At 58.4% G+C, this 57,671-nt stretch carries 45 protein-coding genes and 3 pseudogenes; 19 read left to right on the top strand and 29 right to left on the bottom strand.

What is annotated here, in order from left to right; all coding sequences use genetic code 11:
• Positions 1-77 precede the first annotated feature (77 nt).
• From QKW60_RS12505 to QKW60_RS12495, 3 genes are all read left to right on the top strand, one after another.
• Positions 78-1,940 carry a hypothetical protein gene (locus QKW60_RS12505; protein ID WP_282369156.1) on the top strand — a complete coding sequence of 621 codons (1,863 nt, stop codon included), beginning with the start codon at positions 78-80 and terminating at the stop codon, positions 1,938-1,940.
• 96 nt (positions 1,941-2,036) lie between these two features.
• A complete protein-coding gene (locus QKW60_RS12500; RefSeq protein WP_282369155.1) occupies positions 2,037-3,446 on the top strand; it encodes an arylsulfotransferase family protein in 1,410 nt (469 codons plus the stop codon).
• Between the two features lie 73 nt (positions 3,447-3,519).
• Entirely contained in the window at positions 3,520-4,887 is a 1,368-nt protein-coding gene (locus QKW60_RS12495; RefSeq protein WP_282369153.1) for an arylsulfotransferase family protein, read from the top strand.
• On the opposite strand, the gene QKW60_RS12490 is transcribed toward QKW60_RS12495, so the two are convergent.
• Genes QKW60_RS12490 through QKW60_RS12480 form a run of 3 tightly spaced genes read right to left on the bottom strand, consistent with a single transcriptional unit; the run spans position 4,859 to position 7,691 of the window.
• Positions 4,859-6,229 (bottom strand): NAD(P)/FAD-dependent oxidoreductase, encoded by a 1,371-nt coding sequence (locus QKW60_RS12490; RefSeq protein WP_282369151.1) that lies wholly within the window; start codon positions 6,227-6,229, stop codon positions 4,859-4,861. The genes QKW60_RS12495 and QKW60_RS12490 overlap by 29 nt on opposite strands.
• Before the next feature lie 20 nt (positions 6,230-6,249).
• Positions 6,250-6,657 carry a GtrA family protein gene (locus QKW60_RS12485; RefSeq protein WP_282369150.1) on the bottom strand — a complete coding sequence of 136 codons (408 nt, stop codon included), beginning with the start codon at positions 6,655-6,657 and terminating at the stop codon, positions 6,250-6,252.
• Positions 6,657-7,691, bottom strand: coding sequence for a glycosyltransferase family 2 protein (locus tag QKW60_RS12480; protein ID WP_282369149.1), 1,035 nt, complete (start codon positions 7,689-7,691; stop codon positions 6,657-6,659). The genes QKW60_RS12485 and QKW60_RS12480 overlap by 1 nt, the downstream gene beginning before the upstream one ends.
• 316 nt (positions 7,692-8,007) lie before the next feature.
• Here QKW60_RS12480 and QKW60_RS12475 point away from each other — a divergent pair, with 316 nt between their 5' ends.
• The 3 genes from QKW60_RS12475 to QKW60_RS12465 all read left to right on the top strand — a co-directional run bounded on the left by QKW60_RS12475 (position 8,008) and on the right by QKW60_RS12465 (position 12,164).
• Positions 8,008-8,931: a UbiA family prenyltransferase gene (locus QKW60_RS12475; RefSeq protein WP_282369148.1), complete on the top strand. Its 924-nt coding sequence runs from the start codon at positions 8,008-8,010 to the stop codon at positions 8,929-8,931.
• A 49-nt stretch (positions 8,932-8,980) separates the two neighbouring features.
• The gene (locus QKW60_RS12470) at positions 8,981-10,867 is read left to right on the top strand and encodes a hypothetical protein (protein WP_282369147.1); all 1,887 of its coding nucleotides are present in this window, start codon (positions 8,981-8,983) and stop codon (positions 10,865-10,867) included.
• 64 nt (positions 10,868-10,931) lie between these two features.
• On the top strand, positions 10,932-12,164 hold the full coding sequence (locus tag QKW60_RS12465) for a PepSY-associated TM helix domain-containing protein (RefSeq protein ID WP_282369145.1): 1,233 nt from the start codon (positions 10,932-10,934) through the stop codon (positions 12,162-12,164).
• A gap of 9 nt (positions 12,165-12,173) precedes the next feature.
• Here the strand turns inward: QKW60_RS12465 and QKW60_RS12460 are convergent, their stop codons facing one another.
• Genes QKW60_RS12460 through rfbF form a run of 4 tightly spaced genes read right to left on the bottom strand, consistent with a single transcriptional unit; the run spans position 12,174 to position 15,518 of the window.
• On the bottom strand, positions 12,174-12,599 hold the full coding sequence (locus QKW60_RS12460) for a GtrA family protein (protein WP_282369144.1): 426 nt from the start codon (positions 12,597-12,599) through the stop codon (positions 12,174-12,176).
• Positions 12,596-13,471, bottom strand: a complete 876-nt coding sequence (locus tag QKW60_RS12455; protein WP_282369143.1) for an NAD-dependent epimerase/dehydratase family protein — start codon at positions 13,469-13,471, stop codon at positions 12,596-12,598. The genes QKW60_RS12460 and QKW60_RS12455 overlap by 4 nt, the downstream gene beginning before the upstream one ends.
• A complete protein-coding gene (locus QKW60_RS12450) occupies positions 13,468-14,763 on the bottom strand; it encodes a class I SAM-dependent methyltransferase (protein ID WP_282369142.1) in 1,296 nt (431 codons plus the stop codon). Before QKW60_RS12450 ends, QKW60_RS12455 begins: the two co-directional genes overlap by 4 nt.
• Positions 14,748-15,518 (bottom strand): glucose-1-phosphate cytidylyltransferase, encoded by a 771-nt coding sequence (gene rfbF / locus QKW60_RS12445; protein WP_282369141.1) that lies wholly within the window; start codon positions 15,516-15,518, stop codon positions 14,748-14,750. Before rfbF ends, QKW60_RS12450 begins: the two co-directional genes overlap by 16 nt.
• 191 nt (positions 15,519-15,709) lie before the next feature.
• Between rfbF and QKW60_RS12440 the strand changes: the two genes are divergently transcribed.
• A complete protein-coding gene (locus QKW60_RS12440; RefSeq protein ID WP_282369140.1) occupies positions 15,710-16,741 on the top strand; it encodes an NAD-dependent epimerase/dehydratase family protein in 1,032 nt (343 codons plus the stop codon).
• Positions 16,742-17,008: 267 nt separating this feature from the next.
• On the opposite strand, the gene QKW60_RS12435 is transcribed toward QKW60_RS12440, so the two are convergent.
• The 5 genes from QKW60_RS12435 to QKW60_RS12415 all read right to left on the bottom strand — a co-directional run bounded on the left by QKW60_RS12435 (position 17,009) and on the right by QKW60_RS12415 (position 22,485).
• Positions 17,009-17,761, bottom strand: a complete 753-nt coding sequence (locus tag QKW60_RS12435; protein ID WP_282369139.1) for a cytochrome c biogenesis CcdA family protein — start codon at positions 17,759-17,761, stop codon at positions 17,009-17,011.
• Between the two features lie 431 nt (positions 17,762-18,192).
• Positions 18,193-18,573 (bottom strand): DUF3307 domain-containing protein, encoded by a 381-nt coding sequence (locus tag QKW60_RS12430; RefSeq protein WP_282369138.1) that lies wholly within the window; start codon positions 18,571-18,573, stop codon positions 18,193-18,195.
• Between the two features lie 138 nt (positions 18,574-18,711).
• On the bottom strand, positions 18,712-19,338 hold the full coding sequence (locus QKW60_RS12425; protein ID WP_282369137.1) for a Crp/Fnr family transcriptional regulator: 627 nt from the start codon (positions 19,336-19,338) through the stop codon (positions 18,712-18,714).
• 61 nt (positions 19,339-19,399) lie between these two features.
• Positions 19,400-21,589 (bottom strand): CHASE2 domain-containing protein, encoded by a 2,190-nt coding sequence (locus QKW60_RS12420; RefSeq protein WP_282369136.1) that lies wholly within the window; start codon positions 21,587-21,589, stop codon positions 19,400-19,402.
• A 59-nt stretch (positions 21,590-21,648) separates the two neighbouring features.
• Positions 21,649-22,485 (bottom strand): FecR family protein, encoded by an 837-nt coding sequence (locus tag QKW60_RS12415; protein ID WP_282369135.1) that lies wholly within the window; start codon positions 22,483-22,485, stop codon positions 21,649-21,651.
• A gap of 299 nt (positions 22,486-22,784) precedes the next feature.
• Here QKW60_RS12415 and QKW60_RS12410 point away from each other — a divergent pair, with 299 nt between their 5' ends.
• Positions 22,785-24,971 carry a SulP family inorganic anion transporter gene (locus QKW60_RS12410; RefSeq protein ID WP_282369134.1) on the top strand — a complete coding sequence of 729 codons (2,187 nt, stop codon included), beginning with the start codon at positions 22,785-22,787 and terminating at the stop codon, positions 24,969-24,971.
• 216 nt (positions 24,972-25,187) lie between these two features.
• Entirely contained in the window at positions 25,188-25,904 is a 717-nt protein-coding gene (locus tag QKW60_RS12405) for a cyclic nucleotide-binding domain-containing protein (protein WP_282369132.1), read from the top strand.
• Between the two features lie 208 nt (positions 25,905-26,112).
• On the opposite strand, the gene QKW60_RS12400 is transcribed toward QKW60_RS12405, so the two are convergent.
• A complete protein-coding gene (locus QKW60_RS12400) occupies positions 26,113-26,844 on the bottom strand; it encodes a cyclic nucleotide-binding domain-containing protein (protein ID WP_282369130.1) in 732 nt (243 codons plus the stop codon).
• A gap of 267 nt (positions 26,845-27,111) precedes the next feature.
• Here QKW60_RS12400 and QKW60_RS12395 point away from each other — a divergent pair, with 267 nt between their 5' ends.
• The 6 genes from QKW60_RS12395 (at position 27,112) to QKW60_RS12370 (ending at position 35,959) form a co-directional block, all read left to right on the top strand.
• On the top strand, positions 27,112-27,825 hold the full coding sequence (locus tag QKW60_RS12395) for a CBU_0592 family membrane protein (RefSeq protein ID WP_282369128.1): 714 nt from the start codon (positions 27,112-27,114) through the stop codon (positions 27,823-27,825).
• A 247-nt stretch (positions 27,826-28,072) separates the two neighbouring features.
• Entirely contained in the window at positions 28,073-31,387 is a 3,315-nt protein-coding gene (locus QKW60_RS12390) for an adenylate/guanylate cyclase domain-containing protein (protein WP_336619163.1), read from the top strand.
• A gap of 79 nt (positions 31,388-31,466) precedes the next feature.
• Positions 31,467-32,414, top strand: coding sequence for a hypothetical protein (locus tag QKW60_RS12385; RefSeq protein ID WP_282369125.1), 948 nt, complete (start codon positions 31,467-31,469; stop codon positions 32,412-32,414).
• Positions 32,401-32,898: a hypothetical protein gene (locus QKW60_RS12380; protein WP_282369123.1), complete on the top strand. Its 498-nt coding sequence runs from the start codon at positions 32,401-32,403 to the stop codon at positions 32,896-32,898. The genes QKW60_RS12385 and QKW60_RS12380 overlap by 14 nt, the downstream gene beginning before the upstream one ends.
• Positions 32,899-32,900: 2 nt before the next feature.
• Positions 32,901-34,880, top strand: coding sequence for a GMC oxidoreductase (locus QKW60_RS12375; protein ID WP_282369122.1), 1,980 nt, complete (start codon positions 32,901-32,903; stop codon positions 34,878-34,880).
• Entirely contained in the window at positions 34,877-35,959 is a 1,083-nt protein-coding gene (locus tag QKW60_RS12370; protein ID WP_282369120.1) for a ferritin-like domain-containing protein, read from the top strand. The genes QKW60_RS12375 and QKW60_RS12370 overlap by 4 nt, the downstream gene beginning before the upstream one ends.
• Positions 35,960-36,477: 518 nt before the next feature.
• On the opposite strand, the pseudogene QKW60_RS12365 reads toward QKW60_RS12370, so the two are convergent.
• Together QKW60_RS12365 and QKW60_RS12360 are read right to left on the bottom strand one after the other, a co-directional pair.
• Positions 36,478-36,723: pseudogene (locus tag QKW60_RS12365) on the bottom strand (DDE-type integrase/transposase/recombinase); the annotation flags it as partial.
• A gap of 135 nt (positions 36,724-36,858) precedes the next feature.
• Positions 36,859-39,249: a DUF3131 domain-containing protein gene (locus QKW60_RS12360; RefSeq protein ID WP_282369118.1), complete on the bottom strand. Its 2,391-nt coding sequence runs from the start codon at positions 39,247-39,249 to the stop codon at positions 36,859-36,861.
• A 167-nt stretch (positions 39,250-39,416) separates the two neighbouring features.
• Between QKW60_RS12360 and QKW60_RS12355 the strand changes: the two genes are divergently transcribed.
• Positions 39,417-42,776 (top strand): trifunctional glycoside hydrolase family 18/polysaccharide deacetylase/glycosyltransferase family 2 protein, encoded by a 3,360-nt coding sequence (locus tag QKW60_RS12355; protein WP_282369116.1) that lies wholly within the window; start codon positions 39,417-39,419, stop codon positions 42,774-42,776.
• A gap of 21 nt (positions 42,777-42,797) precedes the next feature.
• Here the strand turns inward: QKW60_RS12355 and QKW60_RS12350 are convergent, their stop codons facing one another.
• From QKW60_RS12350 to QKW60_RS12310, 9 genes and pseudogenes are all read right to left on the bottom strand, one after another.
• Positions 42,798-43,406, bottom strand: a complete 609-nt coding sequence (locus QKW60_RS12350; RefSeq protein WP_282369114.1) for a hypothetical protein — start codon at positions 43,404-43,406, stop codon at positions 42,798-42,800.
• A gap of 106 nt (positions 43,407-43,512) precedes the next feature.
• Positions 43,513-44,580, bottom strand: coding sequence for an ABC transporter ATP-binding protein (locus QKW60_RS12345; protein ID WP_282369112.1), 1,068 nt, complete (start codon positions 44,578-44,580; stop codon positions 43,513-43,515).
• On the bottom strand, positions 44,577-45,521 hold the full coding sequence (locus QKW60_RS12340; protein WP_282369110.1) for a carbohydrate kinase family protein: 945 nt from the start codon (positions 45,519-45,521) through the stop codon (positions 44,577-44,579). Before QKW60_RS12340 ends, QKW60_RS12345 begins: the two co-directional genes overlap by 4 nt.
• Positions 45,518-46,528: an SIS domain-containing protein gene (locus QKW60_RS12335; protein WP_282369108.1), complete on the bottom strand. Its 1,011-nt coding sequence runs from the start codon at positions 46,526-46,528 to the stop codon at positions 45,518-45,520. The genes QKW60_RS12340 and QKW60_RS12335 overlap by 4 nt, the downstream gene beginning before the upstream one ends.
• A gap of 8 nt (positions 46,529-46,536) precedes the next feature.
• A complete protein-coding gene (locus tag QKW60_RS12330) occupies positions 46,537-47,382 on the bottom strand; it encodes a carbohydrate ABC transporter permease (RefSeq protein WP_282369106.1) in 846 nt (281 codons plus the stop codon).
• Positions 47,382-48,227: a carbohydrate ABC transporter permease gene (locus tag QKW60_RS12325; RefSeq protein WP_282369469.1), complete on the bottom strand. Its 846-nt coding sequence runs from the start codon at positions 48,225-48,227 to the stop codon at positions 47,382-47,384. Before QKW60_RS12325 ends, QKW60_RS12330 begins: the two co-directional genes overlap by 1 nt.
• Before the next feature lie 118 nt (positions 48,228-48,345).
• Complete coding sequence (locus QKW60_RS12320; protein ID WP_282369104.1) at positions 48,346-49,578, bottom strand: extracellular solute-binding protein; 1,233 nt, start codon at positions 49,576-49,578, stop codon at positions 48,346-48,348.
• A 191-nt stretch (positions 49,579-49,769) separates the two neighbouring features.
• Positions 49,770-50,111 (bottom strand): annotated as a pseudogene (locus QKW60_RS12315) (DDE-type integrase/transposase/recombinase); the annotation flags it as partial.
• Positions 50,112-50,164: 53 nt separating this feature from the next.
• Positions 50,165-50,869, bottom strand: a pseudogene (locus tag QKW60_RS12310) (IS6 family transposase).
• Here QKW60_RS12310 and QKW60_RS12305 point away from each other — a divergent pair.
• The gene (locus QKW60_RS12305; protein WP_282369103.1) at positions 50,868-51,299 is read left to right on the top strand and encodes a type ISP restriction/modification enzyme; all 432 of its coding nucleotides are present in this window, start codon (positions 50,868-50,870) and stop codon (positions 51,297-51,299) included. The pseudogene QKW60_RS12310 and the gene QKW60_RS12305 sit on opposite strands and share 2 nt — an antisense overlap.
• Positions 51,296-51,676 (top strand): hypothetical protein, encoded by a 381-nt coding sequence (locus tag QKW60_RS12300; RefSeq protein WP_282369102.1) that lies wholly within the window; start codon positions 51,296-51,298, stop codon positions 51,674-51,676. Before QKW60_RS12305 ends, QKW60_RS12300 begins: the two co-directional genes overlap by 4 nt.
• Before the next feature lie 148 nt (positions 51,677-51,824).
• Here QKW60_RS12300 and QKW60_RS12295 read toward each other — a convergent pair whose 3' ends face one another.
• From QKW60_RS12295 to QKW60_RS12280, 4 genes are all read right to left on the bottom strand, one after another.
• On the bottom strand, positions 51,825-52,529 hold the full coding sequence (locus QKW60_RS12295) for an IS6 family transposase (RefSeq protein WP_282369101.1): 705 nt from the start codon (positions 52,527-52,529) through the stop codon (positions 51,825-51,827).
• A gap of 78 nt (positions 52,530-52,607) precedes the next feature.
• On the bottom strand, positions 52,608-52,943 hold the full coding sequence (locus QKW60_RS12290; protein WP_282369100.1) for a potassium channel family protein: 336 nt from the start codon (positions 52,941-52,943) through the stop codon (positions 52,608-52,610).
• Positions 52,944-52,977: 34 nt separating this feature from the next.
• Positions 52,978-53,475 carry a hypothetical protein gene (locus QKW60_RS12285; RefSeq protein ID WP_282369099.1) on the bottom strand — a complete coding sequence of 166 codons (498 nt, stop codon included), beginning with the start codon at positions 53,473-53,475 and terminating at the stop codon, positions 52,978-52,980.
• 55 nt (positions 53,476-53,530) lie between these two features.
• Entirely contained in the window at positions 53,531-54,676 is a 1,146-nt protein-coding gene (locus QKW60_RS12280) for a BamA/TamA family outer membrane protein (RefSeq protein ID WP_282369098.1), read from the bottom strand.
• 619 nt (positions 54,677-55,295) lie between these two features.
• On the opposite strand from QKW60_RS12280, the gene QKW60_RS12275 reads away from it, so the two are divergent.
• The gene (locus QKW60_RS12275; RefSeq protein ID WP_282369097.1) at positions 55,296-56,378 is read left to right on the top strand and encodes a DUF389 domain-containing protein; all 1,083 of its coding nucleotides are present in this window, start codon (positions 55,296-55,298) and stop codon (positions 56,376-56,378) included.
• A gap of 673 nt (positions 56,379-57,051) precedes the next feature.
• On the opposite strand, the gene QKW60_RS12270 is transcribed toward QKW60_RS12275, so the two are convergent.
• Positions 57,052-57,671, bottom strand: a 620-nt coding sequence (locus tag QKW60_RS12270) for a transposase (protein WP_282369095.1), incomplete at its 5' end; no start/stop codon positions are given.

The following is a 57,671-nucleotide window of genomic DNA, read 5'->3' as shown; positions in this document are numbered from 1 at the left end:
ATGCATTGAGAGCCGTGTTATGCTCTAACTGGCGCGTGTAGCCAGTACGAACGCGGTTGTCAGGAAAGTGGATTTCTATGAAAGGTATTTTGCCCTTTGGGGGAGCGGATAAGTCCGCAGATTCAACAGATCCGCCGCTGGTCGGAAAAGCATGGTTCGCCTGGTCGCTGATCGTCCTGGCTCTGCTGGTTCTGATCTACAGGTCCATGAAGTACGGCGGATATTTTCCCGACGACGCCTATATCACCTACCGTTTCGCCGAACATCTGAGCCGTGGGCTGGGGATCGTCTGGAATGAGGGCGGGCCGCCGACCGAGGGATCGACATCGTTCCTGCAAACTCTTCTGGTCGCCACCGGATTCCGGTTCGGGCTGCCTGTTGCTACCATTGCCTACATGATCAGCACTGTCTCGGTCGTTGTTCTTCTTGTCACGCTGTGGCGCACCGCGCTGCGTCTGACGGGGCGGTTTGCCCTGGGCATGGCGTTGCCCCTGGTCCTGTTTCTGAGCGGGGTCCACTTTTCGCTGCATGTGAATGCCGGAATGGACACGATCGTCGCGATCGCGCTGCTGGCGGTAAGTTTCCTGACCGCGTTGAACCTGCTGGCCCGGCCGGGCTGGTCCCGAGCGCTTTTATTGGTCCTGATCGGTTTCCTCTGCCTTTGGTGCCGCCCCGATACCGCTCCCTATCTCATCGGGCAGGGCGTCGTTTTGGTTCTGTCCGCCTTTGGCGACTGGCGTTCGGGCCGAAATCCACATTTCCTGCGTCAGATTCTTATAGCCTATGCGCTGCTGGTCATCGCAGGCGCCGCCTATCTGGTCTGGAAATACAGCTACTACGGCTACATTCTGCCGAATTCATTCTACATCAAGGGGACCGATCTTTCGGATCTGGCGGGTCTTGTGCCGGTGGTCCGTTTCCTGAAGGAAACGGCGATCCAGGGCTCGGTCCTCGCCGTTCTGCTGGTCTTCGTTGACTGGCGGGTGTTGCGTCCCGATGCGGAAACCCGGTCGGTGGCTCGTGTCGGACTGCTCGTCCTGCCAGTTGCCTGTTTTCTCCTTTACAATCTCACGACGACGCATCTGGTGAATTACTCCAGCCGGTTCGAATATCCGGTTGCGGCGTTTTTCTGGATCGGTTCCGGTTGGCTTCTGACCCGCGGGCGGGCATTCGAGCGGCTCGCGGCAGTGTTGCAACGTCTTGGCGGCCTTCGCGCTGCATACGGGGGCTTGGCAGCACTCGTGCTGGTGGCCATTGCCGTGCCGCTTCAGATCGGTCGGCAACATCACACGAAATGGTTCTCATATGTTCAGGTGATGCATTACGAACCGCTCTCGGCCGCCCTGATCAGGACCGGTGCAGGACCTGATATCACGCTGGTTTATGACGCGGCAGGTTTCATCCCCTTCGACAGCAAGGTGTCGTTCATAGACCCGGTCGGACTTTGCGACAACACATTGTCTGGACGCACGCCGATGACACCGCTGGAGCGCGAAAAATACATATGGGGATCGAATCCAGACGTGTATCTTGGCCCCTACCCGCCCGCCAGTCCCGGGGCCGTCACCGCGGCAGACGACCCGCTGATGGACACCGTCTATGCGCGGAAGATCCTGCTGAACCCTGAGACGTTCGAGGATTACGGTCCTTACATGCGCGAAATGACGGATGCCGAACAGCAGGCATCGGTGCATTACCGAATGAGGGAATTGCGCAACAACTGGATCGCGATCGGGGAATTCCCCTATCCATTTGGCGTCGATGCTGAATATACCCATTTTATCTACGTCAGGGCCGGATCGGCTTATGCCGATAAACTGGTCGAGGAACTCGGCAAGGTCACGACGCGCAAACTTGAGGAGATCGACTTCAATGACGTGCTGAAGGGGCAAAGACCGCTTTCACGTCAGGAGGCGGAGCGCCTGTCGGCGATGCGTTGAGAAGTCCGGCAGGTAAGAAATGAACGGAGCAGAGCCCGCGATGACACTTCGGGTATCGAAAAGGGTGGCCTTGTTGCACCAAGGGCGCGTTAAATCATGAACCGCCACACTACAGAGAAGACAGACGACGAGCAGCCGTCATTCCTCGAGCGCGTCATTTTCCGAAAGGTCGAATTGTGGCTCGTCGGGATTGTCGTCATTTTCATGCTGGCACTGACGGTCGTCTTTGGCGCCGTCGTCCGTAATGAACTGCAGGGCCACAACAAGTTCGGCATTGCGGGTGATGTTGCGTTGAGAGTGGCTGAGATCCCATCAACCATACGGGAATTAAAACGACAGAAGTTGCGGCTTCACGCGGATCAGATGGGGAAACGGTTCGCCGGGCACAGCGGTTGGGAAATTCCCGATCCGTCCCGCGTCGCGGGGCTGGACGGCTATCTTCTGTTGTCGCGCGTGGATGGCGATAAATCACGCCAGATTGTCGAACTGGTCGATCTGCGGGATTTCAGGGTCCTTCACCGCTGGGAACCTGATGCCGAAAGCCTCTTCGCCGGCTTGAAAACGTGTCCGAACTGCTTACTCGACTTCGCGAACTGGACTTTCCGGACCATCCACCCCTTTGCCTTCGAGAATGGTGATATTCTGGTCAAGGATCACGGCTCTCCACTCGCCCGGATTGATGCCTGCGGAAAGCCGGTCTGGGTCAATTCCAACATGTTCCACCATGCGACGGAGTTGGACGAGAACGGTGACATCTGGAGCCCGGGATACATCTGGGGGCCCGGACTGGAGCGCCCCGCCGACCGTCGGGAGGACTATCATAACGACACGATCATGCATGCCACGGCCGACGGCAGGACGGTCGCGCAGTATGATCTGACCGACATTCTGATGAAGAATGGCTATGGCTATCTCTTGATGGGAATGAACGAGATCTACCACAAGGATCCGCTGCACCCCAACGATGTCCAGCCGGTCATGAGCGATGGCACCTATTGGAAGAAAGGCGACGTCTTCGTCAGCCTGCGCAACAAGTCGACCGTGTTCCTGTTCCGCCCCTCAACCGAAAAGATCCTGTGGCTGAAGACCGGTCCATGGGCCGTGCAGCACGATGTCGATATCCTTGGCGATGGCAAAATAGCAATCTTCGACAACGGATTTCATCCCGACGTCATGACAGCGCCGGATGACGTCGCGAACCAGGTGATGATCTACGACTTTGCGACCGATCAGATCACCTCGCCCTATCTTGACATCCTGTCGCGGCTAGAGGTCCGCACCGCGACCGAGGGCCTCGCCGAGTTCATTCCTGGTGGATATGTGATGCTTGAAGAGACCAACTTTGGGCGACTGGTATTCATCGGACCCGATGGCGAACTCGCCGCCCAATATGTCAACAGCGGTTCGGATGGAACCAACTATCTGCTGGACTGGAGCCGCTATATTCCCCGAGGCCCGGGCGACATGGTCGCGGCCGCCGTCGCGTCGGCGGCTTGCGGCGGATAAATGTTAAATGGCCTGAGTATCCGGTCGTGATGTTAGTTGGAGAGACCATTGTGAAGAGCTACAGGGAGACGGCATGCCGCAGGACTTAGAGCGGAAGGTCTTCAGACTTTCAGCGACCGTGCTGATCCTCGGGCTGGTTTTCGGGGCCGGGTTGTATTCCGGTGTCAAACGGAACTTCGTCTACAAGGGGGTGAAGAGCTTCAAGGATACGACCGAGCTTATCCGGACGGAATGGCAGAATGTCGTTCCACACGGCGAGCCGGTTCATTTTCTTCAGGACGCACGCTATTCCGGCAGCGGGGTCACGATCAACCGACGCCCCGATGACGACAGCCTCGTTCTGCTTTCCGGCTTTTTCGACGGCGAAAATGGGTTACGGCTTCTGCGTCGCGATGGCACGCCAGCGGTAAAATGGAGTGTGCCATTTTCTCGCTATTTCTCCGATCTGTCCTACATGCTCGAACCGCCGCAGACAGACCACAACATCGACACGCACGGTGCGCTGATCGAGCCCGACGGGTCGGTTGTTTTCAACTTCGAATATGGTGGAACGGTGAAACTTTCGCGGTGTGGCGACCCAATCTGGACGCGGCCGATGGAGACGCACCATTCAATCATCAAGTCGGAACGAAGTGGTTACATTGTGCCAACTCGTGGTGACGTGCTCCCGGAAGAATTTGGCAAATACTGGCCGCTTTCCCGCCAGACTTCGCGAGTGAAATACTTCATGTACGACCTTATCACCAAACTCACAGATGACGGTGAGGTCGTTTACTCAAAGCCGTTGCCGGAGATATTTCTGGAGAACAACCTATTGGGTGTCGTCACCGCGACGGGTAGTTCCATGACGGACAAAGGGCCCGTGGAAGGTGAGATAACTCATGTAAACAAGATCGCCGAACTACCCGCAGCCATCGCCGGAAAGTTTCCTAATTTTGAGTCCGGCGACCTGATGGTGTCGGTACGTATGCACAACCTGATCTTTGTGGTCGATCCAGACACGTGGAAGGTCAAGTGGTACCAGACCGGCCCGTGGCTACGTCAGCACGATCCTCAATTCGGACCAGATGGCAAGATCTGGGTATTCAACAATAATACCTTTCGTCTTAATCTTACGGTCGATTTTCGGCCGCTCCCTGACGCGCCGCTGGTCAGCAATATCCTGAAGATCGACCCTAAGACACGTGAGACCGAGATAGCGTTCGGACAGCGCCCGGGCGAGGAGTTTCTTAGTGTAATCCGCGGTAAGATCGATCTCGTCGAAGGCGGCGGCGCACTGGTTACAGAATTCGAAGGCGGCCGCGCGTTCGAATTCGACTCAAACCGCGACATCGTCTGGGAATACATCAACAGGTATGACGCGGAACGCGTACAGGAGATAACCGGGGCCTGGCGATACCCGGCGTCCTATTTCACAGTTGAAAACTGGGACTGCCCATAGCGTCAGGTTTTCCATCGTTCTGCCCCACCAGCCGACGGTCAATCGCGGCAGCTGCCTTCTTTCCCTCGCGGACAGCATAGTTCGTGCCCCTGTCCTCGGGATAAACCTGCGCCATCGAGGCAAGGAAGACATTGGCCAAGGGCGTTTCGAAATCCGGGATCAGGCGGGAATAGTGGCGCACCACGATCGGTTGAGCGTGATCGGCCTTCCACAGGTGGTGGCGCTTGACCCAGTCGGTTTTGAAGTCAGGGAACATGCGCTGGATATGCGGCGTGGCGAAGTCGAGCATCTCATCCGCGCTCATCCCGAACAGCCGGTCATCGGTCGGCAGGTATTTCGAAAGATAGACGATATGACGCCCGCCATAAGAGGCGGTCGGTTCGAAATTCGTGTGTTCGATGACGCCGACGAAGGGAAAGTCGGGATCGTTGATATTGATCCAGTAAAGCTCTGACAGCGAGCGATCGAGTTCCAATACAAGGCACACATTGCCGAGATATTCGATCGTCTTCAGGCTGTCGGCATAGGAAGGCGCGACATGGTTTGCCATGAGGTCGGCCGCCAGAGGAAGCGGTGTGGTCACGAGCACGCTGCGCGCCGTGATCGGGCCGGTTTCCGTGTCGATGTGGACCGCGTCGTCACCTGGCGCGATGCCTGTCACCCCTGCCCCAGTCGAAACCGTGCCGCCCTGGCGTTCGACATAGGCCCCGACCTCGCGCGCGAGCCGGGCGAAACCGCCCTTGAAATAGGCCAGTTCCTCGGCCCCGCCCGAGCCCCGGCTGCCGCCCCTCAGCGTCAGCTTGTTCCAGAACCAGACGGCCGAGATCTGTTCTGCATAGCGGCCGAACTTGCCGATCAGCAAAGGTTCCCAGATCACGCGGTAGGCCTTTTTGCCGAAAAGCCGGATCAGCCATTCCTTGGCCGTTAGCGCCTCCAGCCGTTGCCAATCCTTGACCCGTCGCACCGCGAGTGTTGCAAAGCCGGTGCGGATGCGGTCGAAAAGCGGGATCGCGTCGAATTTCAGAAGGTCGAAGGGCGTAGAAAGGCGAAAGCTCTTGCCAGCGTAGTACATCCCTGTCGACGACGCCCGGAAGACGATCTGGTCGGCGACGCCCACCTGTGCGGCGAGGTCCGAGATGTGGCGGTCGGAGGTGAACCAGTGGTGGTAGAACCGCTCCAGCTCATACCCGCCGACATCGAAACCTGCGGCAAGCCCGCCGAGTTCCGCCTCTTTCTCCAGCACGATCACGGACCGCCCGGCCTGAGCCAGATCGGCCGCGGCCGCGAGTCCGGTGAAACCGCCGCCGATCACGGCGCAATCGTAGATCCTGGTTTCGCTCATGGGGCGCGGGCTCCTTGCAGTTACTCGCTACGACGAAAGGTGACGCGGGCGTTCAGCGTGTACTGGACCGCGATCACCACAATGATCGAGGCCGCCTTGGCCAGGAACGGGTTGACCTGCATCAGGTCGATCAGCACGAGGAGAACGCCCGTGGAGGAAAGATAGCCGAGTCCGGCCACACCGAAAAAGATCGCCAGCCGCCGCAAGGCCGCGTCCATCACCCCGAACGTGATCGCGCGATTCAGAACAAAACTCAGCAGCGTTCCCGCCGCATAGCCCGCGATATTGGCTGCATGATGCCAAGTGCCGGATGCGACGAGCGCCGAGTATAGCCCGAAGTCGAGGGCCACCCCGCTGCCGCCACAGATCACATAGAGCGCGAATTGCCGAAGCTCGGGCGGCACGAATGAGACCAGTTTGTGCAGCATCACGACTGATGCGCCTTTTCATGCAGGGTCTGTTCCCTGAGGCGGAACCGGTCTGGACCCAGAACCTCCATTACGAGAAAGAGCGGCCGCTGTTTGGCCTCGCCGTAGATGCGCCCGACATATTCACCGATGATCCCGAGAAAGACGAGTTGCAACCCGCCGAGCATCAGCGAAGAGATGAAGAGAAGCGTCCAGCCCGGCACCCAGATATCGGTCATCAGCCGCGAAACAAACGCATAGACGATGCCGATGAGCGAGAAGAAGAACAGTGTCATGCCGACCATCGTCACCATGCGAAGGGGAACAACCGAGAAGGATACGACCCCGTCCAGGGCCAGAAGGATCATCTTCCGCAACGGGTATTTCGACACGCCCGCAAAACGCTTTTCCCGCTCATAGGGAAGGGCTGTCTGATTGAAACCCACCCAGGAGGTCATGGCCCGGATCATCCGGTGGCGTTCGCGCATCAGCCGCAGTGCATCGGCCGCACGCCGGTCGATCAGTCGGAAATCGCCCGCATCCAGCGGCAGGGGCACTTCGGACAGGAGGTTGATGAAGCGGTAGAACGCCTTCGCCGTCCAGAGCTTGAACGCAGTTTCACCTTCGCGGGTCGTTCTCACTCCGTAAACAATGTCAAAACCTTCGCGCCATTTGTTCACCATATCGGGAATGAGTTCTGGCGGGTCCTGAAGGTCGGCGTCGATCAGTACGACGGCATCCCCTTCGGCATAGTCGAGTCCGGCCGTCACGGCGACCTGGTGACCGAAGTTCCGCGACAGCCGCACGACACCGATATTGTCGGTGCCGCTCTGAATGTCGCGCAGCTTGAGTGCCGTCAGGTCGGAACTGCCGTCATCGACATAGATGATCTCATAGTTGAGACCCGCGCCGCCCAACACATTCGTCAGCCGCTCATGGGTGTAGAGGATGACTTCTTCTTCATTGTAACACGGCACGATCACCGAAATCAGCGGATTGGCCGGACGTTTGCCCCAGGGGGCGCCTTGCAAGTTTTCCTGGGTCGAGATGCCCATATCAATAGGTCCTGAACGGCTGCGCCAATAAATCCCCGCCACAATAGGCTGAACTTCAAGGGCTTTCTACCGCATCCTTGACCTTGGGCAATCAAAGCCGCCGGATGGTATCCCAGGGTCAACACCAACTAACAGCACGCAGGATTGTTTCGACATCGGTATCGCCCTGCCCCCGAAATCATTTGAAAAAGGCCGCCTACACGCTGCGGCCCATCTTCCGGTTGCCAAATTCGTCGCGCGCCATGAAACTGGAGCGGGTTGGCACGGTATATGGCCGGTTTGACTGTTAAGGTTGCGGGCGATTTGGAGCAGGGTATTGGTCAGTGAAGAGGAAACCGCGGCAGGCGCGCGTTCCGGCCTTCTGCCCTATCTGTATGAAATACGTCCCCATCAATGGGCCAAGAACGTCCTGATCTTCGTGCCGATGCTGGCGGCACACCGGCTCGACATGGTGACGTTTTCCGAAAGCCTCGCCGCGTTTTGCGCCTTCTGCCTGATCGCGTCGAGCGTCTATGTTCTGAACGATCTGCTGGATCTGGAATCCGATCGCGCCCATCCCCGGAAGCGGTTCCGGCCCATCGCTTCGGGCGCTGTGCCGCTTTCGCATGCGCGATGGATGGCCACGACGCTTCTGGTTGCTGGATTTGGCCTGGCAATCTGGACCAGCCTGATGCTGGCGCTGGTCGCAGCGGGCTATTACGCGGCGACACTGGCCTATTCACTGGTGATCAAACGCCAGCCGATACTCGATATATGGTTGCTGGCAGGGCTTTATACGACACGGATTCTGGCCGGTGCCGCAGCGACAGAGATCGGCCTGTCGGTTTGGCTTCTGGCTTTTTCGGGCTTCTTCTTCTCGTCGCTGGCCGCCGTCAAGCGTCAGGCCGAACTCGTCGATGGTCTGAGCAGAGGCAAGAGCGGGGCGGCAGGCCGGGGATACCGGGTGGACGACCTGCCACTGATCTCACAGATCGGAATTTCGGCCGGTTACGTCGCCGTTCTGGTCATGGCGCTTTACATCGAGTCGCATGCCGTGGCTGAACTTTATCCGTTCCGTGTGGCGCTTCTGGCGATCTGCCCGATCCTCTTCTTCTGGATCACCCGCATGGTCATGGTGGCCCATCGCGGCAATATGCATGACGATCCGATCGTCTTTGCCTTTCGCGACCGGGCAAGCCAGATCTGCCTTGTCGCGATCGGCATCAGCGTGTGGGTCGCGACGTCGGCCCCTTTCCGGTAGGGATGAGCATGCGTCGGCATAGAAACCTGAACGTGTGGGAACCTCCGGCATGATGTGGACGGGGCGCCGACTGACGATCGCCGTAGCGGTGGGTCTTGCCGGATATGTTGTGTCTCTTGGCCTGCTGCCGAGGCTAATCCAAGCCAACCCGACGACCGAAGTTGTCAGTGCCGCGCTGGCGCTTGGCTACAACGCGCCCCTTGCCTATTCGGTGGCACTGATATGGTCGCTGACTGTGATCACGGCCGCCGCGTTCTGGGGCAGGACGGCATCCGCCGTCCCGGAAGAGTCACCGGGTTGCGGACGGCTGGTCGCCTGGGAATTGCTGGCGGTTTTCGCACTGTTCTTTCTGGCCTATTTCCCGCTGTTTCTGGCCCGCTACGCCCCGCTGACGGAAGATCACGGGTTTATCACCGCTCTCTTCCGCATGGCCTGCGGGCAGGTGCCGTTCCGGGATTTCGAGTTCCTCTATGGCCCGGCGATGATCTATTCGCTCTGGTGGTGGGGGCAGGCCTTCGGTGTTTCGGTGACCTCTTACTTCAGCTTCCTTGCGGTGCAGGAAGCGGTTCAGTTCACGCTTTTGATGGCGGTGCTGCAACTGGCCATCGCCGACCGGCGGCGGCGTTATCTGGTTTTCCTGCTGCTGCTGCCCTTTCTGTTCGACACGCTTCTGGGTGTGAACTGGAGCGCGCTCAGGCGGCTTGTGGCGGTCTTTGCGCTGCTCATGGCGGCGTTGCGGCCCTTTGATCTGCGCATGAACCTCGCCGTTGCGGTTCTCATCGGGCTTTACGCCACCTATTCGCATGAATATGCCGCCGCCGCGCTGTTCGGTATCGGACTGATATACGCGGCCCTGCTATTCGGCCCTGACCGGCGCCGGGCCCTGGTCAGCGGCCCGATCATTGCGCTTGGGGCGCTCGCGGTCTGGGCGGCGGGCATCTTTGCCATGCTGGGTTCGGATTGGCCGTACTATGTGGAGACCATGAAGCGCGTCGTCAGCGTTATGTCGCAGGGTCATGTGAGTTTTTCCTATTACTGGACACTGAACTCGCTTGCCCTGTTCTCGCTCCTCGTGCTTGCCTGTCTTGCTGTCGGTTGCGGGCTGACCCGGCTCAGGCATGGCCCGTCGATGGGCGATCTGTTTCTTATCGGCGCTTTGGGTTTTGCGCTGGTCGCGCTGAAAAGCGGCCTTACGCGCGCCGATCACTGGCACCTTGGTGCAGCCTTTACACCATTGTTCTTCGCGTTTCTGCTGCCACTTGGCAGACGGACGGTTTCGGTCAGCCTGCAGGCACGAAAGGCGGCGGTGATCCTGATTGCAATTGCCGGGTTAAGTTATCTGCCGGGGATCTACAGTTCCGGCAAACGCTATGCGCGTGCCTACATACGCGGAGCCGAGGATATGCTGAGAGGTGTCCAACTGGCCGAGTTCAGGCCCGGTGATTTTCGGGGGCTCAGCGCCGAGGCAGAGCACTCACGACCGGATGCAAAACTGACCGCCATCGGCCGCTATCTGGCGGACCCCGCCCGGATGGACCGGCCCGTTCTCTATTATGGCACTGCCTGGATCGTCGCGCCGCGCATCGGTGCCTGTTCGGATTACTTCCCGCTCGACGCGCTGATGTATTCCGAACTGCCGGACCCGGGGGCGGAGTTTCTGAAGCGTCACACAGATGCATTCGTCGTCATGTCGAAGTCTGACTACCGCCGTGTGTTCGATGGAGAGGACGAACCCGAGGTGGCCGAACTTGCCCCGATTCCACGGCTGGGAAGCTGGCTGACTTCGGTACATTTCACTCAGGCCGATCTAGAGGCACGTTTACTGAACGAGGCGCGTGACCGGACCACAGGCGCCTATCTGCGCGAGAACTACGAGTTGGACGAACTGACGGAACCTTTCGGGCCCGAGGTCCTGCTGCGGCCGAAGGAACGCTGATGGCTGCTGACCGTATTGCGGGCGGTACTCAAACAAATAGAATACAACCATTTTTCAGGGGAAGATGACTGTGTCAGACAAACCGCGAAGCCGCATCAACTGGCACCGGCTGCATTCATTCTTCGGCCTGACGGTATCACTGTTTCTGGCTTTCATGTTCCTGTCCGGCACTCTGCTGGTTTTCTCGGCCGAGATTGACCAGGCTTTCAATCCCAACCGGCATGTCGAAACGGCCCCGGGCGGCAAGCTGAGTTGGGGACGGATCTACGACGCGGCGGCAGAAAGCAGCCCGGGATGGTCCATCGTGAGAATGATCCGGTCACACAATGCCGGGATTGCCGACACTGTGGTCATGATGAATCCCGAAGGAAAAGACGGTCGGGCAATCCTGGTGGACCCGTATCGGGGCAGCGCGATTGGCCCTGGCGGACAGTTCAGTTTCCACGACTTGATGCTGCAATTGCATGAGCGGCTGTTCGTACCCGGGGACAAGGGACGGCTGTTGGTCACGGTATTTTCACTGCCATTGGCTGCGGCAGTAATTGCCGGAATTTTTAGCTATCGCCGGTTCTGGACCGGCTTCTTCCGCTGGCCGCGGCGATCCGGCAGCAGTCGGGCCTTTTACAGCGATGTGCACCGTCTCATCGGCGTCTGGTCACTGGTATTCTTTGTGCCGCTGGTGCTGACCTCGCTTTGGTACTTTGTCGAACTGGTGGGGCTGGGCGTTCGGACCGAGGCAAACTTCCGGACCGAAAAACGCCAGGTGCTGCTGCCAGACGGGTTTGACGGCGCGCAGGTCGACGCGTCAGTCAAACTGGCTACCAAAGCTTTGCCGCGACTGCAGGCTTCCGAGGTCCGACTTCCGCGGATGAAGTTCGACCCGATCGTAGTGATGGGTCAGGCCACCGCCATTCTTGTGACCGAACGGCAGAACTCGGTGCATATCGATCCTGAAACGCTCAAAGTCGTTGGAATTCAGCGCGCCGAAGACTTGTCCTTGCATCAGCGCATCGCGGCTGCCGCCGACCCGATCCACTTCGGTCTCTGGGGCGGCTTGACGACCAAGGTCCTGTATACCGGTTTTGGCATTGCTCTGACGGTGTTGGCCATCATCGGCATAGTCATCAACGCAAAGCGATTGAGCGCGATGGAAGCAAAACGCCCGACCGGGCCCGCGCGTTCGGCATTTGGCCGGACCTGGCGGGCGATGGGGCCCTACGGGCTGGGTGCCTGGATGTCAGTTGGTCTGATCGCCTGGGGGCTTGGCAACGTGCTTTACACCCTCTTTTTCCGGTAGAGGGCTGCCTTAATTACCCCTGCCCCGACGTCCCGTAACCAGCGGAACTTCGTCGGTCAGAACGTAGGAAATCAGGAAGAAGGTCACGATCGCCATCGGCGGCAACAACAGGGCCTGTGACCAAAGTTCCGACAATCCTGCCGCGATGAGAAGGCTCAGCACCCATTTGTTCAGCCAGAAAACCGCGACGTAAGCGAGGATATAGGCCGGCAAGCGACCGAGACCCTTGGTCTTGAAGACGATGCGGGCATGGGTGATGAAGTTCCACAGGACTCCGATCACATAGGCAAGCGCCAGCGACAACTGCCAGGGCAGTCCGCCAAGCCGCAGCAACAGGGCGTAGATCACCCAGCCGAATGCGGTGTTCACAACACCTACGATGAGAAATTTCACGAAACGCCAAAGACCGGGGCGATCCCGCAGGGCGAGGATCATGGGTTTATCCCCTCGGCCTTCAGCACGGCACGAACGCCGCTTTCAAGATCGAAACGGGGCGCAAAACCCACCTCTTCGCGCAGCCGCGTCACATCCGCCTCAATCAGTGGGGGATCGTCGGGCCTGCGGTCAATCGCACCGAGCCGGATCAGGTCTTCGCGCCCCGCGGCGCGGGCAAACGCACCGATGAGGTCGCGCACCGCAATGGCCTCGCCCGAGCCGACATTCACCGGGCCTTCGACCGGGCTTTCCATGAGCTCGGCCAATGCCCGGCCCAGATCGTCGGTATGCAGGTAGTCACGGCGCTGAAGTCCGTCGGTGCAGGCGATTGGCTGACCCGCCGCCAGCCCCCGGACAAGATCGCCAATCAGCCGCCCTTCGGGTTCGCCCGGGCCGTAGCAGAAGAAGGGTCGCGCCCAGGCGAGCGACAGGCCGAGAGTCTGTGCGCCAGCGATCGAGGCAAGCGCCGTGGCCGCCTTGGCGGCGCCGTAGATCGAGGCAGGGCGGAGGGGTGTCGCCTCATCCATCCGTCCCGGCCCCTGCCAGTCGTATTCGGCGCAACTGCCGACCATCACAACGCGACGACCACCGGCAGCAGCAAAAGCACTGAGAAGCCGAAGGCTTGCGCCTACCCAATCGAGATTGGCAGGAGCGTTCATCCGGCCGGGCCCGTCATGCCAGGCGAGGTGCACCATGTGATCAGCATGGGCGGCGGATGCCACAGCCTCGGGATCGGCCAGCAGATGACCGCGCAGGCCCGGGCCGCGCCGCGACACGGGGATGACATCGAACCCGAGTGCGGCAAGCGCAGTGGAGGTCTGGCGTCCGATCAGACCGGACGCACCGGTCAGAAGAACGCGTTTTCGTTTCATGCCGTGACCTTGATCGAGGGCACTGCCGTGACAAAGCGCGTATTGCTGAGGCCCATCTGCTTGAGTTGGGCAATGATCTCGGATTTCAGGTTCCAGGGCAGGATCAGCACGAAATCGGGGGGCAGCTCGGTGAGCTTCGGCACGTCGAAGACCGGAATGGAACTGCCGGGCAAAAGCGTGTCCTGCTTGGCCGGGTTGCGATCGACGCAATAGGAGACAAGGTCGGGACCGATGCCGCAATAGTTCAGGAGCGTATTGCCCTTGGCGGCCGCCCCATAGGCCGCGACCAGCTTGCCATCGGCGCGGGCCCGGTCGAGGAAATTGCGCAGCCCGTCGCGCACGGCTTCGCAGCGTTCGGAGAAGCCCTGATACCCCTCGGCGCTGTTCAGATGTGCCGTTGCCTCGTCGGTGCGGACCTTAGCGACCCCCTGCCCCTCGGCATGGCTCGCCTCATTTCGGCAGGCGAAGACCCGGAGCGAGCCACCATGGGTCGGCAGTTCCTCGACATCGAAGACGCGCAGACCGTGTTTGGTAAATATTCCCTCGACCGCGAGTAACGAGAGGTAGGAATAATGTTCGTGATAGATCGTGTCGAACTGCACCTCTTCGATGAGCCGCAGAAGGTGTGGGAATTCGACCGTGTAGACGGCGTCTCCGGTCAGAAGCGCGGCCACACCCGCGACGAAGTCGTCGATATCGGGAACATGGGCCAGTACATTGGCCGAACAGATCAGGTCGGGCCGCCTGCCCTCGTCAAAAAGCCGCTTGGCGAGGTCTGCGCCAAAAAATTCCACCAGTGTCGGCACGCCGATCTTTTCGGCGGCTGCCGCGACCGACCCCGAGGGCTCGATCCCCAGAACCGGGATGCCAGCGGCTACGAAATTCTTCAGAAGGTAGCCGTCGTTCGACGCAATTTCGATCACCAGACTGTCGGACCCGAGGCCGAGACGGTTGGTCATCATCTCGGCATAGGCGCGGGCATGGGCAAGCCAGCTTGACGAGAAAGACGAAAAATAGGCGTAGTCCTTGGTGAAGATCTTTTCCGGTGGCACGTCCTCATCGACCTGAACCAGCCAGCAGGCTTCGCAGACGCGCACATGCAGTGGATAGCGCGGTTCGGGCGCATCGGCGCGATCAATCGGTACATAGGAATTTGCTACCGCCGAAAGGCCGAGATCGACCAGCGTCAGCGGCATTTCAGCGCCGCAATTACGGCATTTCGGGAAACTCGTCACACGTCCAACTCCAGATTTCACCAGAACTTCTTTTTTACCGCCTACCAGATCTTCCATGGCGCCTCACCACTCGCCCAGAGCGCGTCAAGCTCCTGCCGCTCGCGGATCGTATCCATCGGTTGCCAAAAGCCGCGATGCTCGAAGGCCATCAGTTCGCCCTCGCGCGCAAGTCCCATGAGGGGTGCGCGTTCCCAGATCGTCGCGTCATCAACCAGATACTTCGCGACCTTCGGCGACAGGACGAAATAGCCGCCATTAATGACCCCGCCGTCATCGGCAGGTTTTTCGGAAAACTCGTGCACCTTGCCCGCGTCGATATCGAGTCGGCCAAAACGGGCCGCGGGCGGCACCGCCGTGACGGTGGCCATGCGCCCATGCGCCTTGTGAAAGGCGACGAGTTGCGTCACGTCGATATTGCCCACGCCGTCGCCGTAGGTCATGCAAAAGGCCTCTTCATCCATCAGATAGGGCATCACACGGCGAAGACGTCCGCCAGTCATACTTTCCTGACCCGTGTCGATCAGCGTGACCCGCCAGGGTTCCGTCTGGTTGTTGATGACCTCGGTGGTTCCCCGGCGCAGATCGAAGGTCACATCGGCACCATGGAGGTAATAATTCGCGAAGTATTCTTTGATGATGTAGCCCTTGTAGCCGCAACAGATCACGAAGTCGTTGATGCCGTGGGCGGCATAGATCTTCATGATGTGCCACAGGATCGGGCGGCCGCCGATCTCAACCATGGGTTTGGGGATACGGATGGTTTCTTCGGCCAAACGTGTGCCGAGTCCCCCAGCGAGAATGACGCATTTCATGATCCGAACTCCCTCGTAAAACACCTGTCACGCACCAAAAACGGCAAGGCTGTGCTATTGTTGCCCGCTGCGCACCCAGTCCGGCAAACCCTGCCGGTGAAACCCCTTTCCCGTCTCACGCGGGGTAGCACACTGACCCGGTCCGCGCTACAGCTATGCCGGTGGAGGCCACAGGACGCATGGATGCAATCATGAAGATCATGCTTATCGGGCACCGGGGTTATATCGGTCCGGTTGCGGCCCGGCATTTGGCGCAGGCACTGCCTGGGGTTGAGCTTCACGGGGTTGATGCCAACTGGTTCAAGGGCTCTGAAACCGACGAGTTTCCCGACGACGCATTTTCCAGCCAGCGCAAGGCCGACATCCGCGATCTTGGTCCGGACGATTTCGCCGGTATGGATGCGGTCGTGGCACTTGCCGCCGTTTCCAATGACCCGATCGGTAAGGAATTCGAAGGTGCCACGGCCGCGATCAATTCCGAAGCCGTTCTCGGTGCGGCAAAGGCCGCCCGCGCGGCAGGCGTTCGCCGTTTTGTCTTTGCCTCGTCCTGCTCGATGTACGGCGCCGGGTCTGACAGCTTCCGCAAGGAAACTGATACGCTGAACCCGCTGACCGCCTATGCGCGGTCGAAGGTCGCGACCGAAGAAGGCCTGCGGCCACTTGCAACTGATGCCTTCATGGTCACATCCTTGCGGTTTTCCACCGCCTGTGGGGCAAGCCCGATGCTGCGCCTCGACCTTGTGCTGAACGACTTCGTCGCGACCGCTTTGCGCACAGGCCGGATCGAAGTCCTGTCCGACGGCACACCCTGGCGTCCGCTGATCCATGTCGAAGACATGTCCCGCGCCATCGAATGGGCGGTGACACGCGATGGGGACACGCTTATCGAGGTCAATGTCGGTTCGCAGGATTGGACCTGGCAGATCGGTCAACTGGCAAAGGATGTTGCCGCCGCACTGGGCGGTGTCGCGGTCGAGATCAATACCAATGCCGCGCCCGACAACCGGTCCTACCGGGTCGATTTTTCGCGCTACGCGGCGATCGCCCCGGATCACCAGCCGAAGAAGGATTTTGTCGAGGCGGTTTCTGAACTTGCCGCCCAAGTGAAGCGCATCGACTTTGCCGACAAGAGTGTTCGAGAGTCGCGCTTCATCCGTCTGAATGTGCTGCGCGGTCATGTGGTCGAAGGACGGCTGGACGGGCATCTGAGGTGGCGCGGCTGAGCCCGCGCCAATTGGGTGGAGCGCCCTGCGCTCCTTCCGGTTTCTGCCGAACTTTGTCACCCTCAAATACCCTTTCCGTGACATCGCCTGTCCCGGCCTAAACCATCCTTGCTAACGGCCGAATCGTGCCGTCCGCCCGACTATTTCTAGCACAGCGCAACACCCTTCACGTCGATCGGACGCAGCCGGTAGCCCACATGCGCCCAACTGTGGGCGTTCGGGCTTAAATCATCCGTTTTAAGGGCTTTTGGTGCGAAAACGGGCCGGTCAGCCCACCAGTGCCAGAGCCGGGAAGGTTTCCAGAAGCCAATAGGAGAACTGGCTGAATCCACCGGTGAGCATCAGAAGGCCGATGGTCCACAGCAGCAGCCCCATCACCCGCTCGATCCGCTCCATATGGCGTTTCAGCAGCCCCATGAATCCGGTCAGACGTGGCAGGAAGGCGGCGACGATCAGGAAGGGCAGGCCCAACCCGGCGGCATAGACCGCCAACAAAGCCGTGCCCCGGGTCAACGACGCCTCGTCGATCACCAGCGACAGGATCATGCCCAACTGCGGGCCGATACAGGGGGTCCAGCCGAAGGCGAAGGCAAGGCCGAGAATATAGGCGCCAAAAGCCGATCCGCCTTTGTCACCCGCGTCAATCCGCGCCTCGCGGTTCAGAAAGGGCAGCGTGATTACGCCCAGAAAATGCGCCCCGAACACCATCACCACGATCCCGGCACCAGTGTTGAACCAGTCCATCCATGGCGTGATCATCCTGCCAAAAGCCGAGGCCGCCGCCCCAAGCAACAGGAAGACCGTCGACAGGCCAAGGACAAAGAACAAGGCCGCGAAAAGCGTCCGCCGCCGCCCTGCCCCGTCGCCCTGCAGTTCGCCCATGCTGATCCCGCCCATATAGGCGAGGTAGGGCGGCACGATCGGCAGCACACAGGGGCTGAGGAAAGACAGCAACCCCGCAAAGAGCGCGATCAGCGCCGCGAGGGCAAAACCTGCGTCAATGATACCGGTTTCCAACATGAAACCAGCCTTAGCCGATCCACCATCCGGCGTCACGGGGCATCGCGTCACACCCGCTCACAAGATCGTTTGGAGGAGTTGGCCGACGATGACGGCAGAGCACACTGCGCTCTCGCCTTCTTTGCAGGACTGAGCTTCGGTTCCATCCGGGCTGTGGCGGAGCTGGCAGACTATTTCGAACCAGTCTCTGCCAGTCAAGTCTTACTGTCCCTTATGCCGCGCAAAGGCCGCGCCACTCGGTGAGAGCAGCGGTGCGGTTCGCCTTGATGATGTATGGTTGGAGAGGCAGCGTTCCCGGATGAAGTGGTTTGAGACGGATGCGTGGACGACGGCGAACTTGTAACGCCCTCGCATTCGCCGGGAACCGAATAAAGGGGCTTTCGACGGAGAGCAGAACGAACGATCTATACAGATACTTGGGCCGTGGCCGCTCAGCTTACACAATAGATAATCATTGCGACATATGTCAGTTGATGCATGTACTGATCCAACCCCGTCAACACCCAGAACGAACGATTGTCGGGTGTGAGATTGTATCGTTTGCCGACGTTATCCTTGATCCAGTCGATGTGGTAGTGAACGAAACCCTCGAAAATCAAAAGGCGGACAATGTACTGGGCCGGAACGGCCATGACAGCCAGTACTATCAGCGAGCCGACAACATGTATTGCAGCATGTAAAATGCCACCAGGATGGCCCCACTTGCTGCGATTGTTCAGAATGTATGCATTCTGAAGCATGAAATCCGCTAAAAGGTGCTTGAATTGTAGGAGCACCGCTAGGCGGAGCACCCAACTGATCTCATCGCTCACATTCACCCCGTGCGTAAAAGTACGGCTTTTTCAAACCAAGTTATCCCCTTTTTTTTGATCTTATCTACAGGCCGGAATAAATTCTAATTAATTGTCGTCGCTTCGCTGCGGTCGCGTCCGGCTGCTCCGGGCCTGTTTTTAGACATTTTTGACAACAGGGCCATAGACTTGCGGCATTTCACGCATGCCCTGAAGGAGTCTTCGCGAGATCAGGCGCACGATATACATGCCAAAGGCGGGGTTCTGATAGTAAAGTCGCATGAACGTGGACTCGTCGATTGGCACGACCTCGCAAGGACCATCGCAGACAGCAGTCAATGTTCGCTCTTTGGCGTCAGTGAAAAACGCGATTTCGCCCAGAAACTCGCCGGCGCCCAGGACAATATCGGCTTCGGACAATCGGATAGTGCCAGAAACTACATAGTAGAGATTGTCGGGTCGATCGCCTTTGCGGAACAGGATCTCCTTGTCGGCGAATCTTCGCGGCGAGACCAGCTGCGTCAGCCAGTCGAAATCAATATCGGCCTTCCTTGCCGCGCGTATGCGCCTGGTTACCCGCAGAATCTCCACCAGCCGGAAAATGTTGAAAGGCAACAACAGCAGATGAAGAGCCAGATTGGGGTAAACACCGGCAAGTCCACCGTAAGCAATGAAGAAAACATTGGCGAAGATCGCGGCCACACGCAGGGGCAGCATGGTTCGCATTGAATAGGCGGCAATCGTGAATCCGGCGGCAATCCATCCGAGTAATTCAATCCAAATCACCACCAGACTCCTCTCGTTCGGCTGAACTGTCAGCCATCAACTTCTCATGTCAATCCGAAGCCTATTGCGCCACGCCGGGGCGATCTTCAGGCCGCCTGCCCGGGTCCGGCAGGAAGTTTGAGCGTCGAGTTTCGATCCGGCTGTAGAAGTCCAGCAGAGCTGGGTCTACCCGCATACAAAGGTCCCGGCATTCTGAAAGACTGGATACAATGTCCGCACCGTTACGAACCGCCGCAACAAGACTTTTATGTGCACCGTCCAATGCCCGAAAGCTGTCGGACATTGACATGCTGGCGTCACCGACCACCAGAAACGCCGGCATTCGTTGCGACACTCCCTTAAGGTCGAGTTCTCCGGCTTCCAGCAGCGCCAGTCCCCTGGCATGATCGGCAACCGCCTTGGTCACGACAATATCATAGCCGACTTCCCGACACGCGGTTTCGATGCGCGCCGCTTCGTTCACGACTGCGCCGATGACCGAGTAATTGTATCTGTCCCTTGAGCCCATGTTACCGACGCATGCCGACCCGGATGCAAGACCGGTTGCCATGCGGATTTGACGTTGACCCACGCGGTCCCGTTTGTCCGAGAATGCCGCCAGTTTTGCACGCATCCTCAGCGCAGCGTTGCAGGCCCGCGAGTGATAGTTTTCCACTGGCACCGGCGCGTTCCAGAAGGCCATTATCGAGTCGCCAATGTATTTGTCGATTGTGCCGCTCTCTGCCAGAATTTCGTCAGTTAATTCTGAAAACAGGTCGTTCAGCAATACGACAAGATCCTCCGCTGAAACGGATTCACTCAACGGAGTGAATTCACGAATATCAGAAAACATGACCAGCACATCGCGCATGTCGCCGCCAAGCTTGAGCTCGTGACCTTTTTTCTCAATCTCGCTCAAGATCGTTGGTGACACGTATTTCGAGAATGAGCCACGGATCATTCGCTTTTCACGATCAATTACGATGAACTGAAATGCCGTCAGAGCGGTGAAAACAAGAAAGCCACCAAGAGCCGGAAAGGTTGCGTCTAGGAGGATGCCATTGACCGCATAAAGTTGCCAGGAAAGAGCAAACGTGGCCGCGCCGGCAATTCCACCCAAAATTACCGAGATCACTGGTCCAAATAAAATCAACGCAAGAAAAACCAGCAGGCAGGTCGTCGCAAAAAGCGCGACTTCGATAGTGTCCTGAACCGTTGTTCGCGTCAGATAGTGTTCAAGAAGGATCTGTTCGACGATCTGCGCGTGGATGGAAACGCCGGGAATGCTTTCCGAAAGCGCGGTCCTGCGTATATCCAGAAGGCCCGCCGCCGAGGTGCCGACGAACACGATGCTGCCTTCAAGCCATTGTCTCGTCTCTTGGTCGTGATCGCGGTCGAGCACTTTATATGCTGATACATACAGGTCGGACGTGTCGGGCCGGTAGTGAACCCGGAACTGCCCCTGTTCATTGGTTGGCACATTGTAGGCGCCGATCCGAATTCCCGACAAACCGATGTCAGACGGATCGCTCTGAAGAATGAAAGTGCTTTCCTGCAGCGCGATGCGCAGGGCTTCAACCGCGAGACTGGGAAGAAATCCGCTTTCGGTTTTCCAGATCAGGGGAACCTCGCGGACCACTCCGCCCGACCCCGACGGACTTACATTGATGCTGCCTAGGCCGGTCGCGGCATCATAAAGTACCGGAACAATCCCTGTAACTGTCGGAAGCACCGGAACACCATCGACCCCGCCTCCAACCTGAACAAACCCCGCCTTGGCATCTTGTGCGCGCTGACCGCTACCGCCTGCATGCGAAACGCCAAGGACCACGGGAAGTCGGCTCATTGACCCGGCAAACATCTGGTCAAAATCCAGTTGCTCGATTGCGGTCACTCCATCCACACCGGCAAGCGCGTCTGCCACGATTGGGTCGTCCAGCAAGCGCGATATGGAAAGCCTGTCAGTCTCTGCGAAAAGGACATCATAAACGACGACGGCCGCTCCCAGTTCGGCCAGTCTTTCGTTTAACCTTGCCAATACATGCCGGGGCCAGGGCCATTGCCCCAACCGGGACAATGACGCCTCATCAACATCGATGACGCGCACCGGAAGATCGACCGCCTGTCTGGGGCGAAGTTGCTGAAGTTGGTCGAAATATGCCTCGCGCAAGGCAACCATCGGTGCAGGATCCGAAATCCGTATCGCCGCGAGAAACCCAACGAATCCAAGCGCCATGAGGGCGTAAACAACACGGTATCGACGACGCGCCATCAAAAGACCTCGGTCGAAACAGCGCCGAAACCCCTGCTCAGCACCGGAATACGCTCAGATCATTCCAGCAAATCATCTTCACGTTCGTCGGGTTCCTCTGGTCTTTCGTCCTCCTCGCGGGGCTCCTCTGGCCTCACATTGGCTGCACGTCGTTTAGGATCATCCCGTTGCAGTTGCCTCGAAGCGATCGAGGGAAGGTTGATCTGCCTCAACGCCGTGGCGCCGCGCCCTTTGCAGCTCTCGATTGCAGTATGAAAGTCATTCCTTAGCGAACTCTGATCGATAGCATATGGAAAGGCCTCGCCGAGGACCTTCTGACGATCCGCATTCGTCGCAGGCTGCGTCAACAGCTTCTTCTGCATGCGCACGGTCTGGCATCCACTCGGTACGCTCGCACATGTGGAAACGCCCTGTCGGCAAAAGCGAACCTCGCCGTCATGGACCACCAGATCAGTGTAGTCTTTTGCCGGAACTGCGAAATCGAACGCCGTTCCGCGCACACCCATCGTCGCAATTGGTGTGCGGACCGAATAGGCCTTACTCGGGCTCTTGCCACTGAGAAATCTGAACGTCCCCTTGGCTGCAGTAACCGCGAAGCGTTTGGCCGATGAGTTTGAGTTAAACAAAAGCGTATCTACCCGCAATTGCGAGTTCGGTCCGACGACAATTCTGGTCTGATCGGAAAAAACGATCTGGGCCTCGGCGCTGCCGCCCGTAACGATGGTTTCGCCAACATTGACAGCATCACCCAACTCTAGCTGGGTTCGCTGGCCATCCCGAACAATTATCGCCGGTTGAGTAACTTTTACGACTTCACCCGACTGAGCTAATACCGGGCAAGGAACCAAAACAGAAAAACCAAAAAAAGCGCCGAAAACAAGCGAAAGCAACTTCATAACCAACCCCCCCAGAGTAATCATGAACTTACCAGCGGTAGCACAAATGGCCTTCAAATAAAAAGAGAAATACGGTCATGCGGGCAAACAATCAGAGTTGCGCCGGACCGGGCAGATCGGTTTAATACGTCGATGTCAGACAATGCTTCGATGAAATTCCAAACGGATGCCGCCGTTTAGACATCGGGAAGATTCAAGGTTTTTGGCGCGTTGCAACATTACATCCTTCTTGACACGGTCCTGGTGTCTCAGCATCAGCAAGCAAGGCTCGTTATTGCCCGGCAGAGACGAGACTTGGCTTGAGTCGGCTCACCATAGAAAGGGACGTGCGCTCTTCCCGGTCGCTTTCCAGCGCCGCGAGCACTCTCGTGGCGGCATTCGTCCTTGCGGCGCTCAGTGTTTCGTTCGCAATATCGTTTGCTGCGTTCGTCTATGCTGGGCCACTCACGGTTCATCTTTCTAAGGGTATCGGACTCGCCCTTCTCGGGTCCATCGCGATGCCCGTGATTGTGGCGCAGACAGCATCCTACCGCGGCTCTATATGTCATGCGCAGGATGTTCCTACCATCCTGATGGCTGGCGCGGCCGCGGCGATTGCCGGGGCATCTGCGTCGGCGGCATCGAATTCCACCTTTGCGACCGTGGCAACCTTCATTGGTGTATCGACGTTATTGAGCGGTGTAACTTTCTACGTCGCCGGGTATTTTCGGCTCGGTGCGATCGCACGGTTCATCCCCTATTCGGTGATCGGCGGCTTGCTTGCGGCGACGGGATTTCTGCTTGTCACGGGCTCGCTCTCCATGCTGATGAAGGACAGTATCACGGTCTGGAACGTTCAGCGTCTTTTTGAGTCCGACGCCATGGTTCGCTGGGTACCATGGATTGTCTTTAGCGTGTTGGCCGTTGTCGCTGTCCGGCTATCGCGGTCCAGTTTTGTGCTACCGGCCATTCTCTTTGTTGGCTTGGCCGGGTTTTACATCGCACTCTGGCTAATCGGCCTCAATCTTTCGGAAGCTGCGGAGAAGGGTCTGCTTCTTGGTCCTTTTGAGTCCAACTATTTTCTCCGGGGCTTGTCACTCGAGATTCCCTTGCTGGCGGACTGGGCACTCATCCTAAAGCAGTCAGCGACGGTCATTGCCATCGCAGCAGTCGCAGTCGTCGGCCTGCTTCTCAACGCGAGCGCCATTGAAGTTGCACTTGGAAAAGAACTCGATTTTGAACACGATCTGAAATCCACCGGTGTGGCGAACGTGGCGGCAGGAGCCACCGGCGGTTTGGTCGGATACCACCTTCTGGGTGAAACCTTGCTGGCGAACAGAATGGGGCTAGTCGGGCCGCTGGCGGGGTGGACCGTAGCCGTCGCCTCTGCCCTTACCCTGTTCTTCGGTGCCTCGGTCATAGGCGCATTGCCGGTCGGACTTGCGGCAAGTGTCATCGCCTTTCTCGGGATCGACCTGCTGTATGACTGGCTTTGGGTTCAACGCCGCCGCCTTCCGGCCGGCGACATGGCCATCATCGGCGTCATACTTGTTACCGCGGCTGGAGTTGGATTTCTTGAGGCGCTGGTTGTGGGACTGTTCGCAGCCGCCATCATGTTCATTGTGTCATATGCCGGGATCGACGTCGTGCGACTAAGATCCAGCGGGGCGTTGCGCCGGTCCTCGGTAGAGCGTGGTCATGACGAACTTGCTTTTCTTGGAAGGAAAGGAAGAGAAACTCGAATATTCGAGCTTGGGGGTTTCTTGTTCTTTGGAACGGCAAGCAGGCTGCTCGATAGTCTGCGTATCGAGTTCGAACATGAGGACCCGCCAAGATACGTGGTGTTCGACCTGTCACGGGTCACCGGCGTAGACTCGTCGGCGGCCTTCTCCTTCTACCGGATCGGAGAGTTGTGCGATCGGAATCGCGCGGAGTTCTTTCTGTCCGGACTCTCAGACAAGATTTCCGGACGGCTTGAGACCGCAGGTCACCACATTGATGCATCGCTTTATCGGACACTCGACGACGCACTTCTGGAAATCGAGACCAGGCAACTTGGTCAGGACAAATTGGATGAAGCCGTTGATGGCGTTCTGAATAGTCTTTGTGCTGACTACCCGACGCTCGACACCTCAGAATTTTCCGAGAGACTGAAACTGAAGCAAGGCATGACTCTGGTGTCAGAAGGCAGCGAGTCGACAGCGATCTACCAGCTTCTTGCTGGTCAGCTTCGCGCCGAGATCGCCGGCGATGATGGTCGGAAACTCGTTGTTGCACGATTTGTTCCGGGTGCCCTTGTCGGGGAGATTGCCTATTATGCAGGTGTGCCGCGTACGGCAGGGGTGTTAGCGGACGCGGATGCAGAGGTGCTGAAGATCGACCTCGACCGGATACCTAACAGTCTGGACGGTCGGGCTGCCGCAGCGGATCTGCACCGTCTTGCCGCAGGATACCTTGCCCGGCGCCTGATGCGAATGACGGAACTGTTCAGGATGCTATCGGACTAGGCGTATTAGACCACAGCGTAACTTTGGCACCAGAGGTTTTCGCCGCCGAACACCTGCTTAATCCAGCTATCAATAAAGAATGCTTGGTGTATACCTGCAGCTACCGCCCAAATGACTGATATCTGCGCGAGGGGCTGATTCTCGTCGACCCGAACAAGAGTTGTTCAGACTGCAGCGGGTCTAGAGAGTTAGCTCTGTATCGGGAGGATGTTTAGCATGCTTGGCTTATCTCATTGGTGGGCCGAAGTAGATCTGCTCGATGTTGTTGGGACAATGGGCGTACTCGGATATGTTGGTGCATATTTCGGCCTGCAAATCGGCGTTCTGAAAGGTGACGGGTATATCTTTCCGGCCATCAATCTTGTGTCTTCGCTTGCCGTTCTGATCAGCCTCACGCGCGACTACAACCCATTCTCAGTGACAATCGAGATCTGTTGGTCCGTCATCAGTGTGATCGGCATGTCCAGGATCTATATCGTACATCGATTTATTAAACTGACAGATGAGCAGGCGGAGGTCGTGCGACGCATTGTGCCCTCTCTTAAAAAGGACCGCGCGCGCAAGTTTCTAAACATCGGACGTTTTCTGGATGCCGATGAAGGTATGATCCTGACGACGCAAGGCCAGCCCATCGCCGCGTTGTCGATGATCATGAATGGGGTATGCCATATCGAAAGAGGTGGCCGGCACATTGCCACAATTACCGCCGGCGCGTTGGTGGGCGAACTTACGCTTTCCAGTGGCGAACCTGCGACGGCAACTGTGCGCACAGTGACCCCAGCGCGTATATTTGTGATCGAGCGCGAAGGTCTTTTACGTTTTTTGCAGCGCAATCCAGAAGCGTTGGCGGATTTGGAGCGCTCGATTGCAGGCGATTTGCGCTTGAAACTTGCGGAAACATCATCTCGCTTATCGACAGCTCTGGGAGAGTGAAGCCCATTGCCAAGTCGATCGGCACGGTCCGTCTCTGACTGTTGATCAAGTTACCTGTCGCCGAAGATACAGAATGCTACCGACCGTGATCTGGTCCGACGGCTTGAAAGATCGGTGGTTGGTCAAACGGTTACCATGACCTATGAACTTCAACGGTGAGAAGCGGTTTGGGTGACCATGTTGCGCCCGAATCCCTTTTGATTTGGCTTTACGGTCCAGCCCAAGTCGTAACTGAGTGTTCCTCTGCGTCTGTAGAGGCGGACACGGAACTATTACGCCGCTGTACAGGAGATCCCGCGCGGGCAACTTTCCCAGCCAGATCCAGTGAGATCACCGCGTCGATAGCCAATCGAAACCGAGGGTCGCGCTTTGAGCGCTGCTTCAATAAATCTACGTCCCATTCCAGAACGTCGCTCTCTTTCGTCAGAACAGTCGAAGCAGAGGCTCGACGATTTGTCAGGTAGCCAACCTCACCCACAAAAACGGCATCCGGAATATCGAAACTCTCTCCGAACTTCTCCAACCTCACCGCGCCATCAATAATGTAGTAGAGCGTAGATACGGGTTGGCCCCCAACGGTAAGCGGATATCCCGCAGGCCGTGTCGACCGTTCTGCGACCTTCACAAGTTTTCGAAAATCGCCAGGCGGCAGCATTTGGAAACGAGGGTAAACATCGCGGTACATCTTTGGGACCGCCCAGGGTGAACGTCGATAGATCAGCGCCATAAGGCCGATCAGATTCGCAGTACCGGTAGCCATGCTGGCCCAAATCGCCGGCCAAAGAGGCGAGGTATCAACGACTGCATAGTAACAGATGTAAAGCGCAGTTCCGAACAGAAGCATGAGTCGGAGTATCACCTGATTGATGATCAAATACCCCAGAACAAACATGCCGGCGGCAGAAAGCACCAGTAAGTCAGATAGAGCTAGTCCTGCCATTCATTTCCCAACATGACTGTCTCGTGTAGTCGATCCCGAACGTAGCCCCAATCGGCGGCCTGAGCTACGCTATTCTGGGAGTTGTGTCAGGCATAAGAAAATAGTTGTGAGTAGTCGCCGAGGAGCCTATCACGACTGACAAGGTCACGCGCGAGTATCTGGGCAAAGCGGCTTCTGACGGTCCAAACCCCACGCCGGATAGCTCGGCCTACTCATCGCTCCTTAGAAAAGAGATTAAACCATCACGCAGATTGTGGAGAAACGTGTATGAATTATGCAGTCTGGGATGGTTTTTTCGAAGTCTGCGGCTTTTTGGGGGTTGCTCTCTATCTCGGTGCCTATGCGGGTTTGCAGTTCGGTCTGCTGAGAGGGTCCCGCTACCCCTATACGGTGATGAATTTGTTGGCGGCCGTATTGGTTCTGATTTCGCTGATTGCGAGTTTCAACCTGTGGTCGGCGATCATACAGATCAGCTGGATCATTATCAGCATCGTTGGGCTTACGCGCACCTATCTCCTCTGGCGCAAGACGCGGTTCAACAACGAGGAAAAAGAGCTTCTGACGCGCAAGTTTCCCGAGCTTTCCGCCATGAACGCACGGCGCTTCCTTGACACCGGCGTATGGCGCGATGTCGGCGCTGGCCATGTGCTGGCCACTGAAGGCAAAGTGATTGGCAAGCTCTATTATCTGGCAACCGGCACAGCAAATGCGTCGATTAACGGACACTCGATCGGAAACTGCGCCAACGGGGAATTCGTTGGCGAAGTAACCTGTTTCACCGGCGCACCTGCCTCTGCAACGCTGACGACCGTCAGCCCTGCCCGTATCTTTGAGGCGGATGCGGAGAAACTTCGTGCCCTGGCCGCAGCAGAAGCGGAACTTGGGCTGTGCATGCAGCAATGTCTGATGCGTGATACGAGCGCGAAACTCGTTGCCGCGAACGCGAATATTTCATTGTTGAGAGAGGCTGCCGCTGTATAAGTTGGCCTACTCAATTGAATGCGCCCGCACCGATTGCGCAATATCGAATGGGGTCACAAACGAATAAATAATTCTACCATTGGTTGTTTTTTATAAGCATTGTCGTCCGGAAATGCATCCCGGCAGGCAGGTTGATTGCCCATGCTGCGGAACCACATCGCAAGCGCCTCAATTTCCCGATGAATCCCTTAATTCCACGTAGCGTTTTCCGGGAACATCTTGTACCTATACAAATGACATTTGCGGCATGCGGCTTTTGGGAAACCAACTCCCTGTTTTAATGGCCGCCCGATTTGCAGGAGGCAGAATTGTGCGTTGCCCGAACTGCGACACACAGAATCCCGAACGGGCCAAGTTCTGCCAGGAATGCGGCACATCCATCGCCCCGCGTTGCCCCGAATGCCGGTCGGAGATCAGCCCGAATGCCAAGTTCTGCGTGAATTGCGGGACGTCCGTTGCCAGCAATTCCGCCGCGCAGCCCGCTCCCCCGCAAATTAGAGCTCCACAAGACAGAACTAAAGATGACCCAGAGCAGACGGCTGAACGGAGGCAGCTTACCGTTTTGTTCAGCGATCTGGTCGGTTCAACCGCCATATCCGAGGCGCTGGACCCTGAAGATTACCGGGAACTGATCGCCCATTACCGGGCCGTAGTCACCGGAATCGTCGAACAATATAACGGACATGTCGCGAATTTCGTCGGCGATGGCGTGGTCGTGTACTTCGGCTACCCGGTAGCGCATGAAGGAAGTGCATATGCTGCGGTATTGGCCGCGCTGGAAATTGCCGAGGCGGCACCCGCGATTGCGGGGTTTTTTCCGCGTCTCGACCTTTCCACCCAAGTCAGGGTGGGGCTGCACACCGGTTCCGTAGTCGTGGGCCAGACCGGTTCGGGCGACCATATTGAGAAGATGTCGCTCTTTGGCGACACCCCCAATATCGCCGCAAGGATACAGGCCTTCGCTGCGGCCGGACAGGTCGTCACCTCGGCCGCAACCCGGCGGCTGGCCGGTGCGCAACTGATGTTCAGATCGCTCGGGCCTCAGACCCTGCATGGGGTAAGGGACCCGATGGAACTGTATCAGGCTATGCGCCCCAGCAGCGCTACAGACATCGCCCGGCGCCAGCAGGCCCGCCCGGCGACCCCGGTCATCGGCCGCAAAGCCGAAATCGCCCTCGTTTCAACCCGCTGGGAAGAAGCGCAGGAGGGGGACGGACAGGTGATGCTCGTCACCGGCGAGGCCGGAATTGGCAAATCCCGCATCATCTTTTCGCTCGACCAGGAGTTGCCCGACGGCGAGGCAAACCGGCTGGTCCTGTTCGGATCGGTCATTCACAAGAACAGCCCCTTCTATTCGGCCAAAGAAGCATTCGGCGTTTTGCTCAACCTCTCCAAGTCCGACACGGATGAGGTGAAGCGCCGCAAACTCCATCTTTTTCTGGACGGGTTGGATGTTGATCAATCCTTCGTGGCGCCCCCGATCGCCAACCTTCTCGGTTTCGGAGAGGATTTCGCGGGTCTCTCCGCCACATCGCACCCTGAGCAGGAGAAGCTGGAGGCCATCAACGCGATGATTCAGGTCTGCGGCGCAATGTCGGACCAAAAGCCGCTCTTGATGGTGATCGACGACGCGCATTGGATCGACCCCTCCACGCTTGAATTCGTGTCCCGCTGGATAAGCCTGCTGCAACGGCAGCGCTGCCTGTTGCTGATCACCGCGCGGCCTGAATTCGTATCCCCCTGGAAAAACCTGGCGCATGTCACCGCGCTGGAACTGAACCGTCTCGGGCGGCGTGAGACCATCGCTTTGATCGAGAACATTGCGCAAGTCCGCCCGCCCGAACCGATCCTTAAACAGATCGTGCTGCGCACCGATGGCGTGCCGCTGTTCATCGAAGAACTGACCAAGATGGTCATCGAAAGCGGGCTTCTGGCCGGGGGTGAGACATTCAAGGGCGATCTCTCGCTGGCGATACCGGCATCGCTGCAGGATTCCCTGATGTCCCGCCTCGACCGGCTGACGGAAGTCCGGCAAGTGGCCCAGATTGCCTCGACCATCGGACGGACATTCGACCGCACCATCCTGTGCCGCGTTCACGCCGGTGAGGAACGCACGGTCGACGATGCGCTGGCAAAGCTCATCGATGCGGATCTGATCGTGCCCGTCGGCGGGATGGATGAGGAAGCCGTCTTCCAGTTCCGCCATGCGCTGGTGCAGGAAGCGGCCTATCAGTCGATGCTGCGCACCTCGCGCGCAAAGTGGCATGGACGCATCGCGGCCGTACTGGAAAATCTTTATCCCGAAACCGCGAAGACCGAGCCCGAATTGCTGGGCCATCACTTCATGCTCGCCGGTGACCACCTGATCGCCGAGGGATACTGGCGCGCGGCCGCGAGTGTCGCGACGGAACGGTCGGCCAATCCCGAAGCGATCGAACATCTTCAGTTCGCCTTGTCCAGCCTGGCACATCTGCCCGAAACGGAGGAACGCGACCGCAGGGAAATGGATCTTCAGATCATGATCGCGGTGCCCTTCGCCTTCGTGAACGGCTATGCGCATCCATCGGTGCGCGGTGCCTATGCCCGGGCGCGCGAATTGTGCACCCGCTACGGCGAACTGGACCGGTTGTTCAAGGTCGTCTACGGGCAGTTCCGCTCTTCCATGATCGGCGGCGAATACGCGGAGGCCCTGGAGAATGCCGAGCAGCTTGGGTCGATGCTGGACGCGAGCGCCGATCCGGTTATCACGGCAGTGACCTACCGCTCGCTCGGATCGGTGCTCACCTATCTCGGCAGACCGGCGGAAGCGCTGGAGGTTCTGCAAAAGGGGATGGACGTCAAGCTGAGCCTTGAGGACCGGCGTCGCGGTCTGAATTTCGACGTTGTCGATCTTGGCGTCGCGATCCATGCCTATGCCGCGTGGAGCTACTGGCTCTGCGGTCGCGACGAGGACGCGCTGTCGGCCATCGAGAAGGCGCTGGAACTGGCACCTGAGACCGAACATCCGTTCACGCTTTCCTTTTCATTGGCCTTCGCAAGCTGGATCTACCAGTTCCTTGGCGATGAAGATGCGGTGCGGCAAAGCTCGGCCCGGCTGATCACGCTTTCCGAAAAGAACGCCTTCCATTTCTGGCTTGGCTGGGGGCGCGTGATGAACAGCTGGGCACGCCGCGCGGAACTGGGCGAAAAGGCGTTGGAGATGATCGAACAGGGTCTGGGGGAATGGCGTAGCACCGCATCACGGCTCGGGCTCAGCTATTTCCGGTATCTCCATGCCGATGTCGCGATGTCGCTTGGTCAGGCGCGGCAAGCCAGGGATTTGGTCGCCGAGGCCCAACGATTCGAAGAGGAAAGCGGCGAGGCATTCTGGGCGCCTGAACTGGTCCGGCTTGACGGTGAGATCGCCATGGCGCTGGGCGACAAGGCGGAGGGTGCGGCCCGGTTCCGGCAGGCAATCGACATGGCGCGCGACATGGGCATGCCCGGGCATCAGCGCCGCGCCGAGGACAGTGCCCGGCAATATGCAAAAGCGGACAGCAAGGCCGAAACCGCCGAAAGCTGAACGGCAAACGAATACAAAGGACCGACATAAGGGACGAATTTGGAGACGGCCGCGACCGAACGATAAACCGGAGGGGACAATGACGAAAAAGCCAAAGAAAACGGCGCGGGAATCGTGCTGTGAACAGGTGCCGGCCAGTGGCGTGATGCCCGAACTGCCGAAAAAGTTCGACACATTCCCCTTCATGTACGCATCGCTGCAATGTCAGTGGATGTACTGGTACACCTCAATCGAACAGGCCGAGCGTTATGTCGAAAATACCGGCCTCTGCGTCGCGCGCTTTCCGGTCGAGACGGAGAGCGGCAAAACCGAAGAGCGGGCGGTCATCCTGCTCAATTTTCAAAGGTACACCGCCCATTACGACAATTCGCTGGGCACCACCAACGAGGTCGAGTTCAACCTGCTCGCCTATCCCGCCAACCGCAAGGGCGGTGTTCCGAAGATGCCGCTTTGGGAATATCTCTACGGACGCGACCAGACCAAGACCATCGGCCATTTGCGCCTGCATGTGGCGGCCGACAACAGGGTGGCCGTCGAGGCGGGCCGCGCCGTGTTCGGTGAGCCCAAATTCTATGGCGTCTTCAACTATGTGGTCCCGTCGCTGAACGCGGCGATGACCGCGCAGGAGCCGCCGACAACCAAGCAGGCCTGGCGGATCGAACTGATCAACCCCGATGATCCGGATACATTCGTCTATCGCCTACGCTCGGACTTCACCGGCTACAACTGGACCAAGACCAACTGCACGCCGATCCCCGAATTCGCGACCGGACTTGGCCGGACTATCTGGACACGATGGACCATTGTCGGGCTTTTCGACACGGTGATGCTGTCGCCCGCGCAGGCCAGAAAGATCAGGCTGGAGATCGGCGACAACGACTTTGCCATGACGAAGGACATGCGGGCATTATTCTCGGACATGCAGCCAGCCGCCGTGCAGATCTTCGAAAGCCCACCCGCCTGTATCGAGCCGCGCGGATTCTACATGGACGCCATTGATCGGGACCGGCACGATGACCAGGCATAAGACAGACCCCGACATGCAGAACGACCGTGATGAATTCACCGCCATCAGCGCGGTGCTCACCGGTTATTCCAAGGCGGAGCTCCACGCGACCGGATGCGGCGAAGACTACTGGCATCAGTTCCGGCAGGTCACGCCCGAGCCCATCCTTCACGAGTTTCTGAGCCATGCTGTCGCGCTGGAAAAGACGTTTGCCAACGATCCAGAGGTCGGTGCCTCGGAAGTGCGCCGAATCTACCTTTCAAGCGACCGGCTTGGTCCTCTGGCACGGTCTCTGATCCAGCTTTGGTATCTCGGGCAATGGGTGCCGCTGTCGCAGGACTGGTGTCGGAAATACGGGGTGTCACGGTTCAACGTGTCAAAGATCATCTCGACCCGGGCCTACAAGGAGGGGCTGGTCTGGGATGCGATCGGGGCGCATCCGGTGGGTGCCAAGCCGCAGGGATACGGCGCTTGGGCCATGGAACCGCCTCGGCGGAGGGTTTGATCATGGTCCAGCCTCTGGAAGACGAAAGAGAATATGACGTCGTGATTATCGGCGCCGGCATTGCCGGTGCGATCCTGGCCAAGCAATTGCTGGCAAAGGGACGGACCGTGCTCATGCTCGAAGCGGGCGCGGACCACGGACAGGACTGGCAGACCTATCGCGAGTATCTGGACAAGTTCTATCTCTCGCTCGCCAAGACACCGAATTCACCCTATCCGAACCTGCCCACGGTCCCGTCGCCCGAAGTGCTTGATATCACGCCCGTCCGTGGCACGGTGCCCGATACAAACGGCTATTTCGTCCAGCGCGGCCCGATGCCCTTCGGCAGCAACTATCTGCGGGCCTACGGCGGCACCACGCTGCACTGGCTCGGGACCAGTCTGCGGATGCTGCCCGCCGATTTCGAGATGGCGAGCCGTTTCGGCAAGGGCGTCGACTGGCCGGTAGGCTATACAGAACTGCGGCCCTATTACGAAAAGGCGGAATGGGAGATCGGCGTCTCTGCTGAAGCTGCGGAACAGACGCCGCAGGCTCTGGGCATCCGGACGTCGGAGGCCGGCGACAACAAGGCATATTTCGCAAAAGAGTATGACTACCCGATGCATGCGCTGCCGATATCCTATTGCGACCGGTATTTCGTAAAGGGAATGCAGGGGCTCAGGATATCGACCAGCGGTCAGCGCGATCCGGGCGGGGTTCCGGAAAAGGGCGAGGATATTGTAGAGCCAAAGGTCTCCAACACACCACAGGGCCGAAACTCGATCCCGCGCGCGATTGCCAAGGGGGCCAAGCCATTTTCCGGCCATGACGGCACGCCGTTCAAGCCGCGTGGCGCGACGGGGGCCTTTGCCTTCATGGGCCAGCGCTGCGAGGGCAATACCAACTGCATCCCGATCTGCCCGATTCAGGCCAAGTACAATGCGATGAAAACTCTTGCCGATGCCGAAGCACTGGGCAAAAGCAGGGCCGAAAAGAAGTCCGGCGGCAAAGGGGCCGCGACTGTCAGGGATGATGACATCGCCAAGATCTTCAAGGTCCAGACCCAGTCGATCGCCTCGCGGGTCGAACTGGACGAGAACAACCGGGTCTCGGGCATCATCTACAAGCGCTACGCCTTTCCCGGTGTCACCCAGTATGAATTGCGGCGGGTACGCGCGAAGAAATACGTTCTGGCAGGCGGCGCGGTGGAAAACGCGACCCTCGCCCTCGCATCCGGGCTGTGCCAGTCGAGTCAGGCTCTTGGCCGCAACCTGATGGATCATCCCTATATGATGGCCTGGGGGTTAGCCGAACACCCTGTGGGCCCGTTCCGTGGCCCGCAATCTACTGCAGGTATCGAATCCTTCCGTGATGGCAGGTTCCGCGATCAAAAAGCCGCATTCCGGCTGGAGCTTGGCAATACCGGATGGGATTTCGCGGCGGGTGCCCCGTACAGCAACGTCTCGCAACTGGTGGAGGGGGAGAACCTCTTCGGCCCGGGCCTGCGGCGGAAGCTCTATGACGATGTCCAGCGACAGGTCCGTATCGGCATTCTGGTCGAACAGCTTCCCAAAGCCTCGAACCGTGTGTCAATCGACTCCGCCTATCGCGATGCCATGGGAGAGTACCGCCCGGTAATCAGTTATGATGTCGATGATTATTCGCGCGCCGGTCTGGCGATGGCGCATGAGATCTGCATGACGATCTTCCGCCGCATAGGGATCAGGAACCACACGTCCTACAACCCGTCCGATGCCGGGTATCTGACCTATGACGGCAATGGATACAGCGTGTTCGGCGCCGGGCATCTGGTTGGCACCCACCGGATGGGAAATGACCGACAGACTTCCGTGACCGATGCCGGCATGCGCACGCATGACCACGACAATCTCTGGATGGTCGGCTGCGGGTCGATGCCGACGATCGCCACCTCCAACCCGACGCTCACATTGGCGGCGCTTGCATTCAAAGCGGCTGACGCGATTGAGAAGGCACTGAAATGACAAAAGATAAGAACATCGAGCGCGACCGGGCCGAGCTTGGGGCGCTGTTGCAAAAGGCGCTGATGCTGGAACTTTCAACGATCCCGCCCTACGCCACTGCCTGCTATTCAATCAAGGAACAGGGGCAATACGACCGAAGCTCGCCCGAGATCGTCAATGCCGAACCGATTGAGGTCATCCGTCAGGTGATGGTCGAGGAAATGCTGCACATGGTGCTGGTCGCCAATCTGATGAATGCGATCGGTTGCCGGCCAGTGGTAAACGACCCCAAGCAGCTGCCCTCTTATCCGATGCCAATTCTGGACGGAAAAGGACCGGTACTGCACTTGCGCCGCTTCACGCCCGACCAGATCAAATGCTTCCGCGAGGTCGAGCGGGCACCGAAGGATCCTGCAAGCGATGCCCATGCAGATTACGAAACCATCGGCGGTTTCTACCTTTATGTTCTCGGCAAGCTGGAAAAGGCCTGCGCGGACCACGAAGAGCAGAAGATCTTTGTCGGCGACGCCGCCCGACAGATCGATCCCGGCGACTATTACGGTGCCGGAGGCGACGTGATTGCCGTCCACAACCTCGCCACCGCCCGCACGGCGATCAAGGAGATCATGGATGAGGGCGAAGGGGCTGCGCTGGGGCAACGCGCCTGCGACAATGACCTTATCCCCGCGCCCGAAGGCGAGGACCGCTGGGACATCGCGCATTTCTTCAAGTTCGATGAAATCCTTCACAGCCGCTACTACCTTCCGACCGACCGTCTTGGCGAACCACCGAGCGGCGGTGATCTTGTCGTTGACTGGACCGCGGTCTGGCCGATGAAGGATGATCCGAATGCGGCGGACTATACAGGACTGCCCGAGGTGCAGGAGTTGTCCGACCGGTTCAACCGCAGTTACAGCGAACTCCTCGACGGGCTGAATGCCACCTTCAACGGGGACAAGCCGGCCCTTGCGCGGGTCGTGCCGGTGATGTTCAGCCTGAAGGATCAGGCACAGCACCTGATGCGCGTACCGTTGACGGGCAAAGGACGCGGCACGACGGCAGGGCCGCTATGGCGTTATGTACCGACGACGAAATCGTAACGGTCTGACGCCACTTCCTTGATCGATCAAGACGGTGTTGGCGACATTCGAACGTCCGGCGCAACGTTCGCCTGCCCACCTCTACAAACAGCTCTACGGGATTTGAGCGGCAGTTCGGGCAAGGCGGCTTTTCCAACACCGCGTCCGGGTTCTTTCGACATCGCAAATTGCTGCATGTTTCCTGCCGCGGTTAGCAGGGAATTTCCTTCCAAGTACCTGATTCAGAACGTAAAATCACGGCCCGACACGGCAGTTCGAGGCCATTTCCGGATATTTCCCTGCAAATTCCCTGCACGCAGGGAATTCTTCGCCAAGACCGAACCGGACGATGCGACCCGCAGAGACCCATCGCGGCGCTCACGGCGCAACGGTCTCTTTGTAGGCGGTGGAGGCGTAAGGCACGGAGAAATCGACCGAAAATCGTCTTTTTTGTGATTAATACCAATGACTTACGTCGGTGGCGGTGCTGCCAGACGAATGCGAACCAGTCTCCAATAGGACAAGACAGCTGTCCTTGATGCCGCGCAGAGACCGCGCCACTCGTCGAGAGCGGCGGCGCGGTTGGCCTTGAAGTGAGGTCTTCAGAAGAGGCTGCGTTCCTGGTTGAAGTGGTTTTGGACGGAGGTGTGGACGGAGGCGAACTTCTGAAGACTTCGCATGCGCCGGAAACGAAGCATCGCACGCTCTCGTCGTCGGAAGGCGAGGTGCGAGTCCTCGGCACGATTATTGAGCCATCGACCTGTTTCCTGTAAATCGCCAGAACCGAACGTAGAGCATCACGGCAAGGCGGATGATCTCGGGGCTGGTTTCGATGTAACGATAAGGGGAAAGTCTGGTCATCAGACGAGGCTAAGAAAGCCCCTTGCTCGTCTTAACCTCGTTTCTTCTTACAAGACCAATTAGAGACTTGCGCGAGGCTTGCGGCCCCTTGTTATGAACGAAATTGCTTCCAGGACGATGCCGTTCGTATTGATGTCCGAGTAGCCTGGCATACCCTTTCCTGTTGCCACGAAAACACCGGGCGAGAAGCCTATACCTTCAAGTCGTGCCCGATCGCGCACATGGCGGACGAGGAGGCTAGAATAGGAGGATGGCCGGGTTGCAGCCCACAGATATGCGGCCTTGGTGTTCACGAGCATGATCGCGCGACGGAAATCCGATGTCGCAAAGCGGGGATCGGACGAGGTCACATTCACCCTCCAACGCTCCTCCGAAGCAGTGATGTTCAGTCCCTGATAGGTAAACCATGGCTCACGGTTTATCGGTGCCTCGGACATGCAAATGAGCTTGCCTGATCTTTCGTAATCGCGCCTTTGCGCGCTGAAAAGCGCATCCGCCAGTAGATGCGATGGCTCAGAAAGCCCTGTTTCAAGCGCTTCAAGCAGCAGAGGTTCGGCGCCAAGGGGATCGAGGCCGGCAAGAGTCAGGAGTGTCTGCATATCCCGGTCTGTTTTAGAAACCGCGTCCGCTACTTCATACGGAGAGTCGGCCGCTATACCCCACGCCCGGAAGGCGCGGGCGGTATAATGCGCGCATTGCGACCGGAAACGATCAATGGGCCGCCCGTTGATGACGGAGTGAACGTGCCCACCTATGACCACGCCGTCCAGATCCCATTGCGCGACCTTTTCCACCGCGATGCCTTGGGCTAGCGGATGGGCATCAAGTTCTCGCAATAAACTTAGGAGACGGCCGGTATCGCATGCGTTGAAATTTCTGGAAAGCGAAGCACCGATATCTGCCGAAATTACTTCGCTCGGGAGCAGTAATTTACCGATGGGGACAACTGGCAGCGCATTGATCAGAAGCTCCGAACGCGCAACAAAGTCGGCGTCGGAGATCAGCCCAATTTCATGAGCGGCCATGACGGCGGCGAACAGGCTCCCAAGATCCCACATCGTCAGCTCGCGGTGGAGCCAAGAATAGCCGTCTTGTACATCTGCGGTATCGACGCATAGCCCTGTCGCGGGAATAGAGAAACGTTCAAAATAGGCCCATGCCTGACGTGCGTCGGCCAAGAGTTCGTCGCCCGTTAGAGCCTGCGGATCAGTGTCGTCGATTATGTCGCGTCGGGTTTCACGCAGTAGGTCGAATACCGGGTCAGGTGCCGTCGTCGCGGTGAAGAAATCGGTCACGTCCACGAGCCGCGTCCCCGGATCTTGCCGAAACCGGTCCAACGTGTCGAGCGTCGCCTTGCGGGCATGCAGGGTCTCATAGTCCTGCGGGCCGATGGCGAGGATAGCGTCCTGCATCAGATTACCGTTGGCGAGTAGCGACGCGGCTTGCGACATCGTGGTGTCGCCGCGGATGAAATGTCCGCTACCGTCGAAGGCCGCCGAAGCGCCGGGCAACAGCATAAGGTCGATTTCGCTCTCAAGATCAGAAGGCCGCGTGTCGGTAACTGGGATTTCCAGTGCTTCAAGCTCATCCATAAACGCGGTTATTGCCGCAGAAGAAACTCCAGTGCCGGATTCGATCCGGACGGCAACGAAGCGCAATTGGTCCGCCCCGAACCACCGCGCATGTTCACGTGGGAGCACCAGGAAACGTCTTCCCAGACTGAGTTCCCTACCGATGGCGTCGGATACTCGCTGTGCGCGCAACCTTGCATCCTGGATAGAGATCTGCCCAATCCCGGCCAATGAGAAAACGATCTGCCGCCAGCCCGCTTCCGCAAATACCTCCTCGATCCAAGGGGCTGGATCAGCCACGTCGACGATCATGAGTTGCTTGCTGCCGTAAAGGCAAACGGTGCGTTGGGCGCAACCCGTTGATGAGACAGATGGCGATGGAAACAAAGACAGGACATTTCGAATGCCCAAGCACCTGAGACCATCGTAATTCGAAGGTGTCGAGGCGTCCGTCGCGATCGTCACAGGCCCGTGCCGGGTCACGCCGTCAAAGCCCTCCAGCAAGCCGCTCACCTGTTTAATAGCATCGCTAGCCGCGCGGCGCTGGAAGTAGCTAGGAAGTTCCTTCAGACCGGGCAGCCACAATACTGGCTCCACCATGTCAGGATTCTCCGCGAAGATCCGTCGAAACCCGTAAGCGGTCGTTTTTTTTGTCTCAGATGCCAGGTTCGAGTTCGGTATCAAACCGATTGGGACACCGATTTCTAGAAAGGTCTCGACAAAGGCGCGCAGATATTCAGCGGGTATGGTCGGGTCGAAACCGTCGATGACAATGAAGACGGCATCCTTCGCGTCGTCGGCGTCCACTGGGAACGGAAGACTGGAAAGAGCCAGCGACGGCGCAAGAAGCTTTAGGAACGACCGTCGATTGATTGCCATCCATTTTCCCTGGCTCAGTCGAATCCGGCCTCTAAACCGACCGGATAGTGATTTGGCGCTTATGTGCGTCAATTCTTCGGGTTGTCTTGTAGATCGAAGTCTATAGCAGTGGAGATAGGGGCGCACAGTGGTCAAAATGACCGCTTTTGCGTATGGTAGGGAAAGATATGGCGAAAGGAAGAAACCGAACCGTCGCGCGGAAGCGATCCCATCATCGCCATCCCATCTTTCTCGACCCGCTTAATCGACGTGCGGGCAGATTAAGGGCCGTCGTAGCACTGGCAGGTTTGATCTGTCTGGCTTGGCTGACCACGGTTTTCCTTGGATTCTATTACATCGACATACTGCCGGAGAGCGAAAAGCTGGAGCTGATCCGTCGTGGCGCGCTGTCCGACAATGACATTGCCGAGCGCGAAACCAAAGCCATCGCAGCAACCTGTACGGGCGAGCCGCTCGCCGCGGCTGACCTGCTTCCGGGCGGTGATGATATGTCCAGATCAGCCTATTTGATGGCCGGGCCAGATTGGGCATTGGCAACGCTAACTCGCACTTGTGGCAGTCTCGACAGCGTCCTTGCGGAATGGCTCACGGTCGACCCCGCGACTGGGACGATAGTCTGGCTTCGCGAGGCGGGAACAGAAGACGCTCTACGTGACCTTAAACGTACATCGCCAAACTTGGGTCTAGAACTCGTAGCGCTCCTACCACTGCCGAGCCCGACTAATTCGGGCGCGTCCATACTCGACGATGCGAACGCCCGAGCGCGCATCGTCAACGCACTGGAAGAAAAGATCAGGGGCGGCACTTATTCCGGGATCTGTATCTATCCGCAGCAAGTGGGGCCCAAACACCTAGCGGGTCTGCGCTTATTGATGTCGACGTTGAAAGCCGCGCTGCCGACGGGAATCTATAGCTGCCTCGTCGTCGAAGCCGACGGCGGACTCTGGCGTGATGGCTCCCTTGTCGAGGCGGTCGATTCTGTGCTCCTACAGGCGTTTCGGGAGCCCTATGCGGGCGCGCCGCCGGGGCCTCTTGCAGCCCAGAGTTGGTTCGAAACACTCGTTGATGACGCGGCATTTGCCGTAGGACCTAACAAGCTGCGTCTCGCTCTTGGATCCTTCGCCTACATGTGGACCGACGGAGATCTCTCACCAGTTAAGTTGCCCTTTGCAGAGGCAATGGAGCTTCTAGCACGCCAAACGTCGATGATCGCCGTTGAGACCGGATCGCTCAATACCCGCGCGACTTTCACTACCGAAGATGGTCGTTCAGCCGAGATCTGGCTTCTTGATGCTGTTTCTCTACACAATCAAATTCTAACCTTGATGCGAAAGCCTGTGGCCGGGGTTGTTCTTTGGTCAACTGGCCTGGAGGATCCCGGCGCCTGGCCACTGATCGGAAATGGGTTAGAGCCGTCGCAAGTTGGTGCTCTCGAAACTATCGGTTTCACAGATTACGTCTCCTATTCAGGTGACGGACCATTCCGGAGGGTCACCAAACCCGAGATCACGGGAAAACGCAGGTTCTTCAAGGACCTAACAACGGGTCTCATCGACGGCGAGATCTATGATCGTGTACCGCGCCCGATCTCGGTAGAACGCTATGGCAGCTCTGCGGATAAAGTTGTTGCAATCACTTTCGACGATGGGCCCGACCCGGACTACACAGTGTCAATCCTTGACGTGCTGAAGGCGAAGGGCGTTCCGGCAACATTCTTCGTAATCGGCACCAACGTAGTGAATTATCCTTCTATCGTCCGCCGCATGGTTGCCGAAGGGCACGAGGTCGGTTCGCATACGTTCTTTCATCCAGAGGGTGACGAGATGGGCGTTGTCCGGGCTCAGCTTGAGCTGAACGCGCTCCAACGGCTTATTGCAAGCGTTACGGGGCGCACGACCTATCTATTCCGCACTCCTTACGGACGCAGCGAGGGCCCACTCACCAAGGATGAAGCCACGCAGCAAAGCATAATAGAGAAAGAAGGATACATGGTCGCCGGCTCCGACATCGTGCCGCGCGATTGGGAATTCATGAGCGCCATTGAAATCACTGACTATGTGATGGCGCAGATGGCATCGAACGCGAGCAAGGTCATCGTAATGCACGATGCGGGCGGCGACCGTTCCGCCACGGTCGCCGCGTTGCCGATGCTGATCGACCGGCTCAGGGCAGAAGGCTATCGGATCGTTCTGCTTTCAGAATTCCTCGGCCTATCGCGCGACGAAATGATGCCACTGGCAACGGACAATTTAACACCGCTCGACCGCGCTTCCTTCGTCACCGCCGCCGTAGCTGGTCATGTACTGGTCTGGATTTTCTGGGTGGCGGTATGCTTCGGCATTGTCCGTTCGCTTATCATGCTTTCTCTCGCGCTTCTCCGGCGGCGACATCCGTCAGGCTTGGCAGAACCGCTCACTACCGTGACGATCGCCATTCCCGCCTTCAACGAGGAGCTTGTCATCGTCGACGGGGTCGCCGCCGCGCTCGCCTCCGACTACCCGGACATTCGCGTCATCGTAATCGACGACGGTTCAACCGACGGCACTGCGGAGACGGTGGAGCGGGAATTCCGTCACGATCCTAGGGTGCGGCTGATACGTCAGAAAAACGGCGGCAAGTGCAGCGCGCTCAATGCCGCCTACGCCGAGATCGAGACCGAGGTGGTTGTAGCCGTCGATGCCGATACCCTTCTGCACCCCAAAGCGGTTCGAAGGCTGATGGGACATTTCGCGGATCCACATGTCGGCGCAATTGCGGGCAACGTCAAAGTTGGCAATCGCCGCGGTCTGCTTGCTCGATTGCAGGCACTTGAATACATCACCGCACAGAATATCGATCGTCGTGCCGCCGAACGGCTGAACGCGATGCTCGTCGTGCCCGGCGCTATCGGTGCATGGCGTGTTGAGGCTGTGAGGAAAGTTGGGTTCTATTCCCCCGACACAATTACCGAGGATGCCGACCTTACGGTCGCAATTCTGCGCGCGGGTTATCGGATCGCTTTCGAAGAGCGCGCATATTCCATCACGGATGCGCCTGAGACCCTCTCTGGCTTTATGAAACAGCGACTTCGCTGGAGCTTCGGCATGATGCAGACGGCCTGGAAACACCGTCGCGCGGCAAAGACAGCACGCGGTGTCGGCCTAGTCTCGATCCCAGATCTTTGGCTTACAGGCATTGTGCTGGGGCTTTTGGCACCACTGGCAGACGCGGTCTTCGTAAGCGTAATCATCATGGCCGCGGGAAACCTTGTTCGCGGCCTACCCCTGACGAGCGGCGATGTGTCTCTGGTTGTTATCGCAGGCTGGGTAATGCTGCCAATCCTGGATTTAATCGTGGCGCTTTTTGCTTTCAGGTTCGAACGGCGCGAAAATCTATATTTGCTCCTTCTCGTGCCACTTCAGAGGTTAATCTATCGGCCACTTCTCTACATCACCGTTTACCGAGCGGTCGGCCATGCGCTTGCTGGCCGCATTGCTGCTTGGGGAAAGCTTATTCGTATCGCAAGCATTCGAACGCCCGCTGGTTAGCCGACGAACCTATTGTGAATCTCAGAGGAAGACCTGACAGCCGCCCGTGGCAATCTCACCTTGCTGTACCGGCAAGTCGCGCGGAGGGTTGATTATCGCGGTCTGAACTGCGGTGATGCGGCGGGCGCAGGCATCGGATTCCTGTGGCGACACGTCCTTGCCGCCAATCCAAATGTCAAGCCAGGGGTGACCATTGTGACCTGTGTGGCATGGCCCGCCCTGTGGCGTCGGTCCGTCACCGCAGACGTCTTCGACGATAGCGTATTTTCTCAGCCGAGGAAGGTAAAACCGCGTGCCCTCAGGGTAGTCGAGCGTCTGGCGCCCGTTAACGATGCTATGTCCCACGGCAATCGTGATTGGACTTTTCCATGTACCCGTACCGCCGGCTCGCTGACGAAGAACCGGGCGGGCAATCGCTGCTGATCCAGGGGGCGTATTGTCCCAATAGGTGTATCCGGTCAGGTAGATTGAAAAATTCTTGGAGGTTTCCGCTGGCTGCGCGCTCGTGAGGGTCGGGGAGTCCACCCTCGCGTCAAGGTTCTGCGCCCGGGACACCGGCGATTCCACACAGGCCGGCAGGCTCAGGCAGGTTGCCGCGGCCAAAATAAGCTTGCTCGATTTCACGCGCATCGATAGGTCCTTTCCAATATCTAGGAAAGTTTGAATATGTCCGATCTGTCACGCGCTGGAAAGCGGGTCTAATCCGCGATCTTGGGTTTTTTGTGGCTAAACCATGTCAAGGTTCGATCCGTTGACCCGTTGCCCGGTCAAAAATATGCATGTTTTCAATGGAAAACGAAAACCGGGTCTGACTTTCCGGGTCAATTTGCAGATGCGATGGAAGACTTGCGACAAGCGGATTTCCGCCATGACGGGCAAAGACAATGATGTCCGGGCCCGTCGGTTCGGCGAAATCCACCGTGGCGCCGATGACCAATTCATCCGACGCATCGGCGATGTGAAGATCCTCGGGACGAAGGCCTAGGATCACCTGGCGCGACCTGCCTCTCTTGCCCGGTAACCCGATCCGCTGTCCCGATCCCTCCAGTTGGAGGCCGTCAGCATCCAGCGTGGCGTCGATCATGTTCATAGGCGGAGCACCGACGAATTCGGCTACAAAGGCTGTAGCCGGCCTGTTGTAAATCTCTTCTGGCGTGCCGATCTGTTCGATCTGGCCCTCGCGCATTACAGCGATCCTTGTGGCCAGAGTCATCGCTTCGATCTGGTCGTGGGTCACATAGACGACGGTCGTCCCGAGCATCCGATGCAGCCGTTTTAGCTCGGCTCGCATCTCCATTCGGAGCTTGGCATCGAGGTTCGAGAGCGGCTCGTCGAAAAGGAAGATTTTAGGCTCTCTGACCAGCGCGCGTCCGATTGCGACGCGCTGGCGTTGCCCGCCGGAAAGCTGGGCCGGCTTGCGGTCGAGCAATCCGTCGATCTTGAGTATCCGGGCGACCTTTACGATCGCCGCCTGGCGTTCAGCCTTGCCCACGCCGCGCATTTCGAGGCCAAACCCGATATTACGCTCCACCGTCAGGTTGGGATAAAGCGCGTAGGACTGGAAGACCATCGCAATATCGCGGTTCTTAGGGTGAACTTCGTTTATGCGCTTGCCGTCGATCCTGATTTCACCCGACGTGGGCGACAGAAGGCCGGCGATGATGTTGAGGATGGTCGACTTACCGCATCCCGAGGCGCCGAGCAGCACGAGGAACTCGCCACTGGCGAGCGAGATGTCGATGGACGTCAGGATCTCGGTGATGCCGTAGGATTTGCTTACTCCGATGAGATCGAGCGTGCTCATACGGAGGCTCCTTGGGTTGGCGGTTCCTCATCCATGCCATAGCGGCGGGGCGAGGTCGATATCGCGGCGGTGGCCGTGCGAACGCCGGCTTCAAGGCATTCAAGCAGGGGCCGCCCATCTGCACGAATCGCAATGAACGCGGCGTTGAAGATGTCGCCTGCACCGATCGTGTCCGCGACCTCGACCGCTGGCGCAGGCACTTTGAGCATCTCCCGGTCTCTCGTCGCCGCGACGACACCGCCTGCGCCGCACTTGACGACGACCAGCGCATCGTCGGGCATCAAAGGCAGCAATATGGATGGCGCCTCTTCTGCCGCATGGCTGCCGGAAAGCTCACGGGTTTCGATCTCGTTGAGAAGCAGGCAATCGCACCGCCCTAACCAACCCAGAACTTGGTTGCGGGTCGCCGTCGTCCATCCCCCCGGCGGCCAGCCGGTGTCGAGCGCTACGCGAATGTTCTGATCGCGCGCGTGGTCAAGCAGTCTGTCATAGTCCGCGGTCAGCTCATCCGTCACGAAGGTGCCACAGAGGAGAAGCGTTCCGCCGGAAAGCCGCGTCCAGTCCAGCGTCCCGCGCACATCGGACCAAGTCAGGTCGGCGACGTGGCCTTTCGTGGTAAAGAACGTACGCTCGCTATCGGGGTGCGTCAGGCCGACTGAAATCATCGTTGCCCCGTCTGACACGGGCCAAACGTCGGAGTGAGGTGCAAAGCCATTGCGAAGCCAATTGCCAAGGGCATCTCGGCCAGTATTAGCGGCAATCTGGAATTCACGGCCAAGGGCGCGCCAGGCCAGCGCGACATTCCCCGCTGCGCCGCCATATCTGACTTCACTGGCACCGACGATCATTTCGGTACCCGGCCGTGGCCATGGCGCAACCGGCCCCATGATCAGATCGACATTGACGTTGCCGACGACAGCGAGGGGGGACAGGTCATTCATTCGGTTCGCGTAATCTTCTGGCTGCGGATGGGGCATCCCAGATCGTTGACCCTAACTGCAGCGAATTCGATCATCAGGCGTTGCGCGATAGGCAGGAGTATTGCGAGTGCGGCCAGCCCATCATGGCGCCCGGCATCGATGGTGATTGCCCCTTTCACGGGCGTGCGGCCCGAGGAATCTAGAACTACCGTCGGCGCCCCCGTCGCCGCGACCGCCTCGGCGAGATTGCGGACAAGATCACTTGTCGGGTCGTCGCCGCGCAGGAAAATCATACCCACCTCGGGTCCCAACATCTCCATTGGTCCATGGCGAAGCTGGCCGCACTCAAGCGAGAAGCAGGGCAGCCGCGAGAGTTCCGTCAATCCGAGCGCCAGCGCCTCGGCCAGGCCCTGAAGCCTGCGACCCGAGGTTACCACAGCGCGAACGCCCGCTAGGGCAATCACCGCATTAGAAATATCGGGCTCCTTGGGTGACCGTAATGCCCGGACAAACGTCGTCGGGGCGGTGCCGAGTGCCGACAGAATTGCCGCGTGCAGCGCCAAACAGACCAAGATGCTGCGCGTTGCGGCAAAGGCGGTTTCCACCCCGCCCGCGCCGATTAGGCTAGGCAGCGACCGAGCGAGGGTTGAGTTGGGGGCCATCGTCAACCCGAAGGCCTCCGCTGCGGGACCCACCTCGTTCAGCCACCGAATAACCTCAGCGCTTTCGCCTGATTGAGAGGTGACGATGATCGTACGGTCAGCGATCGAAAGCGGCTGGTCTAGCTGTTCGGAAATGGGAAGTGCCACGGCATCCACGTGCAGTGCCCGATAGACCGGCTCGACCGCCCGGTTCAGACCGTGTGACGCCCCCATTCCAAGAAGGAGAAGTCGGCCACTTCGTCGAATCGAGGCTGCAACTTCATCCGCACGGTCTCGGACATCGGCAAAGCTGGAAAGCGCGTCCAACCACTGGCGCGCAATCTCACTCTCGATTGCCTCGCGGCCCGATGTGGTCCCTGTCGCCATAGGTCCCTTTATCCCTTCACCCCACCCCTCGTCAGACCAGAAATCAGAGTCCGCTGCATAACAAGGCCAAAGATTACTGGTGGTAACGCTGCGATGACGCCCGCTGTCGCAATCAGCCCGTAATCGGACACCCTGCCGCCGGCAAGATCGGCGATGGCAACCGTGACCGTTTTGGCGCGGTGATCGGAGGTAAACAGGAGCGCGTAGAAGAATTCGTCCCAAGCCAAAAGATAGGCGAAGAGCGCTGCTGTGCCGATCACCGGCGCGGCCAGCGGAAGGATGATGATCCGAAGTGTTTGGTCAAGTCGCGCGCCATCTATCGCGGCCGCCTTTTCAAGATCGCGCGGGATCGGGTCGAAGCCAGATTTAAGAAGCCACGCCGTAAACGGGGCGAGAATTGTGAGATAAACGAGCGCAAGGCCGAACTTGGTGTTCAGCATGCCGAGCGCCGCAAGCCCCATGTAAAGCGGCACGGCCAGCGCAACCGGCGGCAGCATGTAGGTTCCGATGACGAGCCATAGCGACCATCCAACCGCGGGAGTGCGCGACACCGCCCATCCCGCCGGCACCGAGACAACGAGCGAGGCAAAGGTCGCGATAGCGGCAACTTCAATACTGTTGACGAGCGCGGTCATCAACGCTGCACCATGCGTATTGGGCGTAAGGTCGGTGAGAATGCGGTAGCGCGACCAGTTGGTTTCGGCTGGCCACCAGTGCAGCGGTTTAGAAACGAGATCGGTCGTCGAAGAGATACTCATTATGAAGAGCCAGGCGAAAGGTGCGAGGATCATTATGGCTAGGAGGCCAGCGCAAACGTAAAGAAAGACAGTGAAGCCAAGGCTTTGCCGCTCCATCAGAACCGTGCCCCCGCCGATTTGCGGATCAGCGCCGCATAGGCGACCGCGAGCATCGTGACCGCCAGAGTGACGATCAGCGCGAGCGACGCGCCAGATCCCGCCCGCTGAAACGAAAAAGCCTCCTGATACACGAGGATGGACAGCGTCCGCGTGCTGTTTGCAGGGCCGCCACGGGTCATCACCCAAATAATGTCGAACACCTTGAATGCCTCGATAGTACGCAGGATCAGTGCAACCATCAGTGGGCCGACGAGATAGGGCAGGATTACGTAGCGGAACCGCGAAAGCGCGTTTGCCCCGTCTACGACGGCCGCTGCCTTGATGTCGTGCGGTACGGCGTGGAGTGCGGCGAGCGAGATGAGAGCGACCAAAGGAAAATTCTTCCACGCGTCGGCAATGATGAGCGCGACCAGCGCGCTGTTCGGATCACCGAGCCAAGATCGATAATCATCAAGCAGCCCGGTCTGAACGAGCATTGCGTTGAGCGCGCCGTATTCGGGATTGTAGATGAGTCGCCAGAGTAGCGCATTGACGACAGTCGGTAGCGCCCACGGCAAGATTAGAAGCGCCCGAAGGATATTTCGCCCGCGAAAATTCTGATAGAGGAGTAGAGCCACCAAAACGCCGAGCACCACCTCAACAAAGACTGATACGACTGCGAATTCCGTCGTAACGAAGAAGGCGCGCCAAAAAGCCGTACTGGCAAAGATCCGTTGGTAGTTTGCGGCCCCGACGAAATCTCCTCCAGCACCGACCAACCGTGCGTCGGTGAAAGATAGCCTGACAGTGTCGATGAACGGCCAGCCGATCACCGACAGCATGACGAGAAGCAATGGCACCATCAGCAGCCATGCTCGGGTCGTTGTCCAGCCTGGACTCATCGAGCGTTGCGACCGCAATGCACGCACTGGTGTCGAGATGCCGGGCGGCGCGAGTCGCCGCCCGTATCATGGCGCTCCATCAGAGCCCGCCCCCCTCTGCCGCCGCGGCGAGTGCATCGGCGGGGCTCGCCTGACCGAGCAATGCCTCCTGGATCGCCTGCTGAAGCGCGGCCGACATCTCCTGATAACCCGGCGTTGTCGGGCGCGGATACATCGCCGCCAGCCCGACCTTCGCGGCCGCGATCATGTCTTCCTGACCGGCAGTAACCGCAGGATCGTCGTACGACGTCGCCCAGATAGGCAGGCTGAGACGCGCATAAGCGTTCTGTGTCGGCTGAGAGGTCATGAAGGTGATGTAAGTCCATGCCTCGTCCGGGTGCTCGCTGGTCGTGGTGATGCCGAGCCCCATCGAGCCGTTGACAGCCGAGACCAAGCTCTGCCCGGCAACGCCAGGTGCCGGCGCGACACCGACATTGCCGGCGACCTTGCTTTCGCTCGGATCGTTGGCGTGGTTGTACATGTAGGTCCAGTTCAACGCGAACGCGGCTTCACCGTTCTGGAAGACCCGCCGGACATCCTCTTCTAGGTATTCCTTGGAATTCGGGTTCGTCAGGCCCGAGTCGTAGCTGTCGACCATGTACTGCAACGCCTCTAGCCCACCGCCGGTCTGAAAAGCCGGCTTGCCGTCGGCGATGAAATCGCCGCCATTGGCGCTCACGAGCGTCGTGTAGTCGCAGATCACGGCCTCGGCCTGAGCCCAGCTCCAAACGATGGGATGATCGAGAAGTCCCATTTCCCGGACGGCCTGAGCCTGTTCCGAAAGCTCCTCCCAAGTGGTCGGCGGTGCCGTAATACCAGCCTGAGCGAGAAGATCCTTGTTGTAGAACAGATACTTGGTGTCAAGGATCCACGGCATCCCGTAGCGCTTGCCGTCATATTCGACCGTGGTCCACGCCCCCGGCAACACGCCGTCCTTCATCTCCTGGGTGATCCGATCGGTGACGTCGACCAGCACATTGTTCTCGGCGAATTCGGCGGGCCAGATCACGTCGAACAGAACGACGTCGTAGCCCGATCCAGACCCCAGCGCGAGTAGGGTCTTGTCGTGTAATCCTTCGTAAGGAACAAACTCCAGATTGACCTTTATGTCCGGATTCTCCGCGATAAACGCATCAGTCATCGCGCGCACGTCGGCTTCACTATAGGCAGCCTGCGCCATGAAGAGTGCGTTGAGCGTCGTTTCCGCCGCTGCAGGGTTCACAATCGCAGTGCCTAAGAGCAATGCGGCGAGAAGCGTCTTACGATTGATCATCTTGTTCTCCATCCAAGAAAAACATTTATCAATGCCGGACGAGGACATCGTTGACTTAGTGATGAGGCTGCGCGGCACATCCTATAATTCATGTGGAAAAACTGAGGGTCTGCATTGATCAGTATCAAGGGTGGTGTGGGTGGTGTCAGACGGATGCGAACCAGTCTCTGCAAGGAAGATGAGGCTGTCCTCTATGCCGCGCCGAGACCGCGCCACTCAGCGAGAGCGGCGGTTCGGTTGAGCTTGAATTTTTCGCGGGAGTAGAGGTGGCGCTCCAGATTGAAGTGGTTGTGAACAGAAGAATGAACGGCGACGAATTTCTGCAAACTTCGCATGCTACGGAACCGTTGCATGGCCCGTTCTCTTCGTCGAAACGGAAGGTGCGAGTTCTCCGCCCGATTGTTCATCCAGCGGCCAGTTTCCTGCTTGTCGGCATTGCCAATATCCTTCATCGCCGCGCCGTAGGATCGGAGTTTGTCGGTCACCAGTATATGAGCGCGGCCGTGGCGCTTCATTGATTTCTTTATAAATTTGGTGCTGTCAGACGGATTCGAACCAGTCTCACCAAGGGCAGGATGGCTGTCCCTTATGCCGAGCAGAGACCACGCCACACAGCAAGAGCAGCGGCGCGGTTGGCCTTGAAGAGTGGTCTGCTGGAGAGGCTGCGTTCCTGGTTGAAGTGGTTCGTGACGGAAGCGTGGACGGCGGCGAATTTCTGCAAACTTCGCATCCGGCGGAAGCGAAGCATCGCGCGCTCGCGTCGTCGGAATGGCAGGTGCGAGTTCTCCGCCCGATTGTTGAGCCAGCGACCGGTCTCCTGCCGCTCGCCGGCTCCGATTTCCTTCAGGGCGGCGCCATAGGACCGAAGCCGATCGGTGACGATAGCCTCTGGCTGGCCATGACGCTTCATCGATTTCTTTAGGAATTTCAATGCGGCGCGCTTGTCGTGGGTCTTTGTGACGAAGCTTTCCAGCACCTCGCCTTCGTGATCCAGCGCCCGCCAAAGGTAGTGCCGCTCACCGTTGATCTTCACGAAGATCTCGTCGAGGTGCCATTGCCAGCGGCTTGATTTCATGCTCTCGATCCGGCGCTTCCGGATCTCCGCGGCGAACATCGGCCCGAACCGATGCCACTAGAACCGAACCGTCTCGTGGCTGATATCGACGCCCCGCTCATGCAGAAGGTCCTCGACATTCCGGAGCGACAGCGGGAACCGAACATACAGCATCACAGCCAGGCGGATAATCTCGGGACTGGTTTTGAAGTACTTGAAGGGCGAGCGTTTGATCATGCGCGGACGCTACGTGGCGACTGCACCGCCCTCAAGCCGAGTTCTTCTGACAGAGCCCGCAGACGAGTTCTGGGACGTGTCTGCCAAGGGCACCGAACTGCGCAAGCTGCACCTAATGGACCCGAGCGCCATTGGTCCCACCCCGTTCCTCTTCACCGGGGACGGTGACAACATGGTTGAAACGCCGAGGTTCGAGGATGGGCGCGTCTGGATCAACACGACCCAGTATTTCGACAATGCCCCGGCGGTCTCATGGGGCTTCTACATTGGCGGCTATCAGCCTGCCCAAAAATGGCTGAAAGACCGCAAGGGCCGCGAGCTTAGGATCGAAGATGTGCGGCACTACCAGCGTATTCTGAAAATCCTCGCCGAAACCGACCGGATCATGCAAACAATAACGATGACCCTGGACGCAGGAGAATCGTCTTGAACGATGCGGGATCGGTCCCTGATTTGGTTGTAGGCCGAGTTGAGCTTATGGAGGCCCTGTCCCGTCGAACCAAGATGAAGCGCGCACCCAACGGCGTTTTGTCGTCAGGACTAAAGGAAGCAGCTTTCATTCCGGCATTGAGCGGCATTCGCGTCGAAATGCCCGGCGGTTCGCATTTCGTTTGGGTCATTGACGGCGAGCTTTATGAGGAAGTGGTATTTGACGCGAAGTTTGTAGACTCGCTTGCAAAGGTACTGGTCAGTCAGGCAACCGAGACCGATGCACGTTTGGAAGTCGCTCCCAATGTGGTTGTTCTTCGATGTGGTAGTTCCAAGGTCACGATCCCAAGAAAGCTTAAGGCCAAGCGAAGGACGTAAGGAAGCTTGAAGCAATCGCATTTTTTATGATGGGCTTGATGTGGGGGAGATGTCTCAAGGCCAAAAATTTGGTAATGATATCAATGACGTATGGCGGTGCTGGCAGACTAATTCGAACTCGTCTCCACTAGGACAGTTACACTGCCCTTTATGCTGCGCAGAGACCACGCCACTCAGCGAGTGCGGCGGCGCGGTTGGCCTTGAAGAGGGGTCTACTTGAGAGGCTGCGTTCCTGGTTAAAGTGGTTTGAGACGCAGGCGTGGACGGCGGCGAATTTCTGAAGACTTCGCATGCGCCGGAAACGGAGCATCGCCCGCTCGCGTCGTCTGAAGGGAAGATGCGAATTCTCCGCCCGGTTGTTGACCCACCTACCCGTCTCCTGGCGATCGACCGCACCCAGTTCCTTCAGAGCTGCCCCGTAGGACCGGAGCTTATCCGTCACGACCGTCACCGGCTGGCCATGCTTGCGCATTGCTTTCTTCAGGAATTTCAACGCGGCCTTCTTGTCCCGGCTCTTCGTAACGAAGCTTTCGAGCACTTCGCCTTCGTGGTCCACCGCGCGCCAAAGGTAGTGCCGTTCGCCGTTGATCTTCACGAAGATCTCGTCGAGGTGCCACTTCCAGCGGCTGGACTGCATCCCCTCGATCCGTCGTTTTCGGATCTCCGATGCAAACATCGGACCAAACCTGTGCCACCAGTAGCGCACCGTCTCATGGCTGACATCGATGCCCCGCTCATGCAGCAGGTCTTCGACGTTGCGAAGCGAAAGCGGGAAACGCACGTAGAGCATCACCGCGAGACGGATGATCTCAGGACTGGTCTTGAAGTACTTGAATGGGTCGCGCTTGGTCATGCGGGAAGGCTACGAGAACGCCCTGCCCCGGCTCAAGCCAAGTTCCCCTGACAGTGCCCGCCAGCTTCTTTGTTCCAGTCAGGTTTCCCGATCGAGTTCTTTACTAAGCAGGGCGCGCGCGAGTTGCGTGAAGAGTGCGACGAAGACGCCAACGCCGACAAAGATGTAAACAACGGTGAACAGTTTGCCGATTTCAGTCTGGGGTGAAAGGTCGCCAAGTCCGACGGTCGAAATGGTTGTGGCACTAAAATAGAGCGAGTCGACCCATGACCAGCCCTCAACACCTCGATAAAAGACCGTCCCGGACAGCAGGATAACCGCTGCCAAAAAAAGTGTCGCACGGAACGTCGGAACCCGCCATGAACGAACGACGGCTTTGATCAATCTCAATACGGTGAGTGCGAACGACAACATCATTCCCTCCTAACGGCGCGCTGACGATACTCCATCATGCGCCGCTGCGTCGTCCGTGAATTCGGACCGTAGCGGTGCCACCTGTGGGAACGCGTTTGTATATGATCTTCACGACCCGAATGCCTCGCACCAGACCGGGTAGGAGCATCTTGCGGGTCCGGCTTCCGGCCGAAATGATCGACCGGACGCGAAGCTCGGACGTTTCGCCGTTGGTGAACGTCACCTCTATGCTTTCGATGAAGATCGGCTTGTCGACGGCTTCGACGACAAGCCCTGTAAAGAGGCCCTTTGCCAGCGTGACAGGAACGATGCTGAAATTCTTGACAAGGTTGACCCGGCTCTCTCCAAGCAGGATCCAACCCTCGCCCAACGATGGATCTGCATGCGCCGCGAATGGAAAAGCCGCGACAAGTGCGATAAAGCCGCGGCGATGAACTTTCGTCGGAAAACCGCTACCGTTGATGGGTGTTTGTGTCATTTCTCTATCCCTTCGAGCGTGTTCGTTTCTGGCGTCCGCATCATTGTTTTGCATTCGCCGTGAGCCGTGCCGAACTTTGTGCCGGATGCGCAGATCTTGGGCCCCGCGATCAAAAGCGCTGGCCCAAGGTGACGTAGAGGAAGTCCTCCTGGTCGTCGTTCCGCGCGTAATCGATGGCATAGTCGAGGCCGAACTTCCGGGACACGCGAACGCGCAATCCGACGCCGGCTGCAAAGCCGCCGCTGTCGAACGACATGCTCCCGAGTGACTCTCCGCCGCCGCCGAAGCCTGCAAAAACAACGTAACCGAAGCGGTTGGACAGGCGTCCGCGATACTCGGCCTGAACCGCCGCGGACCATGGCTCGAGATCGTCGAGCGCGCCGAAACCCCGCAACCCGTTGGCCAGGCCGACGCCGCATGCATCGAAGAACGGTGCGGAATATGCCAATCCGCAGAGCGACGCCTTGGCAGCAAGGACACCGCTTTCCCCAACCTCCCGGTAATGTGCGGCGGAAAGCAACCCTTTCGTGTAACTCCGGTCGAGCACTTTGAAGTTGCCGCCGAAAATCGAGTCGACTTCAACGCCATAGGAGAGAGATGCGGCGACCAAGGTCCCTTCGGTTGGATAGAATGTGTCATCCCGCGTGTCGAACGTGACGTCTATGCCAACCTTTCCCAGCGACAAGTCGGCATCCGGCCTGAGGATTGGCGGCAAGACTCCAAGGCCGGGCGAGTCTATTCCGATCGTCGAATCCAGATAGGTGAACGATACGCCTGCGGATAGGGACTCAGAGATGCCGCGGTCGACCCGTAGGGCATAGGCTTCGCCCGTCTGTTTGATCGGAATGTTAACTGAACTTCCGAGCGGAAAGTCGTAAAACAGAGTCGCCTCAGCGGCAAACAAGCTCACGGACCAGCCGCCGTCGGCAAAACTCAGGCTGAAACCGCCGCCGAGCCCTTCGCTGCCATTGCTCGACTTGAGTTTGGCGAGACCCGCGCCGGACGGTTTCGACCCCGGCAACGTGAAAAGATAGCCAGCCCCGAGGGTAAGTCCGCTTCCGATCATGGGGCTGGAGAAAGGGATCGGCGCGACAATGACGGAGCCTCGGCGAAAACCCAGATCGGCCTTTGCCGCAGCCTGAGGGTTCGCGAGTTCGCGCTCGAGCAATGATACTTGCGCTAGTGCCGCGCTGCTTCCCGACGACAGAAGCAACGCTGAGACGACACCGGCACGCAGTACTTTCTTTATCATCATTAAAGATGTCCTATAAGTTCTGCCGCCGCTGGGCGGCCTTACCTGACTGATCCAGTTTGATTGTTAGTGCATGAGCGGCCTCTTCGCCACTGGGATGATGGTCTCGGGTGCCGGTGCTCTATAGCCGACGCGGCTTGTGACCGTGGCCCTCGCCAACAAGACGGCGCGCACAGCATGGGCGTTGCTCGTGAAGGGAGAGAGCTAAAGGGCCGCACCGGCCATCTGAACGAAGGAGAACATGGCGGCGCTCCAAAGGCACCGCGACGAGATGCAAGGGCAGACGTGAGTGACGATGATCAAGCGAGGCCGCTGCCGGGACACCCCGAGGTACTGTCTGGGCGTCAAAGCTTGATATTCTGATTGGGGCCTGGCTTGCGGACTTCATCAGGGCCAGCGGTCACACGCACCGCGCACACAGGCCAGACACATGACCGCACCCCGCTACGATCGAAATCAGCTCAAATCAACTCTTGCACAAACGGAGCCGTCCACACATGACAGCACCCGTCAAACATTCTACTTGCCTCGGCCCGGGCCTCCGAGTTTACTCCAATCCGTCTTTTGCCGATGCGATTGCTGCACGACCACGGCGCCGGCTCTTTCCAACGGAGAATGATCGATGTCATCGTCGGTACTTCAGCGGCTCGCGCAATCGCTGAATGGACGGAGTTCCGGCAAGGCCAAGGACAGCGATTTACTTTTCAGCCAGATCGAGGAATCCTCGGTTCCTAGCCTGAATTTCTATTTCATGCTGGCCATGGCGACGGCGATCGCGTCCTTCGGGCTGCTCAGCAACAGCGCGCCGGCAATCATCGGCGCGATGATCGTGGCGCCACTCATGTCGCCGATCATCGGGTTTTCGTTCGGCTCGATCATGGGCAAGGACAGACTGACGATCCAGTCCGCGACCTCGATTGTCACCGGTGTCGGATTCGTGATCGGTATTGCGTTCGTCTGCGCAAACCTGATCGGTCTGCGGGTCGTCGGTTCCGAAATTCTTGCGCGCACTGCACCTTCTACCCTCGACCTGCTGGTTGCTTTGTGCTCGGGAGCGGCAGCAGCCTTCGCACATGCGCGGATCGGGATCGCAAATTCGATTGCGGGCGTCGCGATCGCCGTCGCTCTGGTGCCTCCCCTATCGGTGGTCGGGATCGGCCTTGCCCTTGGCGAAGACGCGGTTTCCGCGCAGGCGATTGCCCTATCGGACATTCATCATCAGGGTGACGGCTACGCGATGGCCGGCGGCGCTTTTCTGCTTTTCATCACGAACTTTCTCGGCATCGTCGCCGCGGCCATGCTGGTCTTTGGATTGCAAGGATACGGGCACTGGCGCAAACCGTTCATCGTGTTCTCGATCCTTCTGATGTCGTCCTTCTTCGTCGTCGACCGTCTAGACCGACGGCTCGAGATCATCTTCGTCGAAGACACGGTGAAACGTCTCTATGTCGAAGCAGTGAAAGCGAAAACAGGCCTTGTTTCCGACAACCACTTCATCCTTCAGGTCCGGGGCGAGCGCGACGACGGGCTGCTCGGCGTGTCAGTTGTCATGCTGGGCGTACGCGAAAGCCTCGACGATCTCGACAGTTCGGCGGAAACATTCCGAGGTTTGCTGTCAGAACAGCTGGGAGAACCAGTCTCCCTGCGGCTGAAGATAATCCCGATCGACATCATCGATCACGAGGCGATGGCGTCCAAAAAGTAAGTTACAGTGTGCGATGCAGGCCTTGTAAGACAAACTTAGCTGTCTGACGTCGGCACCTGCCGGACAGAATCAGGGGGTTGAGCAACGGAGGACAAATGTCAGCTCCCTTGATGAACGGAGATAGCCTCGAAACGCTTGTAAGAAAGGCAACCGTCCATAGAGACAAAAGGTGCGTTCCGACATGCCGTGCTGACGGCACGGGCCAAGGCACTTTTCCTCTATTAAATTCTTGGCCAGGGTGCCGATGATCATCTCGAACTAGAAACTCGTTCGCTTCGTTGTCCGTCCACACGTTGATACGGGCTCTGATCGATCCAAGCTGCGTAACCGCCATATGCCCGTCATGGTGCGTCAGAAGGCGATTTCAAGTTGCACACATAGTGCATACGAAACCCACCAACCTTTTGAATTTAAATTTGAAACCCTCTAATCCATCACCGGACAGCTATTTTCAATGGCTACTGAACGGCAGCTTCTCAAGCAATTTGCGGACATTTGTGCAGTATGCGGCATCGGTCGAAGCGTACTCGGTGTGGGCGTTCGCGGCAGCTTGGTCGGATGTCAGCTCTGGGCCGAGGCTGTGTGGAAACTGGCGGTGGGAAGGTTGTTTCGAGGATTGTTCTTCGTCACCCCTCGCGTTTTGGCATCGCGGCGCAAAAAGTTGTGCGGCCTTTCAGTCTGACAGCGCCGCCATCAGGCCTCGCGTCCCGATCATCGAGATCATCCGCTTGATGTTGTAGGCCAGAACCTGCAGCGCCATCTCGGTTCGGACGTTCTTCAATCGTCGCATCAGGAAGTGCGTCGCGCCCATCCACGCCTTGATCGTGCCGAACGGGTGTTCGACGGTCGAGCGGCGGAGCCTCATCAAGCCGGTGCCGCCGCTGATCCGATCCTGCATCGCCTCGACCAGATGCTCCTGCTCCCAGCGGGTGATCCGGCGCTCCTTGCCGGTGGTGCAGCGGCTCTTGACCGGGCAGTCCTGGCATTCGTTCGTCCAGTAGCGCCGCATCTGCAGACCGTTCTCCTCCCGGGTATATCGGTAGGTCAGTTCCTCGCCAGCCGGGCAGCGATAGACGTCATCGGCAGCGTCGTAGGCGAAGTCGGCCTTCACATACATGCCTTTGACCCGGTTGCCCGACGTCTCGGGCCGCGGCACGGTAGGTGTGATGCCAGCATCGTGGCAGGCGAGGAACTCGCGGCCGCTGAAGTAGCCCTTTGAGGTGCCCCTAGATTTGTAGACGCTTTGCCCCCTAACTTTGAGGCGAGGAGGCCGAGATGGGGACAAGCAACTAC

Origin of the sequence: Albidovulum aestuarii (assembly GCF_029961185.1) — a bacterium.
Taxonomy (GTDB): Bacteria; Pseudomonadota; Alphaproteobacteria; order Rhodobacterales; family Rhodobacteraceae; genus Albidovulum; species Albidovulum aestuarii.
The sequence above is the reverse complement of the archived record's forward strand: the minus strand, read 5'-3'. Positions and strand labels throughout refer to the sequence as shown.

What these genes read in the sequence shown, in the direction of transcription:
- QKW60_RS12505 (WP_282369156.1), top strand. Translation starts at nt 78, where the DNA reads ATGAAAGGTATTTTGCCCTTTGGGGGAGCGGATAAGTCCGCAGATTCA.
- QKW60_RS12480 (WP_282369149.1), bottom strand. Translation starts at nt 7,691, where the DNA reads ATGGGCATCTCGACCCAGGAAAACTTGCAAGGCGCCCCCTGGGGCAAA.
- QKW60_RS12385 (WP_282369125.1), top strand. Translation starts at nt 31,467, where the DNA reads ATGACGAAAAAGCCAAAGAAAACGGCGCGGGAATCGTGCTGTGAACAG.
- QKW60_RS12330 (WP_282369106.1), bottom strand. Translation starts at nt 47,382, where the DNA reads ATGGAGCGGCAAAGCCTTGGCTTCACTGTCTTTCTTTACGTTTGCGCT.
- QKW60_RS12280 (WP_282369098.1), bottom strand. Translation starts at nt 54,676, where the DNA reads ATGATGATAAAGAAAGTACTGCGTGCCGGTGTCGTCTCAGCGTTGCTT.
- QKW60_RS12485 (WP_282369150.1), bottom strand. Translation starts at nt 6,657, where the DNA reads ATGCTGCACAAACTGGTCTCATTCGTGCCGCCCGAGCTTCGGCAATTC.
- QKW60_RS12395 (WP_282369128.1), top strand. Translation starts at nt 27,112, where the DNA reads ATGAATTATGCAGTCTGGGATGGTTTTTTCGAAGTCTGCGGCTTTTTG.
- QKW60_RS12375 (WP_282369122.1), top strand. Translation starts at nt 32,901, where the DNA reads ATGGTCCAGCCTCTGGAAGACGAAAGAGAATATGACGTCGTGATTATC.
- QKW60_RS12345 (WP_282369112.1), bottom strand. Translation starts at nt 44,580, where the DNA reads ATGAGCACGCTCGATCTCATCGGAGTAAGCAAATCCTACGGCATCACC.
- QKW60_RS12435 (WP_282369139.1), bottom strand. Translation starts at nt 17,761, where the DNA reads ATGTTGGAAACCGGTATCATTGACGCAGGTTTTGCCCTCGCGGCGCTG.
- QKW60_RS12335 (WP_282369108.1), bottom strand. Translation starts at nt 46,528, where the DNA reads ATGGCGACAGGGACCACATCGGGCCGCGAGGCAATCGAGAGTGAGATT.
- QKW60_RS12285 (WP_282369099.1), bottom strand. Translation starts at nt 53,475, where the DNA reads ATGCAAAACAATGATGCGGACGCCAGAAACGAACACGCTCGAAGGGAT.
- QKW60_RS12340 (WP_282369110.1), bottom strand. Translation starts at nt 45,521, where the DNA reads ATGAATGACCTGTCCCCCCTCGCTGTCGTCGGCAACGTCAATGTCGAT.
- QKW60_RS12295 (WP_282369101.1), bottom strand. Translation starts at nt 52,529, where the DNA reads ATGACCAAGCGCGACCCATTCAAGTACTTCAAGACCAGTCCTGAGATC.
- QKW60_RS12460 (WP_282369144.1), bottom strand. Translation starts at nt 12,599, where the DNA reads ATGATCCTCGCCCTGCGGGATCGCCCCGGTCTTTGGCGTTTCGTGAAA.
- QKW60_RS12490 (WP_282369151.1), bottom strand. Translation starts at nt 6,229, where the DNA reads ATGAGCGAAACCAGGATCTACGATTGCGCCGTGATCGGCGGCGGTTTC.
- QKW60_RS12355 (WP_282369116.1), top strand. Translation starts at nt 39,417, where the DNA reads ATGGCGAAAGGAAGAAACCGAACCGTCGCGCGGAAGCGATCCCATCAT.
- QKW60_RS12450 (WP_282369142.1), bottom strand. Translation starts at nt 14,763, where the DNA reads ATGGAAGATCTGGTAGGCGGTAAAAAAGAAGTTCTGGTGAAATCTGGA.
- QKW60_RS12305 (WP_282369103.1), top strand. Translation starts at nt 50,868, where the DNA reads ATGCGCGGACGCTACGTGGCGACTGCACCGCCCTCAAGCCGAGTTCTT.
- rfbF (WP_282369141.1), bottom strand. Translation starts at nt 15,518, where the DNA reads ATGAAATGCGTCATTCTCGCTGGGGGACTCGGCACACGTTTGGCCGAA.
- QKW60_RS12420 (WP_282369136.1), bottom strand. Translation starts at nt 21,589, where the DNA reads ATGGCGCGTCGTCGATACCGTGTTGTTTACGCCCTCATGGCGCTTGGA.
- QKW60_RS12470 (WP_282369147.1), top strand. Translation starts at nt 8,981, where the DNA reads ATGATGTGGACGGGGCGCCGACTGACGATCGCCGTAGCGGTGGGTCTT.
- QKW60_RS12465 (WP_282369145.1), top strand. Translation starts at nt 10,932, where the DNA reads ATGACTGTGTCAGACAAACCGCGAAGCCGCATCAACTGGCACCGGCTG.
- QKW60_RS12415 (WP_282369135.1), bottom strand. Translation starts at nt 22,485, where the DNA reads ATGAAGTTGCTTTCGCTTGTTTTCGGCGCTTTTTTTGGTTTTTCTGTT.
- QKW60_RS12290 (WP_282369100.1), bottom strand. Translation starts at nt 52,943, where the DNA reads ATGTTGTCGTTCGCACTCACCGTATTGAGATTGATCAAAGCCGTCGTT.
- QKW60_RS12405 (WP_282369132.1), top strand. Translation starts at nt 25,188, where the DNA reads ATGCTTGGCTTATCTCATTGGTGGGCCGAAGTAGATCTGCTCGATGTT.
- QKW60_RS12360 (WP_282369118.1), bottom strand. Translation starts at nt 39,249, where the DNA reads ATGGCAATCAATCGACGGTCGTTCCTAAAGCTTCTTGCGCCGTCGCTG.
- QKW60_RS12350 (WP_282369114.1), bottom strand. Translation starts at nt 43,406, where the DNA reads ATGCGCGTGAAATCGAGCAAGCTTATTTTGGCCGCGGCAACCTGCCTG.
- QKW60_RS12275 (WP_282369097.1), top strand. Translation starts at nt 55,296, where the DNA reads ATGTCATCGTCGGTACTTCAGCGGCTCGCGCAATCGCTGAATGGACGG.
- QKW60_RS12370 (WP_282369120.1), top strand. Translation starts at nt 34,877, where the DNA reads ATGACAAAAGATAAGAACATCGAGCGCGACCGGGCCGAGCTTGGGGCG.
- QKW60_RS12320 (WP_282369104.1), bottom strand. Translation starts at nt 49,578, where the DNA reads ATGATCAATCGTAAGACGCTTCTCGCCGCATTGCTCTTAGGCACTGCG.
- QKW60_RS12455 (WP_282369143.1), bottom strand. Translation starts at nt 13,471, where the DNA reads ATGAAACGAAAACGCGTTCTTCTGACCGGTGCGTCCGGTCTGATCGGA.
- QKW60_RS12390 (WP_336619163.1), top strand. Translation starts at nt 28,073, where the DNA reads ATGCGGCTTTTGGGAAACCAACTCCCTGTTTTAATGGCCGCCCGATTT.
- QKW60_RS12440 (WP_282369140.1), top strand. Translation starts at nt 15,710, where the DNA reads ATGAAGATCATGCTTATCGGGCACCGGGGTTATATCGGTCCGGTTGCG.
- QKW60_RS12380 (WP_282369123.1), top strand. Translation starts at nt 32,401, where the DNA reads ATGACCAGGCATAAGACAGACCCCGACATGCAGAACGACCGTGATGAA.
- QKW60_RS12495 (WP_282369153.1), top strand. Translation starts at nt 3,520, where the DNA reads ATGCCGCAGGACTTAGAGCGGAAGGTCTTCAGACTTTCAGCGACCGTG.
- QKW60_RS12325 (WP_282369469.1), bottom strand. Translation starts at nt 48,227, where the DNA reads ATGGTGCCATTGCTTCTCGTCATGCTGTCGGTGATCGGCTGGCCGTTC.
- QKW60_RS12500 (WP_282369155.1), top strand. Translation starts at nt 2,037, where the DNA reads ATGAACCGCCACACTACAGAGAAGACAGACGACGAGCAGCCGTCATTC.
- QKW60_RS12400 (WP_282369130.1), bottom strand. Translation starts at nt 26,844, where the DNA reads ATGGCAGGACTAGCTCTATCTGACTTACTGGTGCTTTCTGCCGCCGGC.